The following is a 46,401-nucleotide window of genomic DNA, read 5'->3' as shown; positions in this document are numbered from 1 at the left end:
CGAATGGGGGCGCATTTCAGGATGAGTCGGTTCGAGTTGGGGAACATGCGGAGTGCGTCCCGCCGGGCCTTCGCGCTCTCGCCTTGGGTTGCAGTCGCACGTCCCGTTGCTCCGTTTGAGCTGGCGGCATCTCACTTGAAGGACCTGAACGGCAGAGGATACTGCCCGCGCCGCATGGGCGCACGCTCGGCGAGCTCACTGGTTCCACAGCATGCCCGCGCGGAGTGGAGCAGCGGTCGGTGGCTGTAGGACCGGAGGCCGGCGCGTAGAGACGGGCGCTGGTCTCCATTGATTCGCAGCCACATTCACGCGCGTATGTGCTGATCTCGGTCGCCCTGTCGCGTCGCGAGGTAACCCGCTGATCCGCGACGCCCCGGCCGGGTCCGCTGTCCGCGGACGACGTGCAGTGTCGACTTGTGAACGCATGACTCGGCCAGAGGTGTGGTCAAGTAGTGCGGGCGGGTGGGACGCGTGTCCGCTGTCCAGGGCAGGCGACCGGTGCGCGACCGCCCTCCATCACGACGGAGTCCAGCCACTCGCGGACCGCGCATCGTCGAAAATGAAGAATCCCCAACCCCGCTCAGCGGAGTTGGGGATTCGGTGTCAGGCCGCGGTCCGGTGGGATACTCGGGCAGCGGTGTCTTTGCTCGGTCTCAGGGCGTGTTGATCCAGTCCAGGATCGACTGGCCGGCGCGGGGATCGCCGTTGTTGATGCCGATGACCGCGCCGATGGCAGCGCCGACGCCGGCGCCCCAGACGCAGCCGACGATGACGATGCAGCCGATGACGAGTCCGGCGAGCGCGCCGATCGCGGTCGTGACGTTTCCGCCGCGGTTCCAGCCGTTGGTGATGTGCCAGATCATCTTCTGGTAGGCGCGGTCCTTCTTCGCCGACGCCGGGCGGACACCGGCCGCGATCGCGGCGCGCGCCTCAGGGGAGAGGATCGGCGTGAACGTCGCCTGGGTGCGATCGGCGGAGACCTGCGCGCGCATCGGAACCGCGGCGCCGTCGAAAGGCAGCACGAGTCCGATCCGTTCGATGGTCCGTCCGCGGGAGTCGACGACCTGGAGCTCCTGCTCGCCCGCGACGAACGTCGCGTTGCGCAGCTGGGAGACGATGGAGGTCCCGTCGGCGGACGCGCTCGAGTGGTGGGACGGCAGCGCGGGCGCGGGTGCGCCGTTGGCGGTGCCGAAGGAGATGGTGAGTGCCGAGATGGCCAGGGCCATGACGGCGATCAGGCGAATGCGCTTCATCGGTTCTGGATTCCGCTTTCGTCGAGTGGATGGTGTGCGCGATCCGACGGACGGCACATCAGGTGTGGCTCGGTGAATGTGCGTTATGTCGGGTTCGGCGCAGTGATTGTCCCATCAGAGGTTGTCTTCCGTCCGACCGGAGGCTCGGCGTGGGCCGTCCGGATGACGCATCGGACATCGGTCGGCCGCTCCCGGCGCGAGCGAATCACCTGGAATGATTCATCATCCGCATTGATGGCGTCACTAATTGACTTGGACATGAATGGATGACCGACTCTACGGTCGGGACATGGCCGAACTCGGCGCGAGGCCGTCGCCGACGGCGACCGCCACTCCGGCAGACGCAGACTCACAAGGAATGGGACCACGATGACCATTGCGCACCGACCCGCACCGCTGACGACGCAGGACCTCACCGGCCAGCTGATCATCGCGGGTGAGGGGGTGACCGGCTCCGGGAATGCCGTCCACGGCATCGACCCCACCACCGGTGGGCGACTGCTGCCCGCATACGCACACGGCACCGAGGCCGATGTCGTCCGTGCGACCGCGGCCGCGGCAGACGCCTTCGCGCCCTACCGGGCGAACTCGTCGGAGGACCGGGCGCACTTCCTCTCCACGATCGCCGACAACCTCGACGCCGCGACCGAGGTCCTCGTCGAGCGCGCGGTCGCCGAGACCGGGCTCCCGGCGGCGCGCATCACCGGCGAGGTCGGTCGTACCTCGGGCCAGCTCCGCCTGTTCGCCTCGGTGCTGCGGGAGGGCAGCTGGCACGGCGCCCGGATCGACCCCGCACGCCCGGACCGCACGCCACAGCCGCGCGCCGACATCCGGCAGCGCAAGATACCGCTCGGGCCGGTGGCCGTCTTCGGCGCCAGCAACTTCCCGCTCGCGTTCTCGGTCGCCGGCGGCGACACCGCATCGGCGCTCGCGGCCGGGTGTCCGGTCGTGGTCAAGGCGCACGACGCCCACCCCGGCACATCGGAACTCGTCGGCCGTCTGATCACCGACGCGGTCGCCGTCACCGGGATGCCTGCGGGTACGTTCTCGCTGCTGTACGGCGCCGGACCCGAGCTCGGCATCGCACTTGTCACCGACCCGCACATCAAGGCGGTGGGATTCACCGGATCACGTTCGGGTGGAACGGCTCTCGTCGCAGCCGCGGCATCTCGGCCCGAACCCATCCCGGTGTATGCGGAGATGAGTTCGATCAACCCCGTCTTCCCGCTCGATGGTGCGCTGCGCGCCGACGCGGCGGGCCTCGGCCGCGCGTTCGTCGGCTCACTGACGATGGGATCGGGACAGTTCTGCACCAATCCCGGCCTCGTCATCGCCGTCGACGGCCCCGACCTCGACACCTTCGTCGCTGCGGCCGCCGAAGCGATCTCCGCGTCCACCCCGACGCCGATGCTGACTCCGGGAATCGCTGCGAGCTACGCGTCGGGTGTGGACGAGTTCGTCTCCGCCGCGGACGTCATCGCTCGGTCGGAGGAGTCGAATGCGCCCAATACGTGTCGGGCCGCGCTCTTCGGCACCGATGCCGAGACCTTCCTCGCGTCGGCGACGTTGCAACAGGAGATCTTCGGGTCGTCGAGCCTCGTGGTGCGATGCCGAGATGCGCAGCAGGTACGAGAGGTGGCCGCAGAGCTCGAAGGTCAGCTCACCGCGACCGTCCATGCCGTGGACTCCGACCGGGAGGATGCCCGCATCCTGCTCGAGGCCCTGGAACTCAAGGCCGGCCGAATCCTCTTCAACGGGTGGCCGACCGGTGTCGAGGTCGGACACGCGATGGTCCACGGCGGACCGTATCCGTCCACCTCCGACAGCCGTACCACCAGCGTCGGGTCGCTCGCCATCGAGCGATTCCTGCGACCCGTGGCCTATCAAGACGTTCCGCCGGCACTGCTGCCGCGGCCGATCGCCGACGGCAACCCCGACAACATCTGGCGCCGCGTCGACGGCGAACTCATCCGCGACTGAACCACACCCCATCCAAGGAGTCCCAATGCTCAACGGCGTCCTGTTCTTTCCCGTCACACCCTTCGACAGCAGCGGTGAGGTGGACTACCGGCGCCTCGCCGAACACATCGACCGCGGGGTGGCGGCCGGCCCCGGTGGCGTCTTCGTCGCCTGCGGCACCGGCGAGTTCCACGCGCTCGGACTCGAGGAATTCGGCCGGATCGTCCGGTGCGCGGTCGAGACCGTCGCGGGTCGCGTCCCGGTGTTCGCCGGTGCCGGCGGCTCGATCATCCAGGCCCGGGAGTTCGCGGTGAGTGCGAAAGCCAATGGCGCCGAGGGTATCCTGCTGCTGCCCCCGTACCTGGTGACGATGCCACCGGCCGGCCTCGCCGAGTACACGCGATCTGTCGCGGCGGCCACCGACCTGCCGCTGATCGTCTACAACCGTGGCAACGCGGTGTTCGACGAGGAGTCGGCGATCGAGGTCGCCCAGCTGCCGACCGTCATCGGTTTCAAGGACGGCACCGGGGACCTCGACAACGTGTCGCGCATCGTGATCGCGGTGAAAGAGGCGCTGGGGGACTCCAAGGAGTTCCTGTTCTTCAACGGCCTGCCCACCGCGGAGATCACGCAACAGGCCTACCGTGCCATCGGGGTGACCCTGTACTCGTCGGCAACCTTCGCCTTCGCCCCGGAACTGGCTCTCGCCTTCTACAACTCGCTGGAGAACGGCGACGTCGAGTTGACCGAGGCGTTGTTGCGAGAGTTCTTCCATCCCTTGGTCCGTCTGCGTAACACCGTGCCGGGGTACGCCGTCGCGCTCGTGAAGCACGGTGTGACGATGGAAGGGATCGACGCCGGCCCGGTACGCGCGCCGTTGGTTCAGCCGACGCCTGAGCACCAGGCCGAGCTCGAGCGGATCACCGCAGCCGGCCGGGCGGTGCTGGCAACCACTCTCGCCGTCCAGGCCGCGGTCTGAGAAGTCATGTCGACGAACACAATGGACACGGCGCCGGTCGGCTTGTCCGCCATCGAGACTCCACGGGCCGACACCACGATCGCGAAGGTCACCGTCACCCCGGTCGCCTTCGTCGACCCGCCGTTGCTCAACACGGTGGGTGTTCACCAGCCCTACGCACTCCGGGCGATCATCGTGATCGAGACGGCCGATGGTGTGCGCGGACTCGGCGAGACCTACGCCGACACTGCGCATCTCACCCGGATGGAGGCCGCCGCCGAGGCGATCATCGGTCTCGACGCGTTCGCACTCCACCGACTCCGGGACGCGATCGACGCCCGGATCTCGACGCTGACGGTCACCGGAGGCGACGGGGTCGCCGGGATGATCACCACGGCCAGCACGACCGATCGTGTCTTCTCGCCGTTCGAGGTCGCCTGTCTGGACATCCAGGGCAAGACCCTCGGCCGCCCGGTGAGCGACCTGCTGGGCGGACGTGTGCGGGACCGGGTTCCGTTCAGCGCGTATCTGTTCTACAAATGGGCGGCCCACCCCGGCGCCGCCGGCACCAACGGTCTGCCGGACGAATGGGGTGAGGCGATCGACCCGGGCGGCTTGATCCGACAGGCCCATCGGATGATCGACCGGTACGGGTTCACCGCGATCAAACTCAAGGGCGGGGTGTTCGACCCCGACGAGGAGATCGCCGCGATCAAGGCGCTGCACACGGAGTTTCCCGGCGTGCCGCTACGTCTCGACCCCAACGCGGCGTGGACCGTGGAGACTTCGCTGCGCGTAGCGGCGGAGCTCGAGGGCATCGTCGAGTACCTGGAGGACCCGACCCCGGGCCTCGACGGGATGGCCCGGGTCGCCGAGCAGGCGAGCATGCCGCTCGCGACCAACATGTGTGTCGTGGCCTTCGACCATCTCGAACCCGCGGTGCGGAAGCGGTCGGTCTCGGTCGTGCTGTCCGACCACCACTATTGGGGCGGACTGCAGCGGTCGCGCCTCCTCGGCGGAATCTGCGACACCTTCGGACTGGGCCTGTCGATGCACTCCAACTCCCACCTGGGTATCAGTCTCGCCGCGATGGTGCATCTGGCGTCCGCGACACCCAACCTCACCTACGCCTGTGACACCCACTGGCCCTGGAAGACCGAGGATGTGGTCAAGCCAGGAGCCCTCCGCATCGTCGACGGTGCGGTACCGGTCCCGACCGGCCCGGGACTGGGTGTCGAACTCGACGAGGAGTCGCTCGAGGCGCTGCACCAGCAGTACCTCGACTGCGGCATCCGCGATCGGGACGACACCGGCTACATGCAGTCCATCGATCCCGGCTTCGTGAACTCCAGCCCGCGGTGGTGACCACCGGACGCGGTCTGGATGAACCCTCGACCGGCACCGGAGACGTCGGCTAGCGTCATCCACACCACCCCGTAGATCACGGGGCCACGATGCCGAAAGTGGATCGATGTTCTCTCTGTCGCGCCTGTCCTGCTTCATCGCGGTCGCCGAGGAGCTGCATTTCGGCCGAGCCGCCGAGCGGCTGCACATGACGCAACCCCCGCTGAGCCGGCAGATCCAGCAGCTGGAGCACGAACTCGGCGTCCAGCTGATCGAACGCAGCAGCCGGGCGGTGTCGCTCACCGCGGCCGGTGCGGCATTCCTTCCCGACGCGCGGCGGATCGTGGCGCTCGCCGAGGGGGCGGCGCTGACCGTCCGCCGCGTGCCGGCCGGCGACCTGGGGACCGTCAACATCGGTTTCACGGGTGCCTCGGCGCGGGCGGTGTTGCCCCGCCTCATGCAGACCGCCCGTGAGAAGCTGCCCGACGTACGGCTCGTGCTGCGGGAGATGGTCACCGTCGCGCAGGTCGAGGCGCTGGTTCGTGGGGATCTCGACCTCGGCATCGTCCGGCCACCGATCTCCCGGCCCGGTGTGAATTCTCGTCCGCTGCACCATGAACGGCTGGTCGCCGCCTTGCCCGCCGATCACGAGTTCGCCGACGTCGAGCACCTGGCGATCGAGGACTTCGACGGTCAGGCGGTCATCATGTACTCGCCCACGGACGCTCGGTACTTCAACGAGCTGCTCATCAGTACGTTCACCGCGGTCGGGGCATCGCCCCGCTACGTCCAGTACGTCACCCAGGTGCACACCATGCTCGTGCTGGTGCATTCCGGGTTGGGTATGGCGCTGGTGCCGGAGTCAGCGATGACCATGCACCCCGACGGCGTGGTCTTCAAGGAGGTGACCGCGATCCGCGATCGCCCCGTACAGATGAACATCGCCTGGCGTGCCGACAACGCCAACCCGGCCCTGGCGCGGCTGATGAGAGACGTTCTGCCCGAACGGGAATGGATCTGACGGCGACCTGGATTCTCGGAGAACCGATCCCGTCGACTGTGCGCCAATTCCCGTCGACTGGACCGGCAGAACTCATGTCGTCGACGCGACCTCGATCGAAGTCGCCGGTCAGACTGCGGCGCGTACGGGAGGTTTGACCGCGACCACCGGACACTGTGCGTCGAGCAGCACACGCTGGACCACGCTGCCGGTCAGCAGTTTGCCGACCGGTGAACGCCTGCGCTGGCCGATGACCAGGAGCTCGGCCGCGTCGTCGTAGGACGCGTCGATGAGTTGATCGGCGTGCGACAGACCCGGATCGTTCTCGGCGACACGGTAGTCCACCTCGCCGGCCGCCGCGACGTCGCGGGCCTCCTTGAGATCGATCAGGAACTGCGGGGACGCGGCATCGTCACCGTCGGCCACGACCACGACGTCGGTGCCGCGCATCCGGGCCTCGGCGAAGCCGAACGGAAGTGCGCCGCGACCTTCGGGTGTCGGGAGATAGCTGAGGACGACAGACATCAGATGTCCTTTCGCAGCACGGGATTCGGGGCGACGACCGGGGTCGACAGATCGCCTGTCCGGAGGAACGACTCGAGGTTGGCGAGGGTGAGTTCTTCCATGGCGGCACGGGTCTCGACCGTGCCGCTCGCGAGGTGGGGGAGCAGTACGACGTTGTCCATGGACAGCAGCTCCGCGGGTACCTCCGGCTCGTGTGCGAACACGTCCAGGCCGGCGCCGGCCAGTCGTCCGTGCCGAAGCAGGTCGACGAGCGCGTTCTCGTCGACGACGCTGCCGCGGGCCACGTTGATGAGGTAGCCGTCGGGACCCAACGCCTCGAGGACGTCTCGATCGACGAGATGGCGCGTGTTCGCTCCACCGGCGGCCGCGACGATCAGCACGTCTGCCTGCGCGGCGAGCTCGACCGGTGACGCCGCGTAGCGGTACGGGGAGCCGGCCACCGGGCGCCGGTTGTGGTACGAGATCCGGCAGCCGAAGGCCTCGAGACGGTGGGCGATCGCGGACCCGATGCGCCCCAGCCCGAGGATGCCGATGTCGGTACCGGAGACCTTGCGGGTGAGGGGCACGTTGCCCTCCGCGGGCCAGCGTCCGGCGCGGACGAACCGATCGGCCGCGGAGAGTCCCCGCATCGTGTCGAGCAGCAGTCCGACGGCGGTGTCGGCGACACAGTCGGTGAGGACGTCCGGGGTGTTGCTGACCCCGATGCCGAGTTCGGTTGCTCGAGCGACGTCGGTGGTGTCGTATCCGACGCCGAAGTGGACGATGGCGCCGAGGTTCGGCAGTGCGGCCATCAGGCCGGCGTCGACCCCGGTCCGGCCGGAGGTCACGACCGCGGTCACCGCCTCTGCATTGCGTGCGAGGAAGGAAGCCCGCGTCTCGTCGTCGTCCGGCAGTCGCTCGGCGCCATAGGTGTCGGCGAGTCGCTCCTCGAGCGAGGGCTTGAGGGGTCCGACTCGCAGAACAGAGCCGTGCTGAAATGAAAAAGACTCTGGTGCAACGGGTTCCGGTGCTGTCGCGGTACCGGCCGAACTGCTCGTCATGATTGACCTCCAGGAGTGCAGGACACAGACCGGTCCTTCGGTGGATGGGTTCCACGCTAGAAGCGGCCACGGATACCTGTCCAACACGCAAATAACATGGATCGATACTCAAACAGTATGGATGCGGCGTCGTCGATTCGGAAGGCGGAACGCCGGAGCGGAAAACTGTCAGGTCAGCGGCGTTTTCGAGCGATCCGGGCGTCGGCCCGGATGCTCTGCGGGAGGGGCCAAAAGCCGCCGAAACGGCCTTCTACTGGGCTTTTGCTCTGTTGACGCCGTCATTCCCACGCTCATAGCGTGTGTCTACCGTCACAAACGCGGTCGAGCCCACCGCGAGATCACCCCCAGCTTCTCTGTCAACGGAGGTCCCCATGCAGATCGCAGCCCTGCGATCCCGGAAGCGCCCCTCGGCGTGTCTGATGACCCTGTCCGCGGTGGCCGTGCTCGCTGCCAGCGGTTGCAGCGTCGCGAACACGACCGCCGGCGAGAGCGCCTCCCCGGACACCCTGCGCATCGTCCTGCCCCAGGAACCGCCCACCCTGGAACCCTGCGATGCCTCCCTCACCGCGACCGGCGTCGTCGTCCGATCCAACATCACCGAGCCCCTCATCGAACGAAACCCGGACAGCGGCGCCCTGGAGCCGAGTCTCGCGACCGAGTGGAGGCAGGTGGAGCCGAACGTCTGGCGATTCACCACGGCCTCGGGGGTTGAGTTCAGCAACGGGCAGCCGTTCGACGCCGAGGATGCCGCGTTCTCGATCCGCCGCACGTTCAACGGCGCTATCGGTTGCGACGTCAACGGCTATGTCTTCGACGACAGCACGCGCGAGGTGAGTGTCGTCGACCCGAACACGATCGAGGTCCGGACGGAAACGCCCGATCCGATCCTCCCGCTGCGCCTGTCCTTCATCGAGATCGTCCCGCGTACCACCGTCGCCGATGACAAAGTGCGCGTCCCGATCGGGACCGGGCCCTACATGGTCGACTTCTGGGATTCCGGCCAGCGGGTCGCGCTCAAGGCGAATCCGAACTATCACGGCGACGCGCCGCAGTTCAGCCGCGCGGTGTACCAGTGGCGCGGCGAGGGCAGCGTGCGCGCCGCGATGGTGACCAACGACGAGGCGGACATCGCCACGTCGCTGGGACCCGAGGACGGAGCAGGCGATCTCGGCACCGCCTACACCAACAACGAGACGACGGCGCTGCGCATGCAGGCCACCGATGCCCCGCTGAACGATCAACGGGTGCGGGAGGCCATCGATCACGCCATCAATCGCGACGGTATCGTCAGCGCGCTGTTCCAGGGGCTCGGCACCCCCGCGGCCCAGCTGGTCGGCAAGGGCATCGTCGGGTACAACGATCGGCTCGAGCCGACCTCCTACGACCTGGACCGTGCGAAGGAACTGGTCGACGAAGCCCGGGCCGACGGTGTACCGGTCGACCGCACGATCCGGCTCATCGGGCGTACGGGCCAGTTCCCGAAGATCAACGAGACCATCGAGAACATCCAGTTCACCCTCGATCGGATCGGCCTGGACGTCGACATCGAGATGATGGACACGTCCGGTCAGATGCAGTACCAGACAAGGCCATTCGTTCCCGGATCGGGACCCGTGCTGTTGATGATCATGCACGGCAACCAGGCCGGTGACACCCAGTTCACCCTGGACCAGTACATGCTGTCCGACGGCTACCAGAGCACCTACGGCACCGCGGCGTACGACGAGCAGATCCGCGCCGCCGAGGCGCTGACCGGAGCGGCACGTCAGGATGCGCTCGCCGCGGTACTGGCGGCCGAACCCCGCGAGATCCGCCAATATGCCTACATCGCGCACATGCAGGCGGTCCTCGGCAAATCGAGTCGTATTGCCTACCAGCCCAATTCGGCCACCGGCGATGAGATGCGTCTCGCCGAGATGACCCACGCGCCAGCCCAGAACGACTGAAACAGAGGCGATGACCGATGCTCACCTTCCTCCGGCGCCGGATGTTCACCAGCCTGATCCCGCTGATCATCGTCTCGTTCGGCGTGTTCTTCATGGCTCGGCTGACCGGCGACCCCACCAATCTCTACCTACCCGTCTCCGCCACCCCGGACCAGCGTGCCGAGTTCGCCGCGGCCAACGGGCTCGACAAGCCGATCTGGCAGCAGATGACCGACTATCTGACCGGGGTGCTGCACCTCGACTTCGGTGAGTCGCTCAAGACGGGGCAGGAGGCGGCAGGCATGGCGCTCCGCGCCTTCCCGGCCACCCTGCAGCTCGCGTTCGTCACGTTGATCCTGTCGATCCTCGGGTCGATCGTGATCGGCTGCTGGGCGGCCTACCGACCGAACTCCCTCGCCGACCGCTTCTCGAGCCTGCTGTCGATGACCGCGGCCAGCGTCCCCGACTTCTGGTTCGCGATCACCGGGATCTGGATCTTCGCGGTGGTGTTCGGCTGGTTGCCGACGTCGGGGACCGGCGGGATGCTGGCCTGGGTCCTGCCCATCGCGACCCTGATGATCCGGCCGCTCGGCGTACTCACCCAGGTCGTGCGCGGTGCCATGGTCTCCGCGCTCTCGGCGCCCTACGTCAAGGTGGCACGCAGCAAGGGGGCGGGGGATCTGCGGATCGTCACCCACCACGCCCTGCGCAACGCGGCCGCCCCGGCCCTCACCGTCGCAGGCGATCTCGCGGTCGGCCTGATCAACGGTGCGGTCATCGTCGAGGCCATCTTCGGATGGCCCGGCATCGGCAAGCTGATGATCGATTCGATCCTGCAACGTGACTTCGCGGTCCTGCAGGCAGCGGTGCTCCTCACCGCCATCAGCATCTTCATCCTGAACATCGTCATCGACGCGGGTCTCGCCCTTCTGGACCCCCGCGTTCGTGACAAGGCCACGGTCTAGTCGCCGGCGACCATCGAGGAGTTCTGACAAAATGTCCATCGTCACCGATCCCGTCGACACGACGAGTCCCGTCGCCTCGACCGACATCACCGGCGACTCCGTCGCCACCAAGAAGGTGCCAGCCGGGCAGCTGCCGTTGTGGCGGTTGCTGTTCCGCGACAAGTTCGCGACGGTCGCGGCGGGCATCCTGACCATCGTCCTGCTCACCGCGATCTTCGGTCCGTGGCTCGTCGGCGACGCCGCCACCGACCAGAACCTCGACGAGTCGAATCTCCCGCCGTTCAACCTGGACACGGGTTGGATGAACGTCCTGGGCACCGACCCGCTCGGACGCAGCATGCTCGCCCGGCTCATCGTCGCGTGTCAGACCACGCTGATGGTCTCCCTGCCCGCGGTGATCATCTCGTGCGTCGTCGGTTCGGCGATCGGCATGTGGGCGGGATACCACCGCGGGTGGCGGGAGACCACGGCGATGCGCATCGCCGACGTCATCATGAGCTTCCCGTCCCTGCTGCTCGCCGTCGTGATCCTGTACGTGTTCTCACCGAGTGCCGCCAACATCATCGCGGTGCTGGCGATCACCCGCATCCCGATCTACCTGCGGACCGCACGAGCCGAATCCGCCGAGCTCCAGAGCCGTGTGTTCGTCGACGCGGCAAGGACATTCGGCGCGAGCAGCGGTGCCATTCTTCGTGGTCACGTGATGCCGATCCTGCTTCCGACGCTGCTCACGGTCGCCACCCTCGACTTCTGTTACGTGATGCTCGCCGAGTCGTCGCTGTCGTTCCTCGGCATCGGAATCCAGCCGCCCGACATCAGCTGGGGACTGATGGTGTCGCAGGGCCGGACCTACCTGCAGACCGCCTGGTGGCTGTCGTTCTTCCCCGGCCTGGCCATCGTCATCACGACCGTGTCGGCCACGATGCTGGCCGCATGGGCGCGGATCGCGACCGATCCCGGCCAGCGGTGGCGACTGACCACCCCGAACGCCCGCAAGCGGTTCTTCTCCTCACGAAAGGCGCTGCGATGAGTGCTCCTGCCCTCGACCGGCCCGATGCCGGCACCGACGACCGCGTCGCGCTCGACGTCGTCGACCTGACCGTCGATCTGCGGACCCCCACCGGGACCGTCCGCGCCGTCGATCATGTCTCCTTCCGTGCCCGGCGCGGCGAAACGCTGGCGCTGCTCGGCGAATCCGGGTGCGGCAAGTCGATGACCGCACAGGCGCTGGTCGGTCTGCTCGACCCGATCGCCTCGGTCTCCGACGGGTCGATCACGCTCGACTCCGTCGATCTGGTCTCCGCGTCGCCGTCTAAGCGGCGCAACATCGCCGGCACCGAACTCGCGATCGTGTTCCAGGACGCACTGACCGCGCTCAACCCGGTCTACCCGGTCGGCACCCAGCTCGCCGAGCCGTTCCGCATCCATCGCCGGATGTCGAGGAAGAAGGCCCGCCTCGAGGCGATCGAACTGATGCGTCACGTGGGCATCCCGGAACCGGAGTCCCGGGTCGACTCCTATCCCCACCAGTTCTCGGGCGGGATGCGGCAGCGTCTGCTGATCGCGATGGCGGTGGCGCTGAGCCCCAAGGTGCTGCTCGCCGACGAACCCACCACCGCGCTCGACGTCACGGTGCAGGCCCAGATCATGGCCCTGCTGAGCCGCCTCCGCACCGAGCACGACATGGCGGTCGTCCTGATCACCCACGACCTCGCGCTCGTCGCCGAACAGGCCGACCGCGTCGCGATCATGTACGCCGGCAACGTCGTCGAGACCGGACCGGTCGCCGAGGTCTTCGGCAGTCCGAAACACCCGTACACCAAGGGACTTCTCGATTCGGTACCCGTCAGTGCCGAACGGGGCGCCGACCTGAAGTCGATCGGCGGGACCCCGCCCGACCTGCACTCCATCCCGGCGGGCTGCGTGTATCAGGCGCGGTGTCCGCTGGCTCGGGCGCGGTGCGTCCAGCAACGCCCGACCCTCACGGCCACCGGCGCCGACCGCGCCGCCGCCTGCCACTTCTCGGAGGAGATCGGCAATGCCTGAGACGACGACGAGGTTCGACAAGACCCCGGCTCCGGCGGGCGGGGTCACCCCCGACACCAGTCGGGTCCTCGAGGTGCGCGACGTCGGAAAGACGTTCGCGGTGTCCGGCAAGGGCGGACGCAAGCAACTGCGGGCACTCGACGGGATCGACCTCGAGCTCCGCCGGGGCGAGACACTCGGACTCGTGGGCGAATCAGGTTGCGGCAAATCGACTCTCGCACGGACGCTGATGATGCTCGAGCGTCCCGACTCCGGCACCGTCCGTTGGGACGGCACCGATCCCTATCGGCTCAAGGGCAAGGACCTGCTCGCCCTGCGCCGCAAGGTGCAGATGGTGTTCCAGGATCCGTACGCCTCACTGAACAACCGCATGACGGCGGCCGAGATCATCGGCGAGCCGTGGCGCACCCACAAGGATCTGTACCCCCGCAAACGGGACCGGGCAGCTCGGGTACGCGAACTGCTGCACCTCGTCGGGCTGCGTCCGAGCGACGAACACCGCAGTCCCCAGGAGTTCTCCGGCGGTCAGCGTCAGCGGCTGGGGATCGCTCGCGCGCTGGCGCTCGATCCCGAGGTGATCATCTGCGACGAGCCGGTGTCCGCCCTGGATCTGTCGGTACAGGCACAGGTGCTGAACCTGCTCAACGAACTCCAGCAGGAACTCGACATCTCCTACATCTTCATCTCCCATGACCTGTCCGTGGTCCGGCATGTGGCCGACCGGGTCGCGGTGATGTACCTCGGCAGGATCGTCGAGACGGGCAGCACCGAAGCCGTGTTCGACCATCCCGCGCACCCCTACACCGAGGCGCTGATGTCCGCGGCGCCGACCCTCGACGCCGAGAACCGCCGTGAGCGAATCCTTCTCAGCGGCGAGGTGCCCTCGCCGCTCAACCCGCCGTCGGGATGCCGCTTCCGGACGCGCTGCGCCCACGCCACCGACGTCTGCGCGACCGCCCTCCCGCCGGCCGTTGCCGACGGGCACCAGGCGGGTCACGTCGCCGAGTGCTACCACCCCCGCGGACGGGTCGCGCTGGGCATGCCCGCGCCGGCGGCATGAGTGCGCCCAGCATGAATGCCTCGGCCGCGTGAGCGTCGTCGCATGCGTGGTCATCGCCGTCGCCGTCTTCCTGGCGTCGTGCATGCAGGCCTCGATCGGATTCGGGATGGGCATGCTCGCGGCACCGGTGGTTGCCCTGGTGGCGCCGACGCTGCTTCCCGGCATGTTGATCGCCTCCGCGACGACCGTGACGTTGCTGGTCGTCATCCGCGAGCGGGGGAGCCTGGACCTGCGCGGTACCGGGTGGGCGCTGATCGGCCGGGTCCCCGGGACCATCGCGGGCGCCCTGTTGCTGGTGTGGTTGCCGACCCGTGGGCTGTCGCTGTTGCTGGCCGCGGTCGTCCTCGGCGGGGTCGCGGTCGCGTCGGTCGGGTGGCGGCCGGCACCTGTGCGCCGCAACCTGGCGACCGCTGGCGCGGCGTCGGGATTGCTCGGCACGGCGACGTCCATCGGTGGACCACCCATGGCACTGGTGTACTCCGGCAAGGAGAACGCACACGTTCGCAGCAACATGAGTGCGTTCTTCCTCGTCGGAAGTCTGATGTCGCTGGGCGCCCTCGCCGCGACCGGGAGCCTCCGCGCGGAGATCCTCTGGGCATTTCTCGCACTGACACCGATCGTCGTCCTGGGCTTCGTCGCCTCCCGCGTCGTCAACCGGGTGCTCGACCGGAACCGGCTGCGCACCGTGTCGATCACGGTGTCGGCCATCGGCGCCGCCCTGCTCATCGGGCAACAGATCTTCTTCTGACACACGTGAAAGGACCAATCATGACGACAGCGACTTCGGCGCCGCGCGCCACGACGACCCCGGTCGTCACCGAGATGCGGGTGATCCCGGTTGCCGGACGGGACAGCATGCTGCTCAACCTCTCCGGTGCGCACGCCCCGTTCTTCACGCGCAACCTCGTGGTCCTCACCGACTCCGAGGGCAACCAGGGGGTCGGCGAGGTCCCCGGCGGTGAACCGATCCGGACCACGCTCGACGATGCGCGTCCGATCGTCGAGGGGCGCGGTATCGGCGAGTACAACGCGGTCCTGCAGGACATCCGGCGGACCTTCGCCGACCGCGACCGGGGCGGACGCGGAGACCAGACCTTCGACCAGCGCATCACGATCCACGCGGTGACAGCCGTCGAATCGGCGCTGCTGGATCTCGTGGGCCAGCACCTCCGGGTACCGGTGGCCGCTCTGCTGGGAGAGGGACAGCAACGCGACCGGGTCGCCGCGCTGGGCTACCTGTTCTTCGTCGGGGACCGCACCAAGACGAACCTGGACTATGCCGACGGTGCCGGCGAGGCCGACGACTGGTTGCGCCTGCGCCATCAGGAGGCTCTCGACGCGGAGGGTGTCGTCGCGCTCGCCGAGGCGGCCCAGAAGCGCTACGGTTTCGCAGATTTCAAGCTGAAGGGCGGAGTACTGTCGCCCGATGAGGAGGCCGAAGTCGTCACCGCGCTCGCCGAGCGCTTTCCGACGGCGCGGGTGACCCTGGACCCCAACGGCGGGTGGTTGCTCGAGGAAGCCATCCGGATCGGTGGACGCCTGCGCGATGTGGTCGCGTACGCCGAGGATCCGGTGGGGCCGGAGGGCAGGTTCTCCGGCCGTGAGGTCATGGCCGAGTTCAAACGCGCGACCGGACTCCCGACCGCGACGAACATGATCGCGACCGACTGGCGCGAGCTGGGACACACGATCCGGACGAACGCCGTCGACATCCCGTTGGCGGATCCGCATTTCTGGACCATGGCCGGCTCCGTGCGCGTCGCGCAACTCTGTGATGCCTGGGGCCTCACCTGGGGCTCGCACTCCAACAACCACTTCGACGTCTCGCTTGCCATGTTCACGCACGTCGCGGCCGCCGCACCGGGCGAGATCACCGCGATCGACACGCACTGGATCTGGCAGGACGGACAGCGCCTGACCACCGAGCCGTACGAGATCGTCGACGGCCATCTCTCGGTTCCCGACCGGCCAGGACTCGGCGTCGAACTCGACATGGAGCAGGTGGAAGCGGCCCATCAGCTGTACCGCTCCGAAGGGCTCGGAGCGCGGGACGACGCGATCGGGATGCAGTTCCTCATCCCGGACTGGACCTTCGACAGCAAACGCCCCGCACTCGTGCGGAGCTGAGGCGGTGACGGAATCGGGGAGCGACGTCCTGAAAGTCGTGGTGGGCGAACGCAATTTCGCGCCACACCGCGAATTGTTCGAGAGCCTGCTGCCCGCCGGTGTCGACACCTCCTGGCACGCGGCCTTCGACGAGGTCGCACTCGTGGCCGATCTGACCGACGCCGATGTCTATGTCGGCGGCCGGGTGACGCCGGCGATGGCCCGAGCGGGTTCGGGGCTGCGGCTGGTGCTCACCGGCGGTGCCGGGACCGACAAGGTGAGTTTCGATGATCTTCCGGTGCACACCGAGGTGGCCAACACGTTTCACCATGAGGACTCGATCGCCGAGTACATCGCCGCCGCGGTGGTGGCGGTGCGCCGCGACCTTCTCGTCCAGGACGCGGCCCTCCGGCAGGGGTCGTGGGCGTCGGCGGTCTATCGAGACGGCGTTCCGCAACCACAGACCCTCCGCGGGGCCATGATCGGTTATGTCGGCTTCGGCCACATCGGTCGGCGAACCGCGGATCTGATGGGGGCATTCGGCGCGCGGGCCTGTGCGGTGACGGGCTCCGGCCGGGTCTCCGACGCCTCCGGGCTCGAATGGCACAGCGACACCGCCGATCTCGGCCGTCTGATGACGGAATCCGACGTCGTGGTCGTCTCCGCGCCGCTGACGTCGAGCACGACAGGGATGATCGACAACGCGCAGCTGCGACGGCTCGGGGCCGCGGGTGTGCTGGTGAACGTGGGCCGCGGCCCGCTCGTGGTCGAGCAGGATCTGTTCGAGGCGCTACGGGACGGGGTGATCGGTGGCGCCGCGATCGACGTCTGGTATCGCTATCCGACCGCCGGTGATCACGCGGATCCGTCGGAACTGCCGTTCGGCGAACTGCCCAATGTCCTGATGACCCCCCACATCTCGGGAGTCACCCGCGACACCTTCATCGGGCGGGTGCACGACATCACCGACAACATCTCCCGGCTGCGGTCGGGACGAGAGATCTTGCGCGTCGTCAGCAGGCCTCAATCGCCCAGCGCAACCGTGTGATTGAGCCTGACCCGAAAGACCCGACCCCGCTGCTCCCTGAAAGAAGCGACCACACTGCTCCCTGAGGTGCGAGGAGCGATAGCGACGAGCCTCGAAGGGCCTGGTGACGCAAGTTTCGGAGCCCTTCGTGGCTCGCTTCGCTCGCACCTCAGCCTGGATATTTCACTGATGTTGCTGGTGTTCGGCGTGTGATACGCGAAAGTGCCTGTCTGCCTTGTGATTATTGATTCACCACAAACAAATAGTCACAAGAAGAAAGGCACCTCGCAGGTGAAGAATAACGTGTATCCCGAGTTGATGGTGGACCCTACGCGCACTGAGTCGGTGCTGACGACCTCGGGCGGGGTGTTGCTGACGAAAACCGTGCAGGTCTCGGGCCTGGGAGCCGAGCTGACCGCGGCGATGGCGCCGTGGCGGACCGCGGCGACGGTCCATGATCCGGCCAAGATCGTGCTGGATCTGGCGCTCACCTTGGCGACCGGTGGTGACTGTGTGGCCGATGTGGCCACAGTCCGGGCTCAGCCACAGTTGTACGGGCAGGTGGCCTCTGATCCGACGATTTCGCGGGTGATCAGCAGGCTGGCTACCGATGTCGAGGCGGTCAGTACCGCGATCAGCGCGGCTCGCGCCGCGGCGCGGGAGCGGGTGTGGGGCATTGCCCGCCCGTTGGAGGGCACTGCGGGCAGCATCGATGGCGGGCTGGTGATCGTTGATCTCGATGCCACGACCGTGACCGCCGGCTCGGCCAAAGAACAGGCCCAGAAAACGTATAAGCGGGTGTTCGGGCATTCCCCGATGTGTTCGTTCGTCGACCACGGCGCCTTCGGCACCGGGGAAACACTGAACCTGGACCTGCGGCGTGGAGGTGCCTCACCCAAAGGTGCGGACATGCACATCGCGGCCCTCGAGGCGGCGTTGGCCCAGCTGCCCGCCGCTGAACGCGCCCAGGTGCTCATCCGTACCGATTCGGCCGGGTGTGCCAAAGAGTTCCTGGCCCACCTGGCCGAGCAACGCCTGCAGTACTCGGTCGGGTTCACCATCTCCGAACTGGTCAAAGACGCATTGGACGTGCTGCCTGAGGCCGCCTGGGTGACCGCGATCAACACCGACGACGCCGATCCACGAGCTGATGCCCAGGTCGCCGAGATCACCGACCACATGCCGCGCTCGGTCCGTGACACCGAAACCGCCTACGAGCCCTGGCCACCCGGGATGCGGCTGATCGCGCGCCGCGAATATCCCCACAACGGAGCCCAACACCTCATCACCGACATCGAGGGCCGCCGCTACACCGTGTTCGCCACCAACACCCGCGGCCGCGGCTGGACACTGCCGATCCTGGAACTGCGTCACCGTCAACGTGCCCGCGCCGAAGACCGTATCCGCTGCCTCAAAGACACCGGCATGGCCAACCTACCGTTCGACTCATTCGCCAAAAACCAACTGTGGCTCGATATCGTCGCCCTGGCCTCCGACCTCATTGCCTGGACTCAAACCCTCGGCTACCACCGCCACGACCCCATCCGCCGCTGGGAACCCAAACGCTTGCGCCACCGCCTGTTCACCGTCGGCGGCAAGATCATCACCCACGCCCGCACCACCACCCTGCGACTACCCACCGACTGGCCCTACAACCACCACATACGCCACGGCTGGCAACGCCTCACCGCCTAACCAGCCCCTCGGTCACCGCGCCCCGTCACCGCCGCCCACCCCACCTCAGAACCCGAACAACCAGCGAACCCAACGCTGGCGATCCACCCTGCCCACACACCAGCACCAACCATCAAAAGGCGACACCGACAACCGATCGGCGAAACCCTACCCACCCGTGAAAGATTCAGGCTCAGGGAGCAGTGATCGGACCACATGCTCCGGGGCACCGGACAGAACGATGTCGGATGCGAACATCGATCCGCGCGTGGAACCTCGGAACTGACGTAGCGATCCGTCCCGAGCGGATCCGCTCAGGCGTCGGCTGTCTCGACCCGGTCCGGATCGGTTGCTGCGCGCTTCCCGTTCTGGAACAGGAGGGGGTAGAGGAGGCCGCCGATGAGTCCGCCGATCAGCGGGGCGAGCCAGAAGGCCCACAGCTGACCCGGGGCGCCGTTGCCGTTGAAGAAGGCGACCGCCGTCGAACGTGCCGGGTTGACCGAGGTGTTGCTGATCGGGATCGAGATCAGATGGATCAGGGTGAGGCACAGGCCGATGGCCAGTGGACCGAAGCCGGCGGGAGCGCGACCGTCGGTCGCACCCAGGATCACGATCAGGAAGAAGGCCGTCAACAGGATCTCCGCGATCAGCACCGCGGCCAGAGAGTAGTTGCCGGGGGAGTGTTCGCCGAATCCGTTGGCGGCCATGTTGCCCTCGGCGTCGAAACCGGGTTGACCCTTCGCGATGAGGAAGAGCATCAGACCGGCGAGCAGACCACCCACGACCTGCGCGATCCAGTAGGTGGGCAAATCTTTCCAGGACAGGCGACCGCTGACGGCGGCACCGAGCGTGATCGCAGGATTGAAGTGTGCTCCCGACACGTGCCCGACCGCGTAGGCCATGGTGACCACGGTCAGTCCGAAAGCCAGCGCGACACCGAGGAATCCGATTCCGACCTGGAAGGTGTCCTGGCCGTCTTCGGATTGGGCGATCTGCTTGGCGGCGTAGATGGCACTACCGCATCCGCCGAACACCAACCAGAAGGTGCCGAAGAACTCAGCCGCAAGTCGTGCTGCGGGCGACGGAGAAGGCATGGACGTCCTTTCGCTCGGTGACCTGACCGTCGAGGCGCGCGAGGTGCCTCACCGTTCGAATGGCTCACACCCTAGCGGTGCTGCGCAAACAGGCAGCAATATAACAAATCATGTGCAGATCAGTGAACAGTTAGGAGCTGCGGGATGTCCCGGCGACGGTCAGCGGGAAAACGTCGTGTGCATCTCCCAGAACAGGATCTCGGCTTCGGTTGTCGTGGAGACGGTGAGGGCGCCGTGGTCGGTCGTGCGCAGAGCGTCACCCTCGACGAGTCGTGCGCCGTCGTCGAGGTCGACGACGCCCCGGGCCACGTAGAGATGTCCGAACGGTGCCGGGGGCAGGGTGACCGATTGTCCGGGTCCGAGACGCGCGACGTGCAGTGCCGCGTCCGGGTTCTTGAGCGAGATCGCCGTGGTGGTGGCGTGTCCGGCCATTCCGGAAGCAACCGTCACCAGCCCGCCGGTGGCGAGGTCGGCGCTGAAATCGCGCTCGGCGTAACCGGGTTCACCCCCGGCGTGCTCGGGAGCGACCCACATCTGGACGACACGCAGGTCCCGGTCTTCGCTGCGCCGGGAAGCGTTCGCCTCTGTGTGGGTGATACCGCGGCCCGCGCTCATCCGCTGTGCGACGCCGGGGGTGATCACGCCGGCGTTGCCAAACGAATCACGATGAGCCACTGCGCCTTCGAGAACCCACGTGACGATCTCGGCGTCGCGGTGGAAGTGGGCCTCGAAACCTTCGCCGGCGTCGACGCGATCGTCGTTGTGGACGAGCAGGATGCCGTGTGCATTCGCGGTCAGGTCGAAGTTGCCGGTGACCGGGAAGGACTGGCGGGAATCGAGCCACTCGCTCCGGAAGACGTACCGGTCGGCGCCCCGGATGACCTGCCGCGACGTCGTGGTCGTGGCCCGTGTTTCGCTCATCGTCGATTCCGATCTCGTCCGGGGACTACGTCGGCTCAACCGCCACGTCGCCGACGCTATTCCGGTAGCACGGCTAGTCGAGGAGATTGACCGCGTTGGCCACGACCAGGCTGAGGATGACGATCGACAACAGTGACTGCGATGCCATCGCGAGCTTCGAGCGACGCGACAGCGGCATCACGTCGGTGGGACTGAACGCAGTTGCGTTCGTCAGTGCCAGGTAGAGGTAGTCGAAGAAGACGGGCCGCCAGTCCGGTGCTGCCAAGCGGGGCTCGAGTTGCTGGGGAAACGCGAGATCCGGGCGTTCGGCCGGGTGCAGGTGCCGGTTCACCGGACCGCCGCCGTCGAGTTCCCAGTAGAGGAACGCGAACGCGATGACGGTCTGCAGCCAGACGAGTGCTCCGGCGACCAGCAACTCGTTCGCCGCCTCGGTCTGCGGATTGCCGTACAGGAGATCCCACACGAGTCGTCCCGCAGCCCAGGCCGCGCCCGCGGCGATGGCCACGACGAGACCGATCGAGAGTGCACGGACCCACCGTCCGGGACGGTCGATCCGGCCGGGATCCACCACGATCAGCATCAGCAGCACGGTCCCCTCGATCGCCGGGAGCAGCCAGGAGACGCCGGCGGCGTAGCGCGCGGGGAGCAGGAACGGGATCGCCATCGCGACCAGCACGAACCCCGATGCCGTCCAGCGTTGCTCGGCGCGGGGCAGGTTCTCCCCGGGAACTCGGTCGTCATCGTTCATCCGGAGGCCTTCGGTGTAGGGGCTACGACACGTTCGGCCAAGACCGTTGACTCGACGTGCCCGGCTCGTACTGTGTTGTGCATCACATAGGCAGGAAGGGATGTGCCATGATATCGACCGAGATGAAGGATCTGCATCGCAGTATCGGGGTCTTGCGGCATCACATGACCACGCTGCAGACGCAGTACGGCGATGTCGACGCCGTCCGGCGAATGTCCAACGATCTGGACCGTCTGGAGATCGACCTCCACGATTTCGAGCACGCGCCACCGCCGCCGCTGCAGGCGAAGCTCGGGCGGGACCAGGTCATCTATGTTCCCGACAGCAAGTCCGACGAGTCGGCCTGGCTGGGCGCGCAAGACGAAGGGCTGGGCTTTCATTCGCGTGAGCGCACGAAGTGAGCGCCCCCGCGACTGAGCGGGACACAGTCGGGGTCTTCTCTCCGGGTCGCGCGCGGATCCTGGCGCGAACACTTCGCCAGGACAGGTGGTGGCTCGCGCCGCTGCTGACTGTCACCGGTCTCGGGGCTTTCGTCATCTACGCCACCGTGCGGTCGTTCGTGCGGAGTGCCTATTACGTAGCGGATTACCACTACCTGTCGCCGTTCTACTCGCCCTGTCTGAGCGAGTCGTGCGTCCCTGGCGCCAGTCATTTCGGCACACCCTTTCCCGAGCTTCCGATGTGGATTCCGCTGGCGTTCTTGTCGCTGCCGTTTCTGCTCGGATTCCGGTTGACCTGTTACTACTATCGCAAGGCCTACTACCGTTCGGTCTGGTTGTCGCCGCCGGCATGCGCGGTCGCCGAACCGCACAGCCGGTACACGGGCGAGACCCGGTTGCCGCTGATCATCCAGAATTCGCATCGCTACTTCTTCTACGCCGCCGTGATCATCTCGGTGATCAACACCTACGACGCCGTCGTCGCGTTCCACGGCGCGGACGGTGGTTTCGGATTCGGGCTGGGCAACGTCATCCTCGTCGTGAACGTGCTGCTGCTGTGGACCTACACGGTGTCGTGCCACTCGTGTCGCCACGTCACCGGCGGCCGGCTCAAGCATTTCTCGAAACATCCGGTGCGGTACCGGATCTGGACCCAGGTATCCAAACTGAACACACGACACATGCAGTTCGCCTGGATCACGCTCGGCACGTTGGTGCTCACCGACCTCTACATCATGCTGGTCGCCAGCAACACCATCTCGGACCTGAGGTTCGTGGGTTGACCTGTTGAGACACAACGCCTGTTGTGCAGCCGTTTTCAACGTTGGGAGTCGCGCCAGATGGCCGAGCCGGAACGCTACGAGTACGACGTCGTTGTCATCGGTGCGGGTGGCGCCGGGCTGCGCGCGGTCATCGAGGCCCGCGAACGGGGTTACTCGGTCGCCGTCGTGTGCAAGTCGCTGTTCGGCAAGGCCCACACCGTCATGGCGGAGGGCGGATGTGCCGCATCGATGGGCAACGCCAACTCGAAAGACAACTGGCAGACCCATTTCCAGGACACGATGCGTGGCGGCAAGTTCCTCAACAACTGGCGCATGGCCGAGCTGCACGCGAAAGAGGCCCCCGACCGGGTCTGGGAACTCGAAACCTACGGCGCGCTGTTCGACCGGACCGCCGACGGACGGATCTCGCAGCGCAACTTCGGCGGTCACACCTATCCGCGACTCGCGCACGTAGGCGATCGCACCGGGCTGGAGCTGATCCGGACGATGCAACAGAAGATCGTCTCGCTCCAGCAGGAGGACTTCGCCGCCACCGGCGACTACGAGTCGCGCATCAAGGTGTTCGCCGAGTGCACGATCACCGACCTGCTCAAGGACGGCGACGCCATCGCCGGAGCATTCGGGTACTGGCGCGAATCGGGCCGCTTCATCCTGTTCGAGGCACCGGCGGTGGTTCTCGCGACCGGGGGTATCGGCAAGTCGTTCAAGGTGACCTCCAATTCGTGGGAGTACACCGGCGACGGCCACGCGCTCGCGCTCCGGGCCGGGGCGAGCCTGATCAACATGGAGTTCATCCAGTTCCACCCGACCGGGATGGTCTGGCCGCCCAGCGTCAAGGGCATCCTGGTGACCGAGGGCGTGCGAGGTGACGGCGGAGTTCTCAAGAACACCGACGGCAAGCGCTTCATGTTCGATTACATCCCACCGGTCTTCAAGGGGCAGTACGCCGAGACCGAGAAAGAGGCCGACGAATGGCTGGCCGACAACGACAGCGCCCGCCGAACCCCGGACCTGTTGCCCCGCGATGAGGTCGCGCGGGCGATCAACGAGGAGGTCAAGGCCGGGCGCGGCACCGAGCACGGCGGCGTGTACCTCGACATCGCGTCCCGGATGCCTGCCGAGGAGATCATGCGCCGGCTGCCGTCGATGCATCACCAGTTCAAAGAACTCGCCGACGTCGACATCACTGCCGAACCGATGGAGGTGGGGCCCACCTGTCACTACGTGATGGGCGGGATCGAGGTCGATCCGGACACGGCCGCCTCGCGGGTGCCGGGACTGTTCGCGGCGGGTGAGTGTTCCGGTGGGATGCACGGCTCGAACCGGTTGGGCGGCAACTCGCTGTCGGACCTGCTGGTCTTCGGCCGGCGCGCCGGACTCGGCGCGGCGGCGTACGTCGAATCGCTGACGACGCGGCCCGCGGTCTCCGCCGGTGACATCGACCGGGCTGCGGCGTCGGCTCTGGCGCCCTTCGATCCGCCGGCAGAGGGCAGACCGGAGAACCCCTACACCCTGCACACCGACCTGCAACAGGCCATGAACGACCTGGTCGGGATCATCCGGAAAGAGGCCGAGATGCAGGAGGCGGTCGGTGTCCTCGCCGACCTGCGAACCCGGCTGGGCGGTATGCAGGTCGAAGGGCACCGCCAGTTCAATCCGGGCTGGCATCTCGCGGTCGACCTGCGCAACATGCTGCTGGTCTGCGAGTGCGTCGCGAAAGCCGCGCTCCTGCGTACCGAGAGCCGCGGTGGACACACCCGCGACGATCACCCCGCGATGGACTCGAGCTGGCGCAATGCCTTGCTGGTCTGCACCGCGGATCTCGACGGGGACGGTCCGGTTCCCGAAGTCAGCGTCGTGCGTACGGAACAGACCCCCATGCGGCCGGACCTGATGGAGTTGTTCGAGTTCCAGGAGGTCGAGAAGTACTACACCGCAGACGAGATCGCCGGTCATCCCGGCGCCGGAGGCGAACGAGCCGAGGGACATTCGGAGGACTGACATGGGATACGACGCGAAGTTCCGGATCTGGCGCGGCGACACCGACGCCGGTGGGCTCGAGGACTACACGGTCGCAGTCAACGAGGGCGAGGTGGTGCTCGACATCATCCACCGGCTGCAGGCGACGCAGGCCCCCGATCTGGCAGTGCGATGGAACTGCAAGGCGGGCAAGTGCGGCTCGTGTTCGGCGGAGGTCAACGGCCGCCCGAAGTTGCTGTGCATGACCAGGATGTCCACCTTCACCGAAGACGAGGTCGTCACGGTGACCCCGATGCGGACGTTCCCGGTGATCCGCGACCTGGTCACCGACGTCTCGTTCAACTACGCGAAAGCCCGTGAGATCCAGTCGTTCACGCCGCCCGAGGGTCTCGCGCCGGGCGAATACCGGATGAAGCAGGTCGACGTGCAGCGCTCGCAGGAGTTCCGCAAGTGCATCGAGTGTTTCCTGTGCCAGGACACCTGCCACGTCGTGCGAGATCACGAGGAGAACAAGCAGAACTTCGCCGGGCCGCGCTTCCTCATGCGTGTCGCCGAGCTCGACATGCATCCCCTCGATGTGGCCGAGCGGCGAGACTCGGCCCGCACCGAGCACGGGCTGGGACTGTGCAACATCACCAAGTGCTGCACCGATGTCTGTCCCGAACAGATCAAGATCACCGACAACGCGCTGATCCCGATGAAGGAACGCGTCGCCGACCGGCACTACGACCCGCTCGTGTGGTTGGGCAACAAGCTGTTTCGTCGGTAGCGGCGCCGGCGCATGTGCGTGGCCCGGCCGGCGTGACCGCCCCAGGCTGATGTCGCGCAACGTTGCGGCCTGCGCAACGACTCACTACATCCACCGGAGTGCCTCGGACGTGGCACGCCTCGCTGAGACAAAGTGGCTCGGCCATGCCAACGCGACCTTGCCAACAGTCACTGTTACGCTCGCCGTTGACACTGTTATTCGTGGATAGGTAAGCACACCATGGCCGAACGTTCCTCCTGGGAAGACGACGATCTCACCGCATTGCGCGACCTCGCCCGCAGCTTCTGCGGGAAGGAGATCAAGCCGAACGCCGAGAAGTTCATCGAGCAGCACCACGTCGACCGCGACCTGTGGAACAAGGCCGGAGACCTCGGCCTGCTCTGTATGTCGATCCCGGAAGAGTACGGGGGCGGTGGCGGCACCTTCGCTCACGAGGCGGTTCTGATCGAGGAGCAGGCCCGCGTCGCGGACAGTTCGTGGGGCGTCAGCCTGCACAACGGCATCGTTGCGCACTACATCCTGGAGTACGGCTCCGAGGAGCAGAAGGAGACCTGGTTGCCGAAGATGGCGAGCGGCGAGGCGGTCGGTGCCATCGCGATGACCGAACCGGGTACCGGATCAGACCTGCAGAACGTGAAGACGAAGGCGATCAAGCAGGGCGACGAGTACGTCATCGACGGCTCGAAGACCTTCATCACCAACGGCAGCCAGGCCGACCTCATCATCGTCGTCGCCAAGACGGATGTGTCCGAGGGGGCCAAGGGCATCTCCCTGATCCTCGTCGAGGCCGAGCGCGAGGGTTTCCGTCGCGGACGGGTGCTCGACAAGGTCGGCCAGCGCGGTCAGGACACCTCGGAACTGTTCTTCGACGGCGTTCGCGTCCCCGCCTCGAACCTGCTCGGCGCCGAGGAGGGGCAGGGCTTCATCCAGCTGATGCAGCAGCTCCCGCAGGAGCGGCTGATCATCGCGGTCGCGTCGGTGGCAGGCATGGAGAAGGCGGTCTCCGAGACCATCGCCTACACGAAGGACCGCACGGCATTCGGCCGACCGATCTTCAGTTTCCAGAACACCAAGTTCAAACTCGCCGAGGCGGCCACCGAGACGCGGATCGGCCGCGTGTTCGTCGACGACTGCATCAACAAGCACATCAAGGGCGAACTCGACATCCCCACCGTCGCGATGGCCAAGTGGTGGACCAGCGACCGCGCCATGGTGGTGGCCGACGAGTGCCTTCAGCTGTTCGGCGGATACGGCTACATGAACGAGTACCCGATCGCTCGTCTCTGGGCCGACAACCGTGTCCAGAAGATCTACGCCGGGACCAACGAGATCATGAAGGAGATCATCGCGCGGACCCTCTGACGACCGAGCGACTCTCGATGTGGCGGCGGCCCCGGTGATCAGATCACCGGGGCCCGTCGCACACCCGTCCGGTTCCCGGGGCGTTCCGAATGTCTGAGGACCGAGAACCGGCCGGCTGTGATCCATTCGATGATTCGTTAGCGGGCGAAACGGATACACCGGGTTGCCGGGGTGCTCAGAAGGGGAGTCAGTACTGACGATGAGAGACGACAACCGCGACGCTCCATGTGCTCCAGAGCTCCTATGAGGTCGAGTGACGACCTTGCGGCAGACGGTCGAACCCGGCACTACGGCGAGTTCTACGGCGTGACCGAGGCCCCGGGAACCGACGATCGGGAGATGCTCGTCGTCTGGGGAAACTGCCAGGCCGAGGCACTGCGGATCGTTCTGTCCAGCTCGCCGGACCTCCCGTTCCGTACCGTGCGCGTCCCGCCGGTCCACGAACTCGAGTCCTCCGACCTCGCCCGGGTCGAACACCTCGTCCGCCGGGCCGCGGTCATCGTGTCCCAGCCGGTTCGGGCCGGCTACCGAGGTCTGCCGATCGGCGGACCGGACCTCGTGGACATGGCGCCGTCGGCGTCCGTCATCGTGTGGCCGGTCATCCGATACGGCGGTTTGTACCCGTTTCAGGTCATCGCCCGGCATCCCGCGCAACCGTCCGCGGTACCCGCTGCTGTTCCGTACCACGATCTTCGGACGGTGCTCGCGGTGCGGGACGGTCGTGGCCATGACGACGAGTGGGATGTCGACGTCGCGGCCGACCGCATCCGAGAGGCAGCGCAGTGGAGTGTGGAGCAACTCGAGGTACGCGAGCGGCGGCACTGTGACGTCGGGATCGCCGACATCCTGCTCCCTGCCGGGGCCGAGGCTGCTCACACGATCAACCATCCCGGAAACCGGGTGTTGCTGACGCTCGGCGCGCGGATCCTCGACGCACTCGGCGCGTCGGCCCCGGTCCCGCCGTCGCGCGACCTGCTCGGCAACATCCGAGCACCGTTGGAACGACGGGTCATCGATGCGCTCGGTATCGATGCGTCCCCGCGAGCGTCCTGGGAGGTCGACGGCACAGTGATGTCCGACGACGATGTTCGCCGCCGTCAGATGCACTGGTACGCCGAACATCCCGAATTCATCGATGCCGTCCTGGACCGGTACGTCGACCTCATCGAGATCCTGGGACTGTCGTGACGGGGCCGATAGGACATCTCGTCGTCGGACCTCGGTCGCACGGTGTGGTGCGGTATGCGCGATCGGTTTACGATGCGGTGATCGCCGAGAGTGCCGGTCACCGGCTCGCATACATGCGCACACTCAGAGCGGGTGTTCCCCCGGGACTGGCCGAGTGCGCGCTCGTGCACGTGCACGTCACCGATCGGTTGTTCGGACGTACCCCATCGCGAGCACGTGACAACCTGCTCGCCATGATCGCCGGGCTGCACCGACCGGTCTCGGTGACGCTGCACGATCTGCCCCAGCCCTCGGACGGGGCAGCGATGCAGGCACGCATCGAGTTCTTCCGCTCGGTCGCCCGATCCGCGATGGGGGTGATCGTGTCGAGCCGGCACGAGGCGTCGCTCTTCGCGGAGTACGTCGACGCGTCGATCACGCCGGAGGTGGTTCCGCTGATGTTCGACACCGTCCGTGTCGACAAGCCCACGGAGTCAACCGAATTGACCGTCGGCGTGCTCGGTTACCTGTATCCCGGGAAGGGACACATGGAGACACTCCGGGCGATGTCCGGTCTGGATCCGTCGGTCGGCTTCGTCGCGCTCGGCACCCCGTCACCCGGGCACGAGGACCTGGCCGACGACCTCGCCAAGGTCGCCGCGGACATGGGGAGACGCTGCACCATCACCGGCTATCTGACCGACGACGAACTCCGTCGGGCGTCGGCCGAGGTCACCGTGCCGGTCGCCTACCACCGGCACATGTCGGCGTCCGGTTCGATCAACTCCTGGATTTCCGCCGGTCGCCGGCCGCTGGTCCCTCGTACCACCTATACCGAGGAACTCGATGCTCGTTCACCGGGAGTCGTGACGATGCACGGGAACAACGACTCCGCGCTGAAGTCCGCCATCGAGAGTGCGTTCGTCCGACCGGCGGCCACCTGGATCGATTCGGCAGTGGTGCCGTCGCCCACGGCGGTCGACGTCGGCCGAACCCACGAGCGGTTGTGGCGGCGGTGGAGTGCGTGACGGTCATCGAGCTCGACGACGGTCGGATCATCGTCCCCGACAACCGCTGGGACCTCGTCGGCGACTCCTCGCCGCGGCCGTTGGTGAGTGTCGTGATCCCGTACTACAACCAGCCTCACCAACTCGGGTTGGTCCTCGAGGCACTGACGGCCCAGACCTATCCGGCTGACCGTCTGGAGGTGGTGGTCGCCGACGACGGTTCGACATGCTCGCCCGACGTGAGCGCGTGGACATCCCGGCTGATCCTCACCGTGGTGACACAGGAAGACAAGGGTTTTCGGGCGGCGGCCGCCCGCAACCTGGGAGTCGCGGCGTCGAGCGGCTCGGTTCTGTGTTTTCTCGACGCAGACACGGTCCCGACAGCTGACTACGTTCGCCACGCGGTCAGGTTGCCCGCCGCGGTGCCCGACGCACTGGTGGTCGGGCGACGCAAACATGCAGATCTCGGTCAGGTCGTCGTGGACTCGGTGGTCGAATGGCTGCGCGGACGGCGTCATCTCGAGAACTCGCATGACTGCGAACCAGGATGGCTGGTCGACGCATACGACCGCACGTCCAGCCTGCTGGCCCCGGGCTGGGACAGCTACAAATACCTGATCAGCGCGGTGATGACCTGCAGCCGTACGTTGTTCGACGACGTGGGTGGATTCGACCCGTCCTTCGTCCGATACGGAGGAGAGGACTGGGAGCTGGCGAACCGGGCCTTCATGATGGGTGCGGTGTTCGCTCACGAGCCCCGCGCAGTGGCGTGGCACGACGGCCCCGACTGGGCCGACCGTTCGGTGCGCGAACGGATCTCGGAGAAGAACTCGGAAGCGCTGGCACTCGCTCCGCTCGTGACCGATCCGGCGGCGCGAACAGCCGGACTGTCATACGAAATCCCGGACATCGTGGTGCTGGTGTCGACGGAGGGCCACACCGCGGCATCGCTGATGCAGACCGTCGGCAGTGCGCTGCGCGGTGTGGACGGCGCCGTCTGGCTCGTCGGCGCGCGCGCCCGCTCACTGTATGACCAGCTCGGGGTGCATGATTCGCGAGTCCGGATCGGCCGCCCGGACGCATCGACGTTGTCGCGGTGCAGGTTCGTCGCCGAGATCGCCGGTCCCGTCGTCTTCTCGGAGAGCTCGCTCGCGCTCCTCACCGCCCACGTTGCGCCGGGGGAGTGCGGCCAGGTGACGGTGGACTTCGACGGGTCGCCGTCGGCGTCGGTCATCGTGGCGGCGTCGCGTGCACGACACCGCGTCCGACGCTGGGCGGCCCACACCGACGTGGACTCGGACGAACTCCTCCGCGGGCTGTTCGGGGTCCGGACCGTGCACCACAGCGAGGTCGAGATAGACGTCGCGGATGGCGAGCCGTCGTTGTCCTGGTGAGCGGCGAGGCGATCGCCGCCTGCCCGCGCCGGCCCTCACCGCGTGATCCGGGGGACGGGTCCGATCTATGCCATTCGTCATTCTGTCATCGGAACCGGGTGTCCACACGGTCGTCGAACACGCCGGACTCCACCGCTGAAGGTGTCGGATCAGTTGTGCAGCAGGTGATAGGAGATCTGAGGCCCGTCGAAGCCGCTGGTGGGAATAGCACTCACGATTCTCGTCGCAATCATTTGGTGGCGACTGGGTGCACCTCCTTCACGGTGTTCCTCGGCTTGCCCTAAACCGTCGGCGTGCCACGAGTGCGCTATGTCTCACCCCACAACTTGAATTTGTTGATACATCAACCTATGGCGAGCTATAGTGGTTGATATGTCAACCTCAGCTGTCGAGACCAGGGGGTACCTGTGACCAACTATGGGCACGCCATCCGGACGGGAGTGGAGATGGTCGGCGCGCCGAACGATCCGGCCACCTCGGCCGAGCTCTCCGCGCTCGCCGAACAGATCGGATACGACGTCGTGGTCCTGCCCGACCAGCAGGAGGGTGGCGGTCACGACGCGGCGACCCTCGCTACGTGGGTCTCTGCGCGCACCAGCACTGTGGGTATTGTTCCGAGGCTTCAGGCGGCGGACCGTCCCGCGTCGATCGTGGCTCGCACCACCAGCAGTTTGCAACTGCTGTCGGGTAACCGAGCGGCGATTGCGATCGAAACCGATTCTGCGACCGGAGATGTGGGATCAGTTGAGGACGCGGTCGCCGTGATCCGTTCTCTTCACGACACGTCCGGCCCCAGTCGGGTCAGTCACCACGGTGCACATCATCGTTTGGCGGGGGCGGAGCCTGGTCCGAGCCTGGAGCGCGGAGTCCCCATATGGCTTGCGGGCTCTGCGGCAGCTACCGCTGCGGTGTCCGGCCGGGTGGCTGACGGCTGGATGGTCGACCTCGGGGAGGTCGGCGTCGACGACATCTCCGAGCTCAATGACGTCCTGGACGCTGAGGCAATCGGTGCCGGTCGAGACCCGCGCGAGGTGCGACGCGCAGTGGTGTCGACCATCGACGCGGCGGTCGACCTCGACGCGCTGGTGTCGCTCGTGGTCGGCAGCGGTGTGAGTCTGTTCGTGCTCCGCGTCGATGCAGCTGCCGGGACCGACGTCGGAGCTGCTTCAATGCGGACGTTCGCCGCCATCACCTCCTCGGTGCGGGCACGCGTCGAGCAGATGCTGCCACAAGATGCTCTGTCCACGCGTCCCGTTCGTCGACAGGACGCACTCGCACGCCGGCGCGCGGCGATAGCCTACGACGAGGTGCCCGAGGACTTGGCCGAGGGTGCGGTCGAGCCCGGCGATCCCGCGTTCGCAAGGCTTCGTTCGACATACCTACGGGGAGGTAGTCCAGGCATCCTGCTGCGGCCGACAACGGTGTCTGAGGTGTCGAGTGCGGTGACCTTCGCCCGCAAGCATCAGCACCTTCCCCTCGGGATCCGTAGTGGCGGTCACGGCATCAGCGGTCGGTCGACCAACGACGGAGGACTCGTCATCGATGTGGGTGGACTCGATGACATCACTGTTCTCGATCCGGCCGAGCGATTGGTGAGGATTGGCCCGGGCGCGCGGTGGCGTGACGTCGCCACCGCATTACAAACGCACGGTTGGGCATTGAGCTCGGGTGACTACGGAGGAGTGGGCGTCGGTGGGCTCGCCACCACCGGCGGTATCGGCTTTCTCAACCGCAAGCACGGCCTGACGATCGACCATCTGCGCGCAGTCGAGATGGTCCTTGCCGACGGCACTCGAGTCCGGGCCAGCGACAGCGAGAACACCGAGTTGTTCTGGGCAGTGCGCGGCGCAGGCGCCAATTTCGGGATCGCGGTCGCCTTCGAGTTCGAGGTCGACGAGATCGCCGAGATCGGGTGGGCGCAGTTGGCGTTCCAGGTGTCCGACCCCGCAGACTTCCTGGAGATGTTCGGTCGAGTGGTGCTGCAGACGCCGCGCGATACGACACCATTCCTCGTGCTCGGTCAGGGAATGGCGCAGATCATGGCAATGGTCGACTCCTCCGATCCGGCCACCATCATCGATCAGCTGCAGCCATTTGCAGACATCGCGCCACTGGCCGACCAACAGGTTGCGATCGCGCCGTATGCGTCGGTGATGAACATGTTCCCCGCATCGGCGCACAACGGGCGAGGCGAGCCCGTGTCGCGTTCAGCCTTCACCCGGTACATCACCCCCGAATTTGCCTCTGCCTCCGCTGATCTCATTCGAAGTGGCGCATCCCACTGGTATCAGATCCGCACCGTCGGTGGTGCTGTCTCGGACGTTGCAACCGACGACACCGCGTACGCCCACCGCGATGCCAACTTCGCACTCACGGTGATGGGTTCCAACGCCCAGCGGCTCGACCGATGGTTCGACCCCGTACGCCGAGAGTCCGACGGGCTGTATCTCAGCTTCGAGAGTGATAGCTCCCCGGATCGGATCAATGACGCGTTCCCGCCGGCCACCCTCGAGCGACTACGGCGACTCAAAACGCAGATCGACCCTCAGAACCTGTTCCGCGACAACTTCAATATCACCCCGGCCCACCACACCATGAGGAGCGCCTGATGGACACCAGCACTACCGACTACGGCCACGAGTTGCTCTTCGGTACCTTCGTGACACCGGTCAACAATCCGGCCCATCAGGCCGTCGAGCAGGCACTGGTCGCCGACCGCGCGGACTTGGACTTGGTCACTTTCCAGGACCATCCCTATGTTCCCTCGTTCCACGACACGTCGACCCTCCTGGCGTATGCGGCCGCGCGGACCGAGCGCATCCACCTGGCCGCCAATGTCACCAACCTTCCTCTACGACCCCCGGCCGTACTCGCTCGTTCCGTCGCCACCCTGGACGTGCTGAGCGGCGGACGTGTTGAGCTGGGAATCGGTGCCGGAGCCTTCTGGGACGGTGTCGTCGGTATGGGCGGACCTCGGCGCAGTCCCGGTGAGTCGATCGAGGCACTTGCGGAAGCGATCGAGATCATCCGGGGGATCTGGGACGCCGGCGACCGGTCGCGCCTGTCGGTGAGAGGGCAACACTACGAGGTGCAGGGTGCCAAACGGGGGCCGGCGCCGGCGCACGACGTCGGCATCTGGGTCGGCGCCTACAAACCGCGCATCCTGCGATTGGTCGGTCGCACCGCTGACGGTTGGCTACCGTCCATTCAGTACCTGAAGGATGGCGTGGGGGAGCTCACTGCGATGAACAAACACATCGACGACGCGGCCGTAGAGGCCGGACGAGACCCCAGACGTATCCGCCGGTTCCTCAACATCGGCGGCCGATTCTCCCAGCGAAGCACTGGATTCTTGCAGGGTCCCCCCGACCAATGGGTCGAGGAGCTGACCGACGTCGCGCTCACCTATGGAACCAGCGGGTTCATCATGGCGTCAGACGACACCGCCACGACACAGAAGTATGCAGCCGAGGTGGCACCGGCGGTGCGAGAAGCCGTCGCCGCTGAGCGCGGTCGTCGGCCGTCATGACTCAGTGGCTCGACGAAGACGAGCAGCGCACCTGGCGCGCGGTGGTGAAGATGTTCGGTCAGTTGACCGCCGAACTGGCGCAGGCGCTGAACAGGGATTCGGACATGTCGATTTCGGACTACGAGGTACTAGCGATCCTGTCAGAGGCACCTGATGGGGCACTCCAAGCGCGCGCGCTGCGATGCGAACTGCAGTGGGAGAAGAGCCGTTTGGCTCATCAAGTACGCCGAATGGAGCAACGCGGCCTGGTTCGGCGCGAAACGTGCGCCGACGATCGCCGAGCACCCCTGGTGTGCATCACCGAGGCAGGAAACGCGGCTGTCCGCGCCGCGGCCCCGGCTCACGTGGCTCGTGTTCGCGAACTGTTTTTCGACGCGCTCACACCCGCCCAGTCCCACGCCATGCGCGAGGCAGCCGAGGCGATCCTCGAGAACCTCAGCGCATCCGACCCCGGCGCCGAGGTCGACCGCGCATCCAGCTAGTCGGTACCGCAGTCCTGGAGTTCGATGCGCACGAGAGGACTATGGCGCAGAACATGCATCTTCCACGCGTCGCAGCAGCATGGTCACGCCCGAGAGAAAGAAACACCTGCAATCAGGTGGTCGATGGTGCCCCCGGTCAGACTCGAACTGACACTGGACGGGTTTTGAATCCGTTGCCTCTGCCAATTGGGCTACGGGGGCCAGTGCACGGGGTTGCCCCGCGCCGGGAACCAACTCTAGATGATCGGCCGAGCGGCCTGCCAACCGGTACTCTGCGGGCACACAGACGTGGCGTGAGCGACGTGGAGGAGGGGATGGTGACGGTGACCGACAGTGCGACGACTGCAGCCGGTGAGACCACGACAACCCACCGAGTTCTGGTGGCCGAGGACGATTCGTTGATCCGGATGGATCTGATCGAAATGCTCCGCGAGGAGGGGTACGACGTCGTCGGTGAAGCGCCCAACGGGCAGGTCGCCGTGGAACTGACCGAATCGCTGTCGCCCGACCTCGTGATCATGGACATCAAGATGCCGGTGCGTGACGGTATCGACGCCGCGACCGAGATCGCCGAGAAGCGCCTCGCGCCCGTTGTCATGCTGACGGCGTTCAGCCAGCGGGACTTCATCGACAAGGCGCGCGATGCCGGCGCCATGGCCTACCTGGTCAAACCCTTCACCAAGGCCGATCTGGTTCCGGCCATCGAGGTGGCGGTGAGCCGCTATCAGGAGCTCAAGCAGCTCGAGCGCGAAGTCGCGACCATGAACGAGCGGTTGGAGACCCGCAAACTCGTCGAGCGGGCGAAGGGCCTCCTGATGGAGAAGCAGGCCCTCTCCGAGCCCGAAGCGTTCAAATGGATACAGCGTGCGGCCATGGACCGCAGGACCACCATGAAAGCCGTTGCGCAGGTTGTGGTGGAGACCCTCGGGACCGACTGATCCCGAGCGCCTCCCAGGCGCAATGACCGTGTGCGCAAGTCAGTTTCACTGTCTTTACGCAGCCGCAACAAGATCGCGCTAGCTTTTCTCCAGCGAGGCGCGGTCCGTTGTACTCCGACGTGCCGCCTTCGTGACGAACGCCGAACGCACAGGCCGAACGCCGAACGCGCAGGCCAGACGCAAGGAGAGCATCGATGTCCTTACGCTTTATCAGGAGCGGGGCAGTGGTCATGACCGCCGCGGCAGCACTCGTGGTCGCCGGCTGCAGCAGTTCCGACTCGGGTTCCGAGGGAGGTTCCGAGGCGTCGTCGAGCGCCGCCGTCGAGTCCACTCCGGCCCCTCCGGGCCTCGGCCTCGCCCAGAAACTGGCGTGCAACCCGCCGAAGGCCACCCCTGGCCCGGCCAGTACCGAAGCGCTGAAGATCGGCACCCTGCTCCCGGCGACCGGATCGCTCGCCTTCCTCGGGCCGCCCATGGAGGCGGGTGTGGAGCTCGCGGTGAAGGACATCAACGCCGCGGGCGGTGTGTTGGACAAGCCCGTCGAACTCGTCACAGGTGACTCCGGCGACACCACCACCGACACGGCGAACGCAACCGTCGACCGCGAACTCAGCGCCGGCACCCAGGTCATCATCGGCGCGGCCTCGTCGTCGGTGTCGCTGAAGGTCATCGACAAGGTCGCCAACGCGGGCGCGGTCATGTTCTCGCCCGCGAACACCTCCGACGAGTTCACCTGCTACCAGGACAAGGGTCAGTACTTCCGCACCGCGCCGGCGGATGTCCTGCAGGCGCAGGCACTCTCGCAGACGATGGCCGAGGACGGCGTGCAGCGTGTGTCGATCCTCGCCCTCAACGACCCGTACGGAACGGGACTGGCCGACAACACCGTTCGCGATCTCGAGGCGGCGGGCGTCCCGGCGGACCAGATCCAGAAGATCATCTACGATCCGAACGCCCAGTCGTTCAACGCCGAGGTCGACCAGGTGAAGAACTTCAACCCGGACGGCATCGCGATCATCGGTTTCGAGGAGAGCGCCAAGATCATCACGCGTATGCACGAGGTCGGCATCGGTCCCAGCGACGGCAAGCTCGTGTACGGCGTCGACGGCAACATGGGCAACGCACTCGGCGAGTCGGTCGGCCCGGGTCTCCTCGCCGGCATGAAGGGCACCACGCCGCTCACTCAGACCAGCGGTGACTTCCAGGCGGCTCTGAAGGAGGTCGACAGCGAACTCATCGACTTCAACTACGCGGGTGAGAGCTACGACGCCGCCGTCCTGAGCGCACTTGCGGCCACGGCCGCCAAGTCGACCGACGGGCGGACGATCGCGGCCAACATCATCGGCGTGACCAACGGCGATGAGAACTGCGACTCGTACCAGGCCTGCCTGGACCTGCTGAACGGCGGCAAGACGATCGCCTACGTCGGCAAGACCGGCAACCTGGCCTTCAACGCCGCCGGCGAGCCGAGTGTCGGCTCGTACGGTGTGCTCGAGTTCGACGACAAGAACGCACTGCTCACCCCGACGCGCAAGTACGTCTCGGTCGCAGCGCAGTAAACCCACACAGAACGAGACCCCCGGCTCCGGCCGGGGGTCTCGTCATGTGGGTCACACTCGGGGTACTCGTGCACGTATTCCGTTGTCGCTCAACGCGTCGGCGGGAACGGCCACGGAACGGGTGTGGGGCTCACTTCTTCTCCGAGCTGCCTGCGAGGGTCCCGAGGTAGAGCTCGATGATCTTCGGATCGTTGGCGAGGTTGCGGCCGGTGTCGGTGTAGGCGTTGCGGCCCTGGTCGAGCACGTACCCGCGGTCGCAGATCTGCAGGCACCGGCGGGCGTTCTGCTCGACCATGATGATCGAGACGCCGGTGGCGTTGATCGCCTTGCAGCGGATGAACACCTCGTCCTGGAACATGGGGGACAGGCCCGCGGACGGCTCGTCGAGCAGCAGCACCGCGGGGTCCATCATCAGGGCGCGTCCCATCGCGACCATCTGCCGTTCGCCGCCGGACAGCGCGCCCGCCTTGACCTTCCGGCGTTCGGACAGCAGCGGGAAGAGCTCCGACACGAACTCGAACCTGGTGGCGAAGGTCTTGGGCCGCAGATAGACGCCCATCTCGAGATTCTCTTCGATGGTCAACGCGGGGAAGACGTTCTGCGTCTGCGGAACGTAGCCGACACCCTTGTCGACGAGGACGTGCGCCTTCGCCGAGGTGATGTCGTCGCCGCGGAGTGTGACCGAGCCCTCGCGGACGGGGATCAGTCCGAACAGTGTCTTCAGCAGAGTCGACTTGCCGGCGCCGTTGGGGCCGATGATCCCGACGATCTCGCCGTCCCCGAGATAGAAGTTGCACTCCTCGAGGATGTTGATGCCGGGAAGGTAACCGGCGGTGATGTCGTCGGCGCGCAGTAGTGCGTCGCCGGCGAGTTTGCGGTGTTCCTCGGCGGTGGCCGCGAGTTGCGCCGGCGTCAACTGCCCGGACCCGGGTTCGGTGCTCATCGTCCGTCCTTCTTCGTATCGGGCGCCGACGGTGGCAACTCGGAGACCTCCGAGAGATCCCCGCCTTCCTCGAGTGTGGCCTCGATGGCGGCCTCGACCTTCTCCGCGAGCACCGCGGTCGCACCGACCGGACGCCCCTGATCGTCGAACTCGAGTGCCTGATCGTGGTGGCCGCCGAGGTACGCATCGACGACGGCCTCGTTGTCGCCCAGTCGATCCGGGAGCGACTCGGCGATGACCTGGCCCTGGGCCATCACCACCACCCAGTCGCTGATGTCGCGGATGACGTCCATGTCGTGTTCGACGAAGACGACCGTGACCCCCTCGTCGCGCAGCGATTTGATGTGCTCGAGCAGGCTCTGGGTGAGCGCCGGGTTGACGCCGGCCATCGGCTCGTCGAGCATCACGATCTCGGGGTCGGTCATCAGTGCGCGCGCCATCTCCAGGAGTTTCCGCTGGCCGCCCGACAGTGAACCGGCGAAGTCGTCGGCCTTGGCCTCGAGCTTGAAGCGCCGGAGCAGTTCGTGGGCCCGGTCGGTGACTTCGGCTTCCTGCTTGCGCCAGGCCCAGGGCGCGAGAGCGGCGAGAAAGTGCTCGCCTCGCTGTCCGGTGGCGCCGAGCCGGACGTTGTCGAGGACGGTGAGTTTCGCGAGCGCCTTGGTGAGCTGGAAGGTACGCACCATCCCGCGCCGGGCCACCTGGTGGGGAACCATCCGGCCGAGGGAGTCCCCGTTCAGCGACCACGTGCCCGAGTCGGGCTTGTCGAATCCGGTGATCAGGTTGAAGAAGGTGGTCTTGCCCGCGCCGTTGGGTCCGATGAGGCCGGTGATGGCGCCGCGCTGTACCTCGAGATGATCGACCTGCACCGCCTTGATGCCACCGAAGGTCCGGGAGATGTTGTCCACCACGATGATCGGATCGGGTTTGGACGACCCGGGTTCGGGTGTGACACCGGCGAACAGCCGCGACCGATCCGACGCCGAGAGCGTGGTGAGGTCCCGGCGCGTGGCCCGTACGGATGGGCCCTCGGTCTCGGAGTCGACGGTGACCGCGGTCGACGGTTCGCTGCCGGGGGCGGCATGGCGGCCGGGACGCGGTGTGGTGTCGTCAGGCATCGAGCTGCACCTCCCTCTTGTTCCCGAGCAGTCCCTGTGGTCTGAACACCATCATCAGAATGATCGCCAGACCGAGCAGTACGTAGCGGAATGCACCGACCTGTTGCGCCGACAGATTCAGCAGCGGGTCGTCGCCGGATGTGGCCTGCCGCAGCAGTGCGTCGGGAACGGCGAGCAGGAACCAGAACAGCATGGCGCCGAGCACCGGGCCGAACACCGTCGCCGCTCCGCCGAGGATCAAGGCGCCGTAGGCGAAGAACGTCTGTGCGGTCGAATAGAAGTCGGGGTTGATCGACTGGGTGGCGAAGGCGTTGAAGACACCAGCCAGTCCGCCGATACAACCGCCGAGCACCAGGGCCTGCATCTTGAAGAAGTAGGCGTTCTTACCCAACGATCGTGCGGCGTCCTCGTCTTCGCGGACCGCTTTGAGCACCCGGCCCCACGGACTGCGGACGAGCAGGTACACCATCAGGCACAGCAGGCCGACGACGATCCAGCCGACCACCATCGACCACAGATCGCCGCCGAGGAACTTGACCCCGAAGAACGAATACTGCTTGCCGTTGTCGAACGGGCTGATGGAGAAGAAGCTGCCCGCGTAGGCGTAGATGCCGTTGGTGGAGTGGGTGAAGTCGTCGGTCGAGGTCGACCGGAAGACCAGCCGCAGGATCTCCGACGCCGCGATGGTGACGATCGCCAGATAGTCCGCACGCAGGCGCAGGGTCGGCAGGCCCAGCACGACCGCGAGCATCCCGGCGGCGGCGATGCCGATGATCGCGCCGAGCCACAACGGCTGGTCGTAGTTCACGGCCATGATGCCGACGCCGTATCCGCCGAGCAACGCAAAGGCGATCTGGCCGAAGTTGAGCAGTCCGGCGTAACCGAAGTGCAGGTTCAGGCCGATGGCCAGCAGGGCGTAGAAGATCGCCGACGGGCCGATCAGCTGCGCGATCGCGATCTGGAGCGCTGAGATGATGTCCATGGGTCAGCCGATCCTCGCTCGAGATCCGAGAATGCCCTGGGGCCGGATGGTCAGGATGATGATCAGGATCAGCAGTCCTCCGATGTACTTCAGGTCGGGACTGAGGATGTAGGTCGACAACTGGACCAGCAGGCCGACGATGAGACATCCGAGCAGTGCGCCGTAGGCCGTGCCGAGCCCGCCGAGCGTGATGCCGGCGAACATCAGCAGGAGGAGTTTGAAACCCATCTCCCACTGGACCCGGCCGCCGAGTTCGGAGAGCGCGAACATCACGCCGCCGAGTGTCGCCAGACCCCCGGCCAGTGCCCAGACGAACAGGATGACCCGGTCGACGTCGATTCCCGACGATTCGGCGAGGTCCTTGTTGTCGGCCACTGCGCGCATCGCCTTGCCGATCCTGGTGCGCTGCAACAGCACGGCGACCCCGAGCAGGACCACGATGCTGATGAGGATGCACGCCAGGTTCACCGGTGTGATCGCGAACGGACCGGAGCCGATCTGGGTCTGCGCCTGATAGTCGTTGAACGGTTCGGCCCGATCGGAGAAGAAGATCAGGATCAGGTAGCGCAGTACGAGCGACAGGCCGATCGACACGACGAGCATCGCGATCAGCCCGGTTCGTCGTCTTCGCAGCGGTCTCCACAGGCCGAGTTCGTTGAGGATCCCGATGCCGACGCCGACGATCACCGCCAGGATCGTCGCGGGGATCAGCTGTACACCGAGCTTGACGTTGATGACCCACGCGATCACCGCGCCGAGGGTGACCAGCTCGCCGTGGGCGAAGTTCGTCAGTCCCGTCGTGCCGAAGATGAGGCTGAGTCCCACGCCGGTGATGGCGATGATCAGGCCGAACCGGATCCCGTCGATGGCCAGCCGCGTCAGTTCGGAGATCGCCGACACCTCGGTGCCGGTCCGCACGTCGCCGAAGGAGAAGATGACCGGCCGCGGCGTGCCGCCGCTGACGTCGACGGGTAGCTCCGATTTCTGGACCTCGACGCCGTCGGGGAGTGAGTCGGTGTCGATGACGATCGTGTACTGGCCGGGCGGCACGTTGATCGACCACGCACCGGTGGCCGACGAGGTCGCGGTGCCGACGACGGCCCCCGAGGCGTCCTTGGCCTCGAGGTCGACGCCTTCGACCTTCTCGGTGCCGTTGCGCAGCACACCGAAGACGCGTACCTCGTCGCCGGGGGCGGCCGAGGCGGTGGCCGTACCGAAAAGGCCGCACAGTATCGACGCCGCGACGAGAAGCAGCATGGCGATGGCGGTGAGTCGCCTCGGGGATCGGGGGACAGGCGGTTGGCTCTCGACATCTGAGCGATCATCGAGAGCGCTTCGGGGCGGCGTCTGCGTACAGGTGCCGGCGCGTTGCGATGTCATCCTGCGGGACATTAGCGCCAGCATCGTCACCGCGTGACGACAACGACGTTTCCCGGAGGTAACTTCTGTCGCGGCGACAGGGCCGTCGCTGGTTCCATCGCAATGCGCTGCCGCAGGCTCGATTCGGACCGTAAGGTGACCGTATGATCCCGGTCACCGTCTCGACCACGACAGACCTCGAACTCGCCAGCAGGTTGCTCGCGCAGGCATTCGCCGACGACCCCGTGACGGTGTGGATGCAACCGGACACGTCGCGGCACCTGGTCATGTTCCGCACGCTGTTGAAGTACAGCCACGGGCCGAACGCGACGCTGGACCTCGCGATGCGCGACGGACAACCGGTCGGTGCCGCCGCGTGGGATCCGCCCGGACACAAGGTGTCGGCGAAGGCGCAGACCCTGTCGATGTGGGGCTTCTTCCGGGCAATGGGTTCCCGGATGAGCCGCGGTGCCAAACTCGAGGCGGAGTTCGGCAAGCGCAGGCCCAAGGAACCCCACTGGTATCTCGGGCAGATCGGCGCCCCGGTCCACGGCGTGGGTGTCGGCACCACCCTCTTGCGCCACCGGCTCGACCAGATCGACGGTCCGTCCTACCTCGAGTGCTCGAACGTCCGCAATGTCCCGCTCTACGAGCGATTCGGCTTCGAGGTGACCGAGGAGTTCGAGTTGCCGATGGACGGTCCGAAGGTGTGGGCCATGTACCGGCCGGTGTGAGCTGTCGGGAGTCATCACTAGACTTTGCGAGGTGAGTCCAGCGCAGAGTTCCCCGGCAACGACCCCCGCCACGGCAACCGGAACGACGGGCAAGGCGGCCGCCGGCGCCAAGGGCAAGACCAGGCAGCCGGTGTTGATGCTGCTCGACGGGCACTCGCTGGCCTATCGGGCGTTCTTCGCGCTGCCGGCGGAGAACTTCAAGACGCATTCCGGCCAGACGACGAACGCCGTCTACGGCTTCACCTCGATGCTGATCAACCTGCTGCGCGACGAGGAGCCGACCCACATCGCCGCCGCCTTCGACGTCTCCCGGAAGACCTTCCGGTCGGAGATGTATCCCGAGTACAAGGCGCAGCGATCCAAGTCGCCCGACGAGTTCAACGGACAGGTGGATCTCACCAAGGAGGTTCTCGATGCGCTGGGGGTCTCGGTGCTGGCCATCGAGGGATACGAGGCCGACGACATCATCGCGACCCTCGCGACCCGGGCTCGTGAGGACGGGTACAAGGTCCTGATCGTCACCGGCGACCGCGACTCGCTGCAACTCGTCGACTCCTCGACCACCGTGCTCTATCCACGCAAGGGAGTCTCCGACCTCACCCGGTTCACGCCCGAGGAGGTCGAGAAGAAATACGGTCTCACCCCCGCCCAGTACCCCGACTACGCCGCGCTGCGCGGCGACCCCAGCGACAACCTGCCGGGCATACCCGGCGTCGGGGAGAAGACCGCCTCCAAGTGGATCCGTGAGTACGGATCGCTCGCCGCGCTCGTCGATCACGTCGACGAGGTGAAGGGCAAGGTGGGCGACGCGTTGCGCGCGCATCTGGCGTCGGTGCAGACCAACCGCCAGCTGACCGAGCTCGTCCGCGACATGCAGCTGCCGGCGTCCCCCGACGACCTGGCCATGGTCGGGTGGGACCGCGATCGCATCCACCAGCTCTTCGACGACCTGGAGTTCCGGGTCTTGCGGGATCGTCTCTTCTCGACGCTGAGTTCCGTTGAGCCAGAGGCCGAAGCAGGTTTCGATCTCGACGGAGCGGTCCTGGGTGCGGGCGAGGTCGCCGGCTGGCTCACCGAGCACGCCCGCACCGGCCGCGTCGGTCTGGCCATCACCGCGCCGCACGTCGTCGTGGGGTCGGATCCGACGGGCGTGGCGATCGCGGCCGCAGACGGGACGTCGGCGTATGTCGACGTGACCGCGCTGAACCCGGAAGACGAGGCGGCACTGGGGGACTGGTTCGCCGACCCGTCCGCGTCGAAGGCGGTCCACGAGGCGAAGTGGGCCGTCCACGCGCTCCGCTCGCGCGGCTGGAAGCTCGACGGCGTCACCAGCGACACCTCGCTCGCGGCCTACCTCGTGCGGCCCGGACAGCGAACCTTCAACCTCGACGATCTCGCGCTGCGATACCTGCGTCGTGAACTCCGGGCCGACGGCAGTCCGGGCGACGGCCAGATGTCGCTGCTCGACGACGACTCCGACGGTCGCGTCGCCGAGCAGCACATGCTCGAGGCGCGGGCGGTCCAGGAACTCGCCGACACGCTCGACACCGAACTCGACCGGATCGACTCCAAGCCCCTGCTGACCGAGATGGAATTGCCGCTGTCCTTCGTGCTGGCCGACGCCGAGGCGGCCGGCATCGCGGTCGACGTCGACCACTTCGGTGCTCTCGAGCGGATGTTCGCCGACCGGATCCGCGCCGCGGCCGAGGCGGCGTACGAGGTCATCGGAGAACAGATCAACCTCGGTTCCCCCAAGCAGTTGCAGACCGTCCTCTTCGACAAGCTCGACATGCCGAAGACGAAGAAGACCAAGACCGGTTACACCACCGACGCCGACGCGCTGCAGTCTCTCTACGAGAAGACCGAGCACCCGTTCCTCGCGCACCTTCTGGAGCACCGCGATGCGACGCGGCTGAAGGTCACCGTCGACGGCCTCCTGAAGTCGGTCGCCGACGACGGGCGTATCCACACGACGTTCAACCAGACGATCGCCGCCACCGGACGCCTGTCGTCCACCGAACCGAATCTGCAGAACATCCCGGTGCGCACGGAGGCGGGCCGGGAGATCCGCCGCGGCTTCGTCGTCGGCGCCGACACCGCGACCGGCGTGCCCTACGACTGCCTGATGACCGCCGACTACAGCCAGATCGAGATGCGGATCATGGCGCACCTGTCGGAGGATGCCGGCCTGATCGAGGCGTTCAACACCGGTGAGGACCTCCACAACTTCGTCGGGTCACGCGCCTTCGGTGTGCCGATCGACGAGGTCACCACCGAGATGCGTCACCGAGTGAAGGCCATGTCCTACGGGCTCGCCTACGGCCTCAGCGCCTTCGGGCTCGCCGCCCAGCTCAAGATCAGTCGTGATGAGGCCAAGGAGCAGATGGAGGCGTACTTCGCGCGATTCGGCGGGGTGCGCGACTATCTGCACGACGTGGTCGCCGAGGCCCGTCGCAACGAGTACACCGCGACGCTGTTCGGCAGGCGTCGCTACCTGCCCGACCTGAACAGCGACAACTGGCAGCGTCGGCAGTCCGCGGAGCGAATGGCGCTCAATGCGCCCATCCAGGGCACCGCGGCGGACATCATCAAGGTCGCGATGATCAACGTGCACAAGCGTCTTGCGGCCGAAGGTCTCACGTCGCGGACGCTTCTCCAGGTCCACGACGAACTCGTGATCGAGGTCGCCGCCGGCGAGCGGGAATCCGTCGAAGCGGTGGTGCGCGAGGAGATGGGCAATGCCATCACCCTGTCGGTGCCGCTGGAGGTGTCGGTCGGTTTCGGTCGGTCTTGGGACGACGCAGCGCACTGATGGGCCTGCGCGAGAGGAGGTTCGGCGTCCTCACCGGCGACGGGATCGGACCGGAGATCGTACCCGTGGCAATCGCGATCGCGGATGCTGCCGCCGGACTGGAGTCGATCGAGATCGACTGGCAGGAGCTGCCTTTCGGGTCGTCGGCCATCGCCTCGCACGGCGACCCGGTACCCGCGCAGACTCTGTCGGCCCTCGACGAGCTCGGATTCTGGATCGTGGGACCCCACGACTCGGCCGCGTACCCGCCCGGCCACGGCGATCGGACACCGGGTGCCACGATCCGTACCCGCTACGAGCTGTTCGCGAATCTCCGTCCGGCACGCGGTTTTACGGGCGTGCCGGCGCTCCGGCCCGACATCGACGTGCTGATCGTGCGGGAGAACACCGAAGGCTTCTACGCCGATCGCAACATGGCGGTCGGCAGCGGCGAGTTCATGCCGACCCCGGACGTGGCGCTCGCGGTCGGGCTGATCACCCGCGCGTCCTCGGAGAGAATCGCGCGGGTCGCGTGCGCCGCCGCGATCGAGCGCGCGGGTACCGACCGGCAACCGCGGCTGACTATCGTGCACAAGGCCAACGTCCTGCGTATGACCACCGGCCTGTTCCGTGATGCGTGCCGCGACGTCGCCGCCGAGTTCCCCGAGGTGAAGGTGTCCGAGCAACACGTCGACGCGATGGCGGCCCTGCTCGTCCGGCGCCCCGCCGACTTCGACGTCCTCGTCACCGAGAACCTCTTCGGTGACGTCCTGTCCGATCTCGCCGGAGAGTTGGCCGGCTCGCTGGGCATCGCGGGTTCGGTCAACAGCTCGGAGTCCCGGGTGATGGCGCAGGCGACACACGGTGCGGCGCCCGACATCGCCGGACGCGGCATCGCGAATCCGGTCGCGATGATCGTCTCGGTGGCAATGGGCTTCCGGCGTTACGGCCTGATGACGGACGACGCGGCACTCGTCGCGGCCGGCGCCCGGATCGACGCCGCGGTCGCCGACACACTTGCGCACACCGCAACCCGCGATCTCGGTGGTGGCGCGGGGACCGCGGAGTTCGGGGACGCGGTGGTCCGGCGGATCGCGGAGGCGTGACCCTCTGCTGCGTGAGGTGCGAGCGGAGGCGTGACCCTTTGCTCCCTGAGGTGCGAGCGGAGGCGTGACCCTTTGCTCCCTGAGGTGCGAGCGGAGGCGTGACCCTTTGCTCCCTGAGGTGCGAGCGGAGGCGTGACCCTTTGCTCCCTGAGGTGCGAGCGGAGGCGTGACCCTTTGCTCCCTGAGGTGCGAGCGGAGCGAGCCTCGAAGGGCCGGAACACGCGTGAATCGCGGGTGGCGAGCCGGGGTGCAGGAGGCGAACTACAGTGAGTTGGTGCGCTCGGCCGGATGGAGGGAAGTGGTGTGACGCGGGTTGC

Annotated in this window: 40 protein-coding genes and 1 tRNA gene (1 of these 41 cut by a window edge); 30 read left to right on the top strand and 11 right to left on the bottom strand. The window is 66.6% G+C overall.

All coding sequences use genetic code 11. The features are described from left to right. Positions 1-653 precede the first annotated feature (653 nt). Positions 654-1,253, bottom strand: coding sequence for a hypothetical protein (locus AMD30_RS12750; protein WP_010842365.1), 600 nt, complete (start codon positions 1,251-1,253; stop codon positions 654-656). Positions 1,254-1,622: 369 nt separating this feature from the next. Here AMD30_RS12750 and AMD30_RS12745 point away from each other — a divergent pair, with 369 nt between their 5' ends. The 4 genes from AMD30_RS12745 to AMD30_RS12730 all read left to right on the top strand — a co-directional run bounded on the left by AMD30_RS12745 (position 1,623) and on the right by AMD30_RS12730 (position 6,535). Beyond that, the gene (locus AMD30_RS12745; RefSeq protein WP_010842366.1) at positions 1,623-3,233 is read left to right on the top strand and encodes an aldehyde dehydrogenase (NADP(+)); all 1,611 of its coding nucleotides are present in this window, start codon (positions 1,623-1,625) and stop codon (positions 3,231-3,233) included. Between the two features lie 25 nt (positions 3,234-3,258). Then, positions 3,259-4,191: a 5-dehydro-4-deoxyglucarate dehydratase gene (locus AMD30_RS12740; RefSeq protein ID WP_010842367.1), complete on the top strand. Its 933-nt coding sequence runs from the start codon at positions 3,259-3,261 to the stop codon at positions 4,189-4,191. A 6-nt stretch (positions 4,192-4,197) separates the two neighbouring features. Then, positions 4,198-5,535 (top strand): glucarate dehydratase family protein, encoded by a 1,338-nt coding sequence (locus AMD30_RS12735; protein WP_231632711.1) that lies wholly within the window; start codon positions 4,198-4,200, stop codon positions 5,533-5,535. A 106-nt stretch (positions 5,536-5,641) separates the two neighbouring features. After that, positions 5,642-6,535, top strand: coding sequence for a LysR substrate-binding domain-containing protein (locus tag AMD30_RS12730; RefSeq protein WP_010842369.1), 894 nt, complete (start codon positions 5,642-5,644; stop codon positions 6,533-6,535). A 108-nt stretch (positions 6,536-6,643) separates the two neighbouring features. Here the strand turns inward: AMD30_RS12730 and AMD30_RS12725 are convergent, their stop codons facing one another. Then, the gene (locus AMD30_RS12725) at positions 6,644-7,039 is read right to left on the bottom strand and encodes a universal stress protein (protein WP_010842370.1); all 396 of its coding nucleotides are present in this window, start codon (positions 7,037-7,039) and stop codon (positions 6,644-6,646) included. Then, positions 7,039-8,079 (bottom strand): 2-hydroxyacid dehydrogenase, encoded by a 1,041-nt coding sequence (locus AMD30_RS12720; RefSeq protein WP_010842371.1) that lies wholly within the window; start codon positions 8,077-8,079, stop codon positions 7,039-7,041. The genes AMD30_RS12725 and AMD30_RS12720 overlap by 1 nt, the downstream gene beginning before the upstream one ends. Positions 8,080-8,450: 371 nt before the next feature. Here AMD30_RS12720 and AMD30_RS12715 point away from each other — a divergent pair, with 371 nt between their 5' ends. From AMD30_RS12715 to AMD30_RS12675, 9 genes are all read left to right on the top strand, one after another. Further along, entirely contained in the window at positions 8,451-10,025 is a 1,575-nt protein-coding gene (locus tag AMD30_RS12715; protein ID WP_010842372.1) for an ABC transporter substrate-binding protein, read from the top strand. 17 nt (positions 10,026-10,042) lie between these two features. Beyond that, entirely contained in the window at positions 10,043-10,969 is a 927-nt protein-coding gene (locus tag AMD30_RS12710) for an ABC transporter permease (RefSeq protein WP_010842373.1), read from the top strand. A gap of 31 nt (positions 10,970-11,000) precedes the next feature. Next, on the top strand, positions 11,001-11,999 hold the full coding sequence (locus AMD30_RS12705) for an ABC transporter permease (RefSeq protein WP_010842374.1): 999 nt from the start codon (positions 11,001-11,003) through the stop codon (positions 11,997-11,999). Then, positions 11,996-13,015 (top strand): ABC transporter ATP-binding protein, encoded by a 1,020-nt coding sequence (locus AMD30_RS12700; RefSeq protein ID WP_010842375.1) that lies wholly within the window; start codon positions 11,996-11,998, stop codon positions 13,013-13,015. The genes AMD30_RS12705 and AMD30_RS12700 overlap by 4 nt, the downstream gene beginning before the upstream one ends. Continuing rightward, positions 13,008-14,075 (top strand): ABC transporter ATP-binding protein, encoded by a 1,068-nt coding sequence (locus AMD30_RS12695; protein ID WP_010842376.1) that lies wholly within the window; start codon positions 13,008-13,010, stop codon positions 14,073-14,075. The genes AMD30_RS12700 and AMD30_RS12695 overlap by 8 nt, the downstream gene beginning before the upstream one ends. A gap of 28 nt (positions 14,076-14,103) precedes the next feature. Continuing rightward, complete coding sequence (locus AMD30_RS12690) at positions 14,104-14,823, top strand: sulfite exporter TauE/SafE family protein (protein WP_010842377.1); 720 nt, start codon at positions 14,104-14,106, stop codon at positions 14,821-14,823. A gap of 20 nt (positions 14,824-14,843) precedes the next feature. Next, a complete protein-coding gene (locus AMD30_RS12685; RefSeq protein ID WP_010842378.1) occupies positions 14,844-16,202 on the top strand; it encodes an enolase C-terminal domain-like protein in 1,359 nt (452 codons plus the stop codon). Positions 16,203-16,206: 4 nt separating this feature from the next. Beyond that, positions 16,207-17,229: a 2-hydroxyacid dehydrogenase gene (locus AMD30_RS12680; RefSeq protein ID WP_010842379.1), complete on the top strand. Its 1,023-nt coding sequence runs from the start codon at positions 16,207-16,209 to the stop codon at positions 17,227-17,229. Positions 17,230-17,526: 297 nt separating this feature from the next. After that, on the top strand, positions 17,527-18,903 hold the full coding sequence (locus tag AMD30_RS12675) for an IS1380 family transposase (protein ID WP_055475874.1): 1,377 nt from the start codon (positions 17,527-17,529) through the stop codon (positions 18,901-18,903). A gap of 293 nt (positions 18,904-19,196) precedes the next feature. On the opposite strand, the gene aqpZ is transcribed toward AMD30_RS12675, so the two are convergent. The 3 genes from aqpZ to AMD30_RS12660 all read right to left on the bottom strand — a co-directional run bounded on the left by aqpZ (position 19,197) and on the right by AMD30_RS12660 (position 21,645). Next, positions 19,197-19,976, bottom strand: coding sequence for an aquaporin Z (gene aqpZ, locus AMD30_RS12670; protein WP_010842380.1), 780 nt, complete (start codon positions 19,974-19,976; stop codon positions 19,197-19,199). A gap of 159 nt (positions 19,977-20,135) precedes the next feature. Continuing rightward, complete coding sequence (locus tag AMD30_RS12665) at positions 20,136-20,897, bottom strand: pirin family protein (RefSeq protein WP_010842381.1); 762 nt, start codon at positions 20,895-20,897, stop codon at positions 20,136-20,138. Positions 20,898-20,970: 73 nt separating this feature from the next. Further along, the gene (locus tag AMD30_RS12660; RefSeq protein WP_010842382.1) at positions 20,971-21,645 is read right to left on the bottom strand and encodes a DUF1345 domain-containing protein; all 675 of its coding nucleotides are present in this window, start codon (positions 21,643-21,645) and stop codon (positions 20,971-20,973) included. Positions 21,646-21,752: 107 nt separating this feature from the next. On the opposite strand from AMD30_RS12660, the gene AMD30_RS12655 reads away from it, so the two are divergent. The 11 genes from AMD30_RS12655 (at position 21,753) to AMD30_RS12605 (ending at position 34,557) form a co-directional block, all read left to right on the top strand. Beyond that, entirely contained in the window at positions 21,753-22,046 is a 294-nt protein-coding gene (locus AMD30_RS12655; protein ID WP_014927206.1) for a hypothetical protein, read from the top strand. Then, positions 22,043-22,867, top strand: a complete 825-nt coding sequence (locus AMD30_RS12650) for a hypothetical protein (protein ID WP_010842384.1) — start codon at positions 22,043-22,045, stop codon at positions 22,865-22,867. Before AMD30_RS12655 ends, AMD30_RS12650 begins: the two co-directional genes overlap by 4 nt. 57 nt (positions 22,868-22,924) lie before the next feature. Continuing rightward, positions 22,925-24,868, top strand: coding sequence for a fumarate reductase/succinate dehydrogenase flavoprotein subunit (locus AMD30_RS12645; RefSeq protein WP_010842385.1), 1,944 nt, complete (start codon positions 22,925-22,927; stop codon positions 24,866-24,868). 1 nt (position 24,869) lies between these two features. Beyond that, positions 24,870-25,616, top strand: coding sequence for a succinate dehydrogenase/fumarate reductase iron-sulfur subunit (locus AMD30_RS12640; RefSeq protein ID WP_010842386.1), 747 nt, complete (start codon positions 24,870-24,872; stop codon positions 25,614-25,616). 219 nt (positions 25,617-25,835) lie between these two features. Further along, the gene (locus AMD30_RS12635; protein ID WP_010842387.1) at positions 25,836-26,978 is read left to right on the top strand and encodes an acyl-CoA dehydrogenase family protein; all 1,143 of its coding nucleotides are present in this window, start codon (positions 25,836-25,838) and stop codon (positions 26,976-26,978) included. 243 nt (positions 26,979-27,221) lie between these two features. Beyond that, positions 27,222-28,166, top strand: a complete 945-nt coding sequence (locus AMD30_RS12630; protein ID WP_010842388.1) for a WcbI family polysaccharide biosynthesis putative acetyltransferase — start codon at positions 27,222-27,224, stop codon at positions 28,164-28,166. After that, complete coding sequence (locus AMD30_RS12625; protein WP_010842389.1) at positions 28,163-29,173, top strand: hypothetical protein; 1,011 nt, start codon at positions 28,163-28,165, stop codon at positions 29,171-29,173. Before AMD30_RS12630 ends, AMD30_RS12625 begins: the two co-directional genes overlap by 4 nt. Beyond that, a complete protein-coding gene (locus tag AMD30_RS12620; protein ID WP_035717249.1) occupies positions 29,170-30,546 on the top strand; it encodes a glycosyltransferase in 1,377 nt (458 codons plus the stop codon). Before AMD30_RS12625 ends, AMD30_RS12620 begins: the two co-directional genes overlap by 4 nt. Before the next feature lie 446 nt (positions 30,547-30,992). Beyond that, positions 30,993-33,155 carry an LLM class flavin-dependent oxidoreductase gene (locus tag AMD30_RS12615; RefSeq protein WP_231632712.1) on the top strand — a complete coding sequence of 721 codons (2,163 nt, stop codon included), beginning with the start codon at positions 30,993-30,995 and terminating at the stop codon, positions 33,153-33,155. Then, on the top strand, positions 33,155-34,075 hold the full coding sequence (locus AMD30_RS12610) for an LLM class flavin-dependent oxidoreductase (RefSeq protein WP_055475872.1): 921 nt from the start codon (positions 33,155-33,157) through the stop codon (positions 34,073-34,075). The genes AMD30_RS12615 and AMD30_RS12610 overlap by 1 nt, the downstream gene beginning before the upstream one ends. 50 nt (positions 34,076-34,125) lie before the next feature. After that, on the top strand, positions 34,126-34,557 hold the full coding sequence (locus AMD30_RS12605; RefSeq protein ID WP_231632709.1) for a MarR family winged helix-turn-helix transcriptional regulator: 432 nt from the start codon (positions 34,126-34,128) through the stop codon (positions 34,555-34,557). Positions 34,558-34,681: 124 nt separating this feature from the next. On the opposite strand, the gene AMD30_RS12600 is transcribed toward AMD30_RS12605, so the two are convergent. After that, positions 34,682-34,758, bottom strand: a tRNA-Leu gene (locus tag AMD30_RS12600). A gap of 113 nt (positions 34,759-34,871) precedes the next feature. Between AMD30_RS12600 and AMD30_RS12595 the strand changes: the two genes are divergently transcribed. Next, positions 34,872-35,495 carry an ANTAR domain-containing response regulator gene (locus tag AMD30_RS12595; RefSeq protein ID WP_010842412.1) on the top strand — a complete coding sequence of 208 codons (624 nt, stop codon included), beginning with the start codon at positions 34,872-34,874 and terminating at the stop codon, positions 35,493-35,495. 194 nt (positions 35,496-35,689) lie between these two features. Next, entirely contained in the window at positions 35,690-37,054 is a 1,365-nt protein-coding gene (locus AMD30_RS12590) for an ABC transporter substrate-binding protein (RefSeq protein ID WP_035717236.1), read from the top strand. A gap of 130 nt (positions 37,055-37,184) precedes the next feature. Here AMD30_RS12590 and AMD30_RS12585 read toward each other — a convergent pair whose 3' ends face one another. Genes AMD30_RS12585 through AMD30_RS12570 form a run of 4 tightly spaced genes read right to left on the bottom strand, consistent with a single transcriptional unit; the run spans position 37,185 to position 41,351 of the window. Next, a complete protein-coding gene (locus tag AMD30_RS12585; RefSeq protein ID WP_010842414.1) occupies positions 37,185-37,997 on the bottom strand; it encodes an ABC transporter ATP-binding protein in 813 nt (270 codons plus the stop codon). Continuing rightward, entirely contained in the window at positions 37,994-39,112 is a 1,119-nt protein-coding gene (locus AMD30_RS12580) for an ABC transporter ATP-binding protein (protein WP_055475871.1), read from the bottom strand. The genes AMD30_RS12585 and AMD30_RS12580 overlap by 4 nt, the downstream gene beginning before the upstream one ends. Next, positions 39,105-40,094 (bottom strand): branched-chain amino acid ABC transporter permease, encoded by a 990-nt coding sequence (locus AMD30_RS12575; RefSeq protein WP_010842416.1) that lies wholly within the window; start codon positions 40,092-40,094, stop codon positions 39,105-39,107. Before AMD30_RS12575 ends, AMD30_RS12580 begins: the two co-directional genes overlap by 8 nt. A gap of 3 nt (positions 40,095-40,097) precedes the next feature. Further along, on the bottom strand, positions 40,098-41,351 hold the full coding sequence (locus AMD30_RS12570) for a branched-chain amino acid ABC transporter permease (protein WP_010842417.1): 1,254 nt from the start codon (positions 41,349-41,351) through the stop codon (positions 40,098-40,100). A gap of 266 nt (positions 41,352-41,617) precedes the next feature. Between AMD30_RS12570 and AMD30_RS12565 the strand changes: the two genes are divergently transcribed. The 4 genes from AMD30_RS12565 to AMD30_RS12550 all read left to right on the top strand — a co-directional run. Then, a complete protein-coding gene (locus AMD30_RS12565; protein WP_010842418.1) occupies positions 41,618-42,187 on the top strand; it encodes a GNAT family N-acetyltransferase in 570 nt (189 codons plus the stop codon). A 31-nt stretch (positions 42,188-42,218) separates the two neighbouring features. Next, a complete protein-coding gene (gene polA, locus AMD30_RS12560) occupies positions 42,219-44,999 on the top strand; it encodes a DNA polymerase I (RefSeq protein WP_055475870.1) in 2,781 nt (926 codons plus the stop codon). Then, positions 44,999-46,084: an isocitrate/isopropylmalate dehydrogenase family protein gene (locus AMD30_RS12555; RefSeq protein WP_055475869.1), complete on the top strand. Its 1,086-nt coding sequence runs from the start codon at positions 44,999-45,001 to the stop codon at positions 46,082-46,084. The genes polA and AMD30_RS12555 overlap by 1 nt, the downstream gene beginning before the upstream one ends. A 288-nt stretch (positions 46,085-46,372) precedes the next feature. Continuing rightward, positions 46,373-46,401, top strand: partial view of an ABC transporter substrate-binding protein gene (locus AMD30_RS12550; RefSeq protein WP_055475868.1) — the start only. It continues 886 nt past the right edge of the window; 29 of the gene's 915 nt are visible here — the first part of the coding sequence; the start codon lies at positions 46,373-46,375; its stop codon lies beyond the right edge, outside the window.

It is taken from the genome of Gordonia sp. HS-NH1 (assembly GCF_001418765.1).
Classification (GTDB): Bacteria; Actinomycetota; Actinomycetes; order Mycobacteriales; family Mycobacteriaceae; genus Gordonia.
Note: the sequence above shows the minus strand (reverse complement) of the source record. Positions and strands in the feature narration are given on the sequence as shown.

Bases quoted from the DNA above. Each gene is read 5' to 3' on its own strand.
- AMD30_RS12750 (WP_010842365.1), bottom strand. From the start codon at position 1,253: ATGAAGCGCATTCGCCTGATCGCCGTCATGGCCCTGGCCATCTCGGCA.
- AMD30_RS12745 (WP_010842366.1), top strand. From the start codon at position 1,623: ATGACCATTGCGCACCGACCCGCACCGCTGACGACGCAGGACCTCACC.
- AMD30_RS12740 (WP_010842367.1), top strand. From the start codon at position 3,259: ATGCTCAACGGCGTCCTGTTCTTTCCCGTCACACCCTTCGACAGCAGC.
- AMD30_RS12735 (WP_231632711.1), top strand. From the start codon at position 4,198: ATGTCGACGAACACAATGGACACGGCGCCGGTCGGCTTGTCCGCCATC.
- AMD30_RS12730 (WP_010842369.1), top strand. From the start codon at position 5,642: ATGTTCTCTCTGTCGCGCCTGTCCTGCTTCATCGCGGTCGCCGAGGAG.
- AMD30_RS12725 (WP_010842370.1), bottom strand. From the start codon at position 7,039: ATGTCTGTCGTCCTCAGCTATCTCCCGACACCCGAAGGTCGCGGCGCA.
- AMD30_RS12720 (WP_010842371.1), bottom strand. From the start codon at position 8,079: ATGACGAGCAGTTCGGCCGGTACCGCGACAGCACCGGAACCCGTTGCA.
- AMD30_RS12715 (WP_010842372.1), top strand. From the start codon at position 8,451: ATGCAGATCGCAGCCCTGCGATCCCGGAAGCGCCCCTCGGCGTGTCTG.
- AMD30_RS12710 (WP_010842373.1), top strand. From the start codon at position 10,043: ATGCTCACCTTCCTCCGGCGCCGGATGTTCACCAGCCTGATCCCGCTG.
- AMD30_RS12705 (WP_010842374.1), top strand. From the start codon at position 11,001: ATGTCCATCGTCACCGATCCCGTCGACACGACGAGTCCCGTCGCCTCG.
- AMD30_RS12700 (WP_010842375.1), top strand. From the start codon at position 11,996: ATGAGTGCTCCTGCCCTCGACCGGCCCGATGCCGGCACCGACGACCGC.
- AMD30_RS12695 (WP_010842376.1), top strand. From the start codon at position 13,008: ATGCCTGAGACGACGACGAGGTTCGACAAGACCCCGGCTCCGGCGGGC.
- AMD30_RS12685 (WP_010842378.1), top strand. From the start codon at position 14,844: ATGACGACAGCGACTTCGGCGCCGCGCGCCACGACGACCCCGGTCGTC.
- AMD30_RS12675 (WP_055475874.1), top strand. From the start codon at position 17,527: ATGGTGGACCCTACGCGCACTGAGTCGGTGCTGACGACCTCGGGCGGG.
- aqpZ (WP_010842380.1), bottom strand. From the start codon at position 19,976: ATGCCTTCTCCGTCGCCCGCAGCACGACTTGCGGCTGAGTTCTTCGGC.
- AMD30_RS12665 (WP_010842381.1), bottom strand. From the start codon at position 20,897: ATGAGCGAAACACGGGCCACGACCACGACGTCGCGGCAGGTCATCCGG.
- AMD30_RS12660 (WP_010842382.1), bottom strand. From the start codon at position 21,645: ATGAACGATGACGACCGAGTTCCCGGGGAGAACCTGCCCCGCGCCGAG.
- AMD30_RS12655 (WP_014927206.1), top strand. From the start codon at position 21,753: ATGATATCGACCGAGATGAAGGATCTGCATCGCAGTATCGGGGTCTTG.
- AMD30_RS12645 (WP_010842385.1), top strand. From the start codon at position 22,925: ATGGCCGAGCCGGAACGCTACGAGTACGACGTCGTTGTCATCGGTGCG.
- AMD30_RS12640 (WP_010842386.1), top strand. From the start codon at position 24,870: ATGGGATACGACGCGAAGTTCCGGATCTGGCGCGGCGACACCGACGCC.
- AMD30_RS12635 (WP_010842387.1), top strand. From the start codon at position 25,836: ATGGCCGAACGTTCCTCCTGGGAAGACGACGATCTCACCGCATTGCGC.
- AMD30_RS12630 (WP_010842388.1), top strand. From the start codon at position 27,222: ATGAGGTCGAGTGACGACCTTGCGGCAGACGGTCGAACCCGGCACTAC.
- AMD30_RS12615 (WP_231632712.1), top strand. From the start codon at position 30,993: ATGGTCGGCGCGCCGAACGATCCGGCCACCTCGGCCGAGCTCTCCGCG.
- AMD30_RS12610 (WP_055475872.1), top strand. From the start codon at position 33,155: ATGGACACCAGCACTACCGACTACGGCCACGAGTTGCTCTTCGGTACC.
- AMD30_RS12605 (WP_231632709.1), top strand. From the start codon at position 34,126: ATGTTCGGTCAGTTGACCGCCGAACTGGCGCAGGCGCTGAACAGGGAT.
- AMD30_RS12595 (WP_010842412.1), top strand. From the start codon at position 34,872: ATGGTGACGGTGACCGACAGTGCGACGACTGCAGCCGGTGAGACCACG.
- AMD30_RS12590 (WP_035717236.1), top strand. From the start codon at position 35,690: ATGTCCTTACGCTTTATCAGGAGCGGGGCAGTGGTCATGACCGCCGCG.
- AMD30_RS12585 (WP_010842414.1), bottom strand. From the start codon at position 37,997: ATGAGCACCGAACCCGGGTCCGGGCAGTTGACGCCGGCGCAACTCGCG.
- AMD30_RS12580 (WP_055475871.1), bottom strand. From the start codon at position 39,112: ATGCCTGACGACACCACACCGCGTCCCGGCCGCCATGCCGCCCCCGGC.
- AMD30_RS12575 (WP_010842416.1), bottom strand. From the start codon at position 40,094: ATGGACATCATCTCAGCGCTCCAGATCGCGATCGCGCAGCTGATCGGC.
- AMD30_RS12570 (WP_010842417.1), bottom strand. From the start codon at position 41,351: ATGCTGCTTCTCGTCGCGGCGTCGATACTGTGCGGCCTTTTCGGTACG.
- AMD30_RS12565 (WP_010842418.1), top strand. From the start codon at position 41,618: ATGATCCCGGTCACCGTCTCGACCACGACAGACCTCGAACTCGCCAGC.
- AMD30_RS12555 (WP_055475869.1), top strand. From the start codon at position 44,999: ATGGGCCTGCGCGAGAGGAGGTTCGGCGTCCTCACCGGCGACGGGATC.